General features: G+C 72.7%; 47 protein-coding genes, 1 tRNA gene, 1 pseudogene and 1 riboswitch (1 of these 50 running past the window's edge). Of the genes and pseudogenes, 36 read left to right on the top strand and 13 right to left on the bottom strand.

Annotated features, from left to right (window positions below; all coding sequences use genetic code 11):
- Window positions 1-237, top strand: a pseudogene (locus ACWC97_RS30270) (hypothetical protein); the annotation flags it as partial.
- Between the two features lie 141 nt (window positions 238-378).
- Window positions 379-948, top strand: a complete 570-nt coding sequence (locus ACWC97_RS30265; RefSeq protein ID WP_450652737.1) for a hypothetical protein — start codon at window positions 379-381, stop codon at window positions 946-948.
- Window positions 949-992: 44 nt separating this feature from the next.
- Here the strand turns inward: ACWC97_RS30265 and ACWC97_RS30260 are convergent, their stop codons facing one another.
- Window positions 993-1,607: a DinB family protein gene (locus ACWC97_RS30260; protein WP_450652735.1), complete on the bottom strand. Its 615-nt coding sequence runs from the start codon at window positions 1,605-1,607 to the stop codon at window positions 993-995.
- A 49-nt stretch (window positions 1,608-1,656) separates the two neighbouring features.
- Window positions 1,657-2,514, bottom strand: coding sequence for a helix-turn-helix transcriptional regulator (locus ACWC97_RS30255; protein WP_450652733.1), 858 nt, complete (start codon window positions 2,512-2,514; stop codon window positions 1,657-1,659).
- A gap of 87 nt (window positions 2,515-2,601) precedes the next feature.
- On the opposite strand from ACWC97_RS30255, the gene ACWC97_RS30250 reads away from it, so the two are divergent.
- Both ACWC97_RS30250 and ACWC97_RS30245 read left to right on the top strand, forming a co-directional pair.
- Window positions 2,602-3,393, top strand: coding sequence for an SDR family NAD(P)-dependent oxidoreductase (locus ACWC97_RS30250; RefSeq protein ID WP_450652731.1), 792 nt, complete (start codon window positions 2,602-2,604; stop codon window positions 3,391-3,393).
- Window positions 3,394-3,561: 168 nt separating this feature from the next.
- Window positions 3,562-4,326 carry an HNH endonuclease family protein gene (locus ACWC97_RS30245; protein WP_392278593.1) on the top strand — a complete coding sequence of 255 codons (765 nt, stop codon included), beginning with the start codon at window positions 3,562-3,564 and terminating at the stop codon, window positions 4,324-4,326.
- Between the two features lie 93 nt (window positions 4,327-4,419).
- Here the strand turns inward: ACWC97_RS30245 and ACWC97_RS30240 are convergent, their stop codons facing one another.
- Entirely contained in the window at window positions 4,420-5,289 is an 870-nt protein-coding gene (locus ACWC97_RS30240) for a DUF4190 domain-containing protein (RefSeq protein WP_352276940.1), read from the bottom strand.
- Window positions 5,290-5,619: 330 nt separating this feature from the next.
- Here ACWC97_RS30240 and ACWC97_RS30235 point away from each other — a divergent pair, with 330 nt between their 5' ends.
- The 3 genes from ACWC97_RS30235 (at window position 5,620) to ACWC97_RS30225 (ending at window position 10,078) form a co-directional block, all read left to right on the top strand.
- Window positions 5,620-7,710, top strand: coding sequence for an N-6 DNA methylase (locus ACWC97_RS30235; protein ID WP_450652747.1), 2,091 nt, complete (start codon window positions 5,620-5,622; stop codon window positions 7,708-7,710).
- A 197-nt stretch (window positions 7,711-7,907) separates the two neighbouring features.
- Window positions 7,908-8,540, top strand: coding sequence for a hypothetical protein (locus ACWC97_RS30230; protein WP_450652728.1), 633 nt, complete (start codon window positions 7,908-7,910; stop codon window positions 8,538-8,540).
- Complete coding sequence (locus ACWC97_RS30225; RefSeq protein ID WP_352276942.1) at window positions 8,537-10,078, top strand: serine/threonine-protein kinase; 1,542 nt, start codon at window positions 8,537-8,539, stop codon at window positions 10,076-10,078. Before ACWC97_RS30230 ends, ACWC97_RS30225 begins: the two co-directional genes overlap by 4 nt.
- A 10-nt stretch (window positions 10,079-10,088) precedes the next feature.
- Here the strand turns inward: ACWC97_RS30225 and ACWC97_RS30220 are convergent, their stop codons facing one another.
- Window positions 10,089-10,616, bottom strand: coding sequence for a DapH/DapD/GlmU-related protein (locus ACWC97_RS30220; protein WP_450652745.1), 528 nt, complete (start codon window positions 10,614-10,616; stop codon window positions 10,089-10,091).
- Between the two features lie 244 nt (window positions 10,617-10,860).
- Window positions 10,861-13,431, bottom strand: coding sequence for a YfhO family protein (locus ACWC97_RS30215; protein ID WP_450652726.1), 2,571 nt, complete (start codon window positions 13,429-13,431; stop codon window positions 10,861-10,863).
- 123 nt (window positions 13,432-13,554) lie between these two features.
- Between ACWC97_RS30215 and ACWC97_RS30210 the strand changes: the two genes are divergently transcribed.
- The 14 genes from ACWC97_RS30210 to ACWC97_RS30145 all read left to right on the top strand — a co-directional run bounded on the left by ACWC97_RS30210 (window position 13,555) and on the right by ACWC97_RS30145 (window position 28,368).
- Window positions 13,555-14,517: a glycosyltransferase family 2 protein gene (locus tag ACWC97_RS30210; protein ID WP_352276945.1), complete on the top strand. Its 963-nt coding sequence runs from the start codon at window positions 13,555-13,557 to the stop codon at window positions 14,515-14,517.
- The gene (locus ACWC97_RS30205) at window positions 14,514-14,918 is read left to right on the top strand and encodes a GtrA family protein (protein WP_352276947.1); all 405 of its coding nucleotides are present in this window, start codon (window positions 14,514-14,516) and stop codon (window positions 14,916-14,918) included. The genes ACWC97_RS30210 and ACWC97_RS30205 overlap by 4 nt, the downstream gene beginning before the upstream one ends.
- Before the next feature lie 114 nt (window positions 14,919-15,032).
- On the top strand, window positions 15,033-15,470 hold the full coding sequence (locus ACWC97_RS30200) for a hypothetical protein (RefSeq protein ID WP_352276948.1): 438 nt from the start codon (window positions 15,033-15,035) through the stop codon (window positions 15,468-15,470).
- A gap of 203 nt (window positions 15,471-15,673) precedes the next feature.
- Complete coding sequence (locus ACWC97_RS30195) at window positions 15,674-16,318, top strand: SurA N-terminal domain-containing protein (RefSeq protein ID WP_352276950.1); 645 nt, start codon at window positions 15,674-15,676, stop codon at window positions 16,316-16,318.
- 43 nt (window positions 16,319-16,361) lie between these two features.
- A complete protein-coding gene (locus ACWC97_RS30190; protein WP_352276952.1) occupies window positions 16,362-17,369 on the top strand; it encodes a nucleoside triphosphate pyrophosphohydrolase in 1,008 nt (335 codons plus the stop codon).
- Window positions 17,366-18,727 carry a cytochrome P450 family protein gene (locus tag ACWC97_RS30185; protein ID WP_450652723.1) on the top strand — a complete coding sequence of 454 codons (1,362 nt, stop codon included), beginning with the start codon at window positions 17,366-17,368 and terminating at the stop codon, window positions 18,725-18,727. The genes ACWC97_RS30190 and ACWC97_RS30185 overlap by 4 nt, the downstream gene beginning before the upstream one ends.
- 102 nt (window positions 18,728-18,829) lie before the next feature.
- Window positions 18,830-19,798, top strand: a complete 969-nt coding sequence (locus ACWC97_RS30180) for a transglycosylase family protein (protein ID WP_450652721.1) — start codon at window positions 18,830-18,832, stop codon at window positions 19,796-19,798.
- 312 nt (window positions 19,799-20,110) lie between these two features.
- Window positions 20,111-20,284, top strand: a riboswitch (cyclic di-AMP (ydaO/yuaA leader).
- Window positions 20,285-20,287: 3 nt separating this feature from the next.
- Complete coding sequence (locus ACWC97_RS30175) at window positions 20,288-21,052, top strand: transglycosylase family protein (RefSeq protein ID WP_450652719.1); 765 nt, start codon at window positions 20,288-20,290, stop codon at window positions 21,050-21,052.
- A 332-nt stretch (window positions 21,053-21,384) separates the two neighbouring features.
- Entirely contained in the window at window positions 21,385-22,674 is a 1,290-nt protein-coding gene (gene eno, locus ACWC97_RS30170; RefSeq protein WP_352276958.1) for a phosphopyruvate hydratase, read from the top strand.
- A gap of 176 nt (window positions 22,675-22,850) precedes the next feature.
- Window positions 22,851-23,321 carry an FtsB family cell division protein gene (locus ACWC97_RS30165; protein ID WP_352276960.1) on the top strand — a complete coding sequence of 157 codons (471 nt, stop codon included), beginning with the start codon at window positions 22,851-22,853 and terminating at the stop codon, window positions 23,319-23,321.
- A gap of 64 nt (window positions 23,322-23,385) precedes the next feature.
- Window positions 23,386-23,931 carry a DUF501 domain-containing protein gene (locus tag ACWC97_RS30160; RefSeq protein WP_352276961.1) on the top strand — a complete coding sequence of 182 codons (546 nt, stop codon included), beginning with the start codon at window positions 23,386-23,388 and terminating at the stop codon, window positions 23,929-23,931.
- Window positions 23,932-24,002: 71 nt separating this feature from the next.
- Window positions 24,003-24,944 (top strand): Ppx/GppA phosphatase family protein, encoded by a 942-nt coding sequence (locus tag ACWC97_RS30155; protein WP_450652716.1) that lies wholly within the window; start codon window positions 24,003-24,005, stop codon window positions 24,942-24,944.
- A 462-nt stretch (window positions 24,945-25,406) separates the two neighbouring features.
- On the top strand, window positions 25,407-26,792 hold the full coding sequence (locus tag ACWC97_RS30150) for an NAD(P)/FAD-dependent oxidoreductase (protein ID WP_352276964.1): 1,386 nt from the start codon (window positions 25,407-25,409) through the stop codon (window positions 26,790-26,792).
- 259 nt (window positions 26,793-27,051) lie between these two features.
- The gene (locus tag ACWC97_RS30145; protein ID WP_450652714.1) at window positions 27,052-28,368 is read left to right on the top strand and encodes a class I SAM-dependent methyltransferase; all 1,317 of its coding nucleotides are present in this window, start codon (window positions 27,052-27,054) and stop codon (window positions 28,366-28,368) included.
- 95 nt (window positions 28,369-28,463) lie between these two features.
- On the opposite strand, the gene ACWC97_RS30140 is transcribed toward ACWC97_RS30145, so the two are convergent.
- On the bottom strand, window positions 28,464-30,992 hold the full coding sequence (locus ACWC97_RS30140; RefSeq protein ID WP_450652712.1) for an ABC transporter permease: 2,529 nt from the start codon (window positions 30,990-30,992) through the stop codon (window positions 28,464-28,466).
- Window positions 30,993-31,047: 55 nt separating this feature from the next.
- Window positions 31,048-31,818, bottom strand: a complete 771-nt coding sequence (locus tag ACWC97_RS30135) for an ABC transporter ATP-binding protein (protein ID WP_352276967.1) — start codon at window positions 31,816-31,818, stop codon at window positions 31,048-31,050.
- A gap of 509 nt (window positions 31,819-32,327) precedes the next feature.
- On the opposite strand from ACWC97_RS30135, the gene ACWC97_RS30130 reads away from it, so the two are divergent.
- From ACWC97_RS30130 to ACWC97_RS30110, 5 genes are all read left to right on the top strand, one after another.
- Window positions 32,328-32,413: transfer RNA gene (locus tag ACWC97_RS30130), tRNA-Leu, on the top strand.
- A 455-nt stretch (window positions 32,414-32,868) separates the two neighbouring features.
- Window positions 32,869-34,488, top strand: coding sequence for a SulP family inorganic anion transporter (locus ACWC97_RS30125; protein ID WP_450652743.1), 1,620 nt, complete (start codon window positions 32,869-32,871; stop codon window positions 34,486-34,488).
- 202 nt (window positions 34,489-34,690) lie between these two features.
- Window positions 34,691-35,020 carry an ArsR/SmtB family transcription factor gene (locus ACWC97_RS30120; protein WP_352276968.1) on the top strand — a complete coding sequence of 110 codons (330 nt, stop codon included), beginning with the start codon at window positions 34,691-34,693 and terminating at the stop codon, window positions 35,018-35,020.
- Window positions 35,021-35,210: 190 nt separating this feature from the next.
- Complete coding sequence (locus ACWC97_RS30115; protein ID WP_352276969.1) at window positions 35,211-36,098, top strand: Bax inhibitor-1/YccA family protein; 888 nt, start codon at window positions 35,211-35,213, stop codon at window positions 36,096-36,098.
- Between the two features lie 148 nt (window positions 36,099-36,246).
- Entirely contained in the window at window positions 36,247-36,564 is a 318-nt protein-coding gene (locus ACWC97_RS30110) for a hypothetical protein (protein ID WP_352276970.1), read from the top strand.
- Window positions 36,565-36,601: 37 nt separating this feature from the next.
- On the opposite strand, the gene ACWC97_RS30105 is transcribed toward ACWC97_RS30110, so the two are convergent.
- From ACWC97_RS30105 to ACWC97_RS30095, 3 genes are all read right to left on the bottom strand, one after another.
- The gene (locus tag ACWC97_RS30105) at window positions 36,602-37,453 is read right to left on the bottom strand and encodes a hypothetical protein (protein WP_450652709.1); all 852 of its coding nucleotides are present in this window, start codon (window positions 37,451-37,453) and stop codon (window positions 36,602-36,604) included.
- Between the two features lie 320 nt (window positions 37,454-37,773).
- Complete coding sequence (locus ACWC97_RS30100) at window positions 37,774-38,994, bottom strand: acetyl-CoA C-acetyltransferase (protein ID WP_352276974.1); 1,221 nt, start codon at window positions 38,992-38,994, stop codon at window positions 37,774-37,776.
- A gap of 189 nt (window positions 38,995-39,183) precedes the next feature.
- Window positions 39,184-40,302, bottom strand: coding sequence for an SGNH/GDSL hydrolase family protein (locus tag ACWC97_RS30095; protein WP_352276975.1), 1,119 nt, complete (start codon window positions 40,300-40,302; stop codon window positions 39,184-39,186).
- A 166-nt stretch (window positions 40,303-40,468) separates the two neighbouring features.
- Here ACWC97_RS30095 and ACWC97_RS30090 point away from each other — a divergent pair, with 166 nt between their 5' ends.
- Entirely contained in the window at window positions 40,469-41,875 is a 1,407-nt protein-coding gene (locus tag ACWC97_RS30090) for a cystathionine beta-synthase (RefSeq protein ID WP_352276977.1), read from the top strand.
- Window positions 41,876-42,173: 298 nt separating this feature from the next.
- Here ACWC97_RS30090 and ACWC97_RS30085 read toward each other — a convergent pair whose 3' ends face one another.
- A complete protein-coding gene (locus ACWC97_RS30085; protein ID WP_450652706.1) occupies window positions 42,174-42,593 on the bottom strand; it encodes a hypothetical protein in 420 nt (139 codons plus the stop codon).
- 192 nt (window positions 42,594-42,785) lie between these two features.
- On the opposite strand from ACWC97_RS30085, the gene ACWC97_RS30080 reads away from it, so the two are divergent.
- The 5 genes from ACWC97_RS30080 (at window position 42,786) to ACWC97_RS30060 (ending at window position 46,560) form a co-directional block, all read left to right on the top strand.
- Entirely contained in the window at window positions 42,786-43,304 is a 519-nt protein-coding gene (locus ACWC97_RS30080; RefSeq protein ID WP_352276979.1) for a SigE family RNA polymerase sigma factor, read from the top strand.
- The gene (locus tag ACWC97_RS30075) at window positions 43,297-44,025 is read left to right on the top strand and encodes a hypothetical protein (RefSeq protein WP_450652704.1); all 729 of its coding nucleotides are present in this window, start codon (window positions 43,297-43,299) and stop codon (window positions 44,023-44,025) included. The genes ACWC97_RS30080 and ACWC97_RS30075 overlap by 8 nt, the downstream gene beginning before the upstream one ends.
- Window positions 44,026-44,348: 323 nt before the next feature.
- Window positions 44,349-45,194, top strand: a complete 846-nt coding sequence (locus ACWC97_RS30070; RefSeq protein ID WP_352276982.1) for a MurR/RpiR family transcriptional regulator — start codon at window positions 44,349-44,351, stop codon at window positions 45,192-45,194.
- A gap of 76 nt (window positions 45,195-45,270) precedes the next feature.
- A complete protein-coding gene (locus tag ACWC97_RS30065) occupies window positions 45,271-45,882 on the top strand; it encodes a hypothetical protein (RefSeq protein WP_450652702.1) in 612 nt (203 codons plus the stop codon).
- 111 nt (window positions 45,883-45,993) lie between these two features.
- The gene (locus ACWC97_RS30060) at window positions 45,994-46,560 is read left to right on the top strand and encodes a hypothetical protein (protein ID WP_352276986.1); all 567 of its coding nucleotides are present in this window, start codon (window positions 45,994-45,996) and stop codon (window positions 46,558-46,560) included.
- Between the two features lie 9 nt (window positions 46,561-46,569).
- On the opposite strand, the gene ACWC97_RS30055 is transcribed toward ACWC97_RS30060, so the two are convergent.
- Entirely contained in the window at window positions 46,570-47,106 is a 537-nt protein-coding gene (locus tag ACWC97_RS30055; RefSeq protein ID WP_450652700.1) for a roadblock/LC7 domain-containing protein, read from the bottom strand.
- A gap of 324 nt (window positions 47,107-47,430) precedes the next feature.
- On the opposite strand from ACWC97_RS30055, the gene hutU reads away from it, so the two are divergent.
- The 4 genes from hutU (at window position 47,431) to hutI (ending at window position 53,013) form a co-directional block, all read left to right on the top strand.
- Window positions 47,431-49,092, top strand: coding sequence for a urocanate hydratase (gene hutU, locus ACWC97_RS30050; RefSeq protein WP_450652698.1), 1,662 nt, complete (start codon window positions 47,431-47,433; stop codon window positions 49,090-49,092).
- Between the two features lie 101 nt (window positions 49,093-49,193).
- On the top strand, window positions 49,194-50,408 hold the full coding sequence (locus tag ACWC97_RS30045) for an allantoate amidohydrolase (RefSeq protein ID WP_450652741.1): 1,215 nt from the start codon (window positions 49,194-49,196) through the stop codon (window positions 50,406-50,408).
- Window positions 50,399-51,808, top strand: coding sequence for a formimidoylglutamate deiminase (locus tag ACWC97_RS30040; RefSeq protein WP_450652696.1), 1,410 nt, complete (start codon window positions 50,399-50,401; stop codon window positions 51,806-51,808). The genes ACWC97_RS30045 and ACWC97_RS30040 overlap by 10 nt, the downstream gene beginning before the upstream one ends.
- Before the next feature lie 32 nt (window positions 51,809-51,840).
- On the top strand, window positions 51,841-53,013 hold the full coding sequence (gene hutI / locus ACWC97_RS30035) for an imidazolonepropionase (RefSeq protein WP_450652695.1): 1,173 nt from the start codon (window positions 51,841-51,843) through the stop codon (window positions 53,011-53,013).
- 111 nt (window positions 53,014-53,124) lie between these two features.
- Here the strand turns inward: hutI and ACWC97_RS30030 are convergent, their stop codons facing one another.
- Window positions 53,125-53,580, bottom strand: partial view of an RNA polymerase sigma factor SigF gene (locus ACWC97_RS30030; protein ID WP_450652694.1) — the final stretch only. Its footprint extends 474 nt past the window's final position; the window shows 456 of its 930 coding nt (coding positions 475-930); the start codon falls outside the window, past its right edge; it ends in the stop codon at window positions 53,125-53,127.

Here is a 53,580-nt window from a genome sequence, read left to right as displayed (position 1 = left end):
GACAGTGATCCCGAGGACGGTCCGCGTCTGGATCTGGAGGGGAAGGCGTGGGTGCAGCACCTGCGGCCGCACCGGCCGGCCGGTGCCCGGCCGAATCGCCCGGCCGAGCTGCGTGAGTGGTACGCGGACCGCAAGGGTCAGCGCGAGGCGCAGGCGCATCTCAGGGGTGGCAGCCCGCTCCTCGTCGTCGTCCCGGACACGGACGTGACGTACACCCTCTCCGCCCACCCCAGTTGAACAACGTGACACTCACCCCCCGATGTGTCACATACTTTCGCGAGCACCCGCCGGAGGAGGCAGCCGCTATGCCGTCGTCCGTGCCCGCACCCGGGCCCTTACTCCGCCCTGGCACATGCGGATGCCCGTTACGGTTCCAGGATGAGCAACTCCGCGGCGTCCGCCATCCTCACCACCACCGATCTGTCCGAAGCGATGCGGGCGGTCCGTGTCCTGCTGGGTGTGGCGGACGCCAGCCGGGCAGAGGTCGACTTCGAAGCCGTGATCAGCTCCCGGGACACCCTGGCGCGCGTACGCCGCGTACTGCCCGGCCTCGAATGGTGGGCCCTGGCGGGCAAGGAGCACGGCTCGTCGGAGACCGGTGAGGACGCTGCGGACCACCTGCCGATCCGCGTGTCCGACTGGGGGCGTCCGCTGGACCGGGCCGAACCCTTCGTCGCCGCCCTGGGACCGGATTCCGCCGCTGTCCGGTGGGATCTGGAGTCGTGGCCGGCGGTTCCCGAAGCGGGCCTGGAGGCGATCTCGCAGAAGTACGCGTACCTCACGCTGACGGTCAACTCCAGGGACCTCTACCAGGACGAGCCGTCGCCGGACCACACCGTCCACGTACACGTCCGGGACCGGAACGGCGACCAGACCGCCCGCGCCCACTGGCTCGCCGATCGCGTGGGCGGCCGGTTCACGGGCAGGGTCGAGACGGCGCCCCTCTGACCCCGGGCGGACACCACAGGACAGAGAGGGGCGGGGGGCTCCGGTCAGCCGTCGGCCTCCCGGGCCACCTGCTCCAGTCGGGCCCGATGACGCTCCCACCAGGCGGCGTCATCGGTCGGCAGGCTGTCCTGGGCCAGGGTGTAGCCGGTGGCCCCGTCGATGAGCTCCCGCACCACATCGGCGTGACCGGCATGGCGCTGGGTGTCGGAGATGACGCGGAGCAGGAGGTGGTGCAGCGTCGCCTCGGCGCGCTCCTCGGGCCACCACGGGACGCGCCCGGTCGCGTCGAGGTCGAACGCCTCGACCGTGGCGTCGGTGTGCGCCCAGGCGCTGCGGTACAGCCCGATGATGTCCTCGCGGGACTCGTCCGCCGTCGCCCACATGTCCGCGTTGGGCTCCGCGTCCCGCGTGTACCACCAGGACGGCGGCTCCCCGGTGAAGAACGGCCGACCGAACGTGTCGCCGAAGTAACCCAGCTCCACCCCGGCGAGATGCTTGAGCAGCCCGAGCAGATTCGTACCCGTAGGAGTCAACGGGCGCCGCGCGTCGTACTCGGAGAGCCCGTCGAGCTTCCACACCAGCGCGTCGCGGCCCTGCTGGAGGTACTGGAGAAGGTCCGCCTTCGGACTCGGTTCACTCGGCCCACTCGGTTCGGTCATGCCGGGCAGTCTCGCACCCGCCACTGACAACGGCGCCGGGAAGAACTCGTCACACGTCCGAGGGGACGTCCAGGCGCTGGGTGCCGACGACCGACAGCAGCCGCAGCGCCTCCTCGGAGGGGGAGCCGGGGGCGGCGGTGTAGATGACGACCCGCTGGTCCCGGTCGGCGATGTCCAGGACGTCGCAGTTGACGGAGACGGGGCCGACGAGCGGGTGGTGGAAGGTCTTGCAGAGAGTGGGGCGGGCGGTCACGTCGTGGCCCGCCCAGATCCGGGCGAACTCCTCGCTCCCGGCGAGCAGTTCCCGGACCAGACCGGCCACCTCCGGGTCGTCCGGGTAGCGGGCCGCCGCCGCGCGCAGGTGCTGGGCAGAGGTCCGGACGAACTCGTCCGCGTCCGAGACGCCGTACAGCGGCCGGCCGTGCCGGTGCGGCCCGAGGAAGACGCGCCGGACGAGGTTGCGGTCGCGGCGCGACAGGGCGGAGAAGTCCTCCATCAGGGCCGCGGCCAGACCGTTCCAGGCGATCACCTCGTACGTGGCGGACAGGACGAGCGCCGCGGCCTCCGGGAGCCGGTCCAGCAGGTCGACGATGCTCTGCCGGACCTCCCTGGACGGGCCGGGCAGGGGGCCCGGCGGAGTACCGGCGAGGTGGTGCATGTGGTCGCGCTCGGCGTCCGAGAGGCGCAGGGCGCGGGCGATCTGGGCCAGCACCTCGCGGGAGGGATGCGGGGCCCGGGCCTGCTCCAGGCGCGTGTAGTACTCCGTCGAGATGAACGCGAGCTGCGCCACCTCCTCGCGCCGCAGCCCCGGTGTGCGGCGGCGCGGCCCGGCCGGGAGCCCCACCTCGGCGGGGGTGATCCGTTCGCGCCTGCTGCGCAGGAAGCCTGCCAGTTCTCGTCTGTCCACCCCTCCAGTGTGCGCGGACCCCGTCCGATTCATCCAGGTACCGCCGGTGCCTGGATGAGCGGCGCGGTCCGGCGCAGGCTCGTTCCCATGACCGACACATTGATCACGTCCACCACAGGCCCGGGGCTGCTCCCCGGCAAGGTCGCCCTCGTCACCGGAGCGGGCCGGGGCATCGGCGCCGCCGCGGCCCGGCTGTTCGCCCGGGAAGGGGCCCGGGTGCTCCTCGCGTCCCGTACCCGGGCCCAGCTGGCGACGGTGACCGAGGAGATCCGGGAGGCGGGCGGCACCGCCGAGTACGTGCTGTGCGACCTGGCCGATCCCGCGAGCATCCAAGCGGCCGTCGACCGGGCCGTGGAGGTGTACGGCCGCCTCGACGTCGCCTTCAACAACGCGGCGACCGCCCAGCCGCCCGGCCCGATGGACCAGCTGACGGAGGCCGACTTCGACCGGGTGTGCGCGGTCGACTTCAAGGGGCCGTGGCTCGCCATGAGCGCCGAGATCGCCGCCATCCGGGCCACCGCCGGGACCGGGGCGATCGTCAACACCTCCAGCGTCGGCAGCCTGATGGGCAACCCGTGGCTGCCCGCCTACGGTGCCGCGAAGCGCGCGGTCAACAGCCTCACCGCCTCGGCCGCCGTCACGTACGGCCCGGAGGGCATCCGGGTCAACGCCATCGCGCCCGGCACCACGCTCACCGAGATGGTCCACGAGTGGGAGGCGGACTCTCCCGGCATCATCGAACAGCTCAACTCCCAGACACCGCTGGGCCGGGCCGCCGACCCGAACGAGATAGCCGAGGCCGCCGCCTGGCTGCTCAGCGACCGCGCCTCCTACGTCACCGGCACCGTCCTGCGCGTCGACGGCGGCATGCGGTCCTGATCCGGACGGGACGTCAGAGGGCGGGTCGTCGGGGCAAAGCACTGAACAGCGGGCGGAGGATGTGATTCCGGCCGCATCGGGGAGCGGCACGGTTGCGGACACCTGTGCGCAGGAGAGACATACGTACGATTCGGTGGTTCGGCTTTCTCTCCGTCAGGACGGCTCCGCGTGTCTGTTCCCCGTGTGTACCAAGTGGCCCTGCCCGCCCTCTGCGTGACGGCGGTGCTGGCCCTGACCGGCTGCGACGTCGAGACCCTGCCCCCCAAGGGAGGAAGCGGCAGCGAACGCACCGTCAGCGGCTTCGGGGCGAGCCCGCTGGAGAACCCGGACGGTACGAAGCCGGGCCTCGCGCCGCTCACCTCCGAGGCGGACCGGGCGGCCGGGCGGAAGGTCATCGAGCAGGTGACGACCAAGAGGCGCGGGACGAGGAACGGGTACGCCCGGGAGAAGTTCGGCTACGCCTGGAAGGACTCGATCGACGGGATACCGCTCGCCCGCAACGGCTGCGACACCCGCAACGACCTCCTCGCCCGGGACGGCAAGAAGGTCGAGCTCCGGTCGGGTTCCGACTGCGTGGTCGTGTCGATGACCCTCAAGGACCCGTACACCGGCTCGACCATCGAGTGGAGCAAGGAGCGGCCCACCAGGATCCAGATCGACCACGTGATGCCGCTCTCGTACGACTGGCAGATGGGCGCCTCGCGTTGGGGCGACGCCAAGCGCCAGCAGATCGCCAACGACCCGCTCAACCTCATCCCGGTCGACGGGCCGGCCAACAACGCCAAGCGCGACTACGGCCCCGGCTCCTGGCTGCCGCCGTACGAGCCGATCCGCTGCTCCTACGCGGTGCGGTTCGCGCAGGTGGCCCTCAAGTACGGGCTGCCGGTCACCACGGCCGACAAGACGGCGATGCTGGAGCAGTGCGGCGGCTGAGCCGGACGGGCGCGGGCCGGGCGGGCCGTCCGGCCGGCCGGGCCCACGAGTCGCGGCGGGCGGCCCCTTCGCGGGGCCGGTCCGCCGCGGGCGTCAGAGCTTCAGGTCCCACTGCGTGGCGTCGTACGTGAAGCCGGGGTTGACCTCGACGTTCAACTCCTTGGCGTCCACCGGGGCGTCGAAGGCGAACTGGACCGTGACCTTCTTGCCGGGCAGGATCGTGCCGTCGAAGCCCGCGCCCACCTTGTCGTCGAAGATCTGCTCGGCCTCCACGCCGTCCTTGCCGGCCCGCGCCGTGACGTTGACCAGCGTGGAGTCGAACTTCTCCTTGCCGGCGTTCTCGATGACGACGGCGATCCGGTACGCCTTCTTGCCCTTGGTGTGCCCGACGGCGTAGCTGCCCGGGGCGTAGGAGGTGGCGTCGCCGACCGTGACCGTCAGGTCGTCGTCGTACACGGCCGAGTCACCGGCCTCCAGGGGCTTGGAAGCGTCCTTGTCCTCTCCCTCCCCCTTCTCGGCGTCGTCCTTCTTGCCGTCGCCCTTCGCGCCCGTGTCGCCGCCGGGCTTCGGCTTCGCGGAGGCCGTGGTGTCCGACACCGCCTTGTCGAGGTCCTTCACGGCGTCGTTGACCACCATGAACGTGATCACCGCGCCCACCACCGCGAGCACCAGGGAGACCCCGCCGAGCGCCGCGCCGAAGGTGGTCACCCCCTTGTTCGTGGCCTCGCCGCGCTTCACCCGGCCCCGCCCCGCCAGCCCCAGGATCAGGGCGACGAGGCCCAGCAGGCCGGCCAGCCAGAACAGGAACGGGATCAGGCCGGAGACAGCGCCGATGATCCCCAGGACGAGCGCGGTGACCCCCAGTCCGTTGCGTGCCGGGTGCGTCCCCGGCGCCTGGGCGGGTGCGTACGGCTGCTGGGGCTGCTGCTGCGGGGACTGCGGCGGCTGCGTGGACTGGGACATGGCTGTGCCTCCGGCAAAAGAGCGGAAATGAGCGGAAACGGATGGCGGGCGGCACGTGCGGCGCTCTCGCGCATCGCTCGTGCAGCGATGGGTCAATAACAACAGAGGCCGTGAACCGAGTCAACATGATTCACGGAGGATGGGGTGGTGCACGCTGTGAATCGATAGCGTGTGAACCGGGTCGGTATGCTCGCCGACAAGCCACGACCGGGGCGCGCGCCAGGACCAGGGAGACAGCCAGTGCCGGAGAAGAAGACGGAGAAGGCGGAGAAGACCGGGAAGGTGACGGAGAAGGCGACGGACGCGGGGACGGGCGCGGGCGTGGCCGAGGTGACCGCGGCCGGGATCGCCCGGCTCGCGGGCGTCGGGCGCGCCGCCGTCAGCAACTGGCGCCGCCGGCACGCCGACTTCCCCAAACCCGTCGGCGGCACCGAGACGAGCCCGGCGTTCTCCCTCGCCGAGGTCGAGCAGTGGCTCCGTGACCAGGGGAAACTCGCCGAGGTCCCACTGCGCGAGCGGGTCTGGCAGCAGCTCGCCGGACACCCGGCCGGAGCCGTCCCCGCCCTGGTCCACACCGGCTGCGCCCTGCTGTTCCTGCGAGCCAACCCCCGCGCCTGGCGGGAGTGCGCCGCCGTCCCGGACGAGCGGATGGCCGGGGTGCTCGCCCTCGCCCTCGACAAGCTGCTCGGCGAGCGGTTCGGCCCGGCGGCGGACCCCGGCAGGGCGGTGCACACCCCCGGCCGCGCCGAACTGCTCCCGTCCGTCCCGCTGCTCCGCGCCGCCGCCGAACTCGCCGGGGGCACCGGCGTTCCGGAGACCTTCGAGTTCCTGCTCGGCCGCCAACTGGACGCCAACCCGCGCCAGTACACGCTCACCCCGCCCGGACTCGCCGAGCTGATGGCCGCCCTGGCCGGAGCGCGGGGCGGGGAGGGAGCACGTACGGTCCTCGACCCGGCCGCGGGCACCGGTGCCCTGCTGCGGGCCGTCGACGGCCCGGCCGCCCTGTACGCGCAGGAGGCCGACCCCGACCTCGCCGCGCTCACCGCCCTCCGGCTCGCCCTCCACGCGGAGGAGGCCCGCACCCGCACCGTCGCCGCGCGGACCGGCGACACCCTGCGCGCCGACGCCTTCCCGCAGCTCGCCGCCGACGTCGTCCTCTGCCACCCGCCGTTCAACGAACGCAACTGGGGCCACGACGAACTCGCCTACGACCCGCGCTGGGAGTACGGCTTCCCGGCCCGTACCGAATCCGAACTGGCCTGGGTCCAGCACGCCCTGGCCCGGCTCCGCCCGGGGGGCGCCGCTGTCCTCCTGATGCCCCCGGCCGCCGCCTCGCGCCGCTCCGGCCGCCGGATCCGCGCCGACCTGCTCCGCCGCGGCGCCCTCCGCGCGGTCGTCGCGCTCCCGGCCGGGGCCGCGCCCCCGTACGGCATCCCGCTCCACCTCTGGGTGCTGCGCAAGCCCGACGGCGGCTCGCACCCCTCGCCCGAACTGCTCGTCGTCGACACCGCCGAACCCGCCGAACCGGCCACGACGGGCCCCGCGCCCACCGCCCCGGCCGGCGGACGCGACCGGCTCGACTGGCCTGCGGTGCACGGCGCCGTGCTCGACGCCTGGCGGGCCTTCGCGGGGGAGGGCGCGGGCGGCGGGGCCCCGGCCGCGGACCGCCCCGGCGTCAGCCGCGCCGTCCCCGTCATCGAACTCCTCGACGACGACGTGGACCTCGCCCCCGCCCGCCACCTGCCACCCGCCGGTGCGGGCGGCCCGGCCGAACTGACCCGCGTACGGGAACGGCTCACCGAGACGCTCGGCCTCACCACCGCCCTCACCCCACCCCCCGCCGCCCTCCACGCCCCCGTCCACTGGCCGCTCACCACCGTCGGCGAACTCGCCCGCGCCGGGGCCCTCCAGCTCCGCACCGGCGGCACCGGCACCGGCACCGCCCCCGTCCTCACCGAACACGACGTCCTCGGGGCCACCGCCCCCTCGGGCAGCCTCCCCACGGACGGGCCCCCCGAGGAGCCGGTGTTCGTCGAGGCGGGCGACGTCGTCGTCCCCGTACTCGGCGGCGGCGCCGCCACCCGGGTCGTCGACGAGGCCACCGCGGGCGCCGCGCTCGGCCGCAACCTCCAACTCCTGCGCCCCGACCCGGCCGCCCTGGACCCCTGGTTCCTGGCCGGATTCCTGCGCTCCACCGCCAACAACCGCCAGGCCAGCAGCTACGCCTCCACCGCCACCCGGCTGGACGCCCGCCGCCTCCAACTGCCCCGGCTGCCGCTCGCCGAGCAACAGCGGTACGGGCGGCGGTTCCGCGCCCTGGCGGAGTTCGAGGACGCCCTCCGGCTGACCGGCCGGCTCGGCGGACAGCTCGTCCAGGGCATGTACGACGGGCTGACCGACGGAACGGTCACACCGGACTGACGACGGACACCACGCGGCCAACGACGCGGGTGCGACGGACAGGGCGGACGCGACGGACGCGACGCGGCCACGGGTGAGGCGGAACACAGCCGACCCGTACAACCCCGGGCCGGTTGTCGTGGTCGCCCTTTACGCTCGGTTCCGTACACGCGGAGCGTGCACACGGAACTCACCGACCAGGTACTCCAGGAGCAGCCATGTACGCCCCGGTCCCACCGCCGACGCCGACGCCGCCGCGCCGGGTTCCCGGCCGGGCCTGGATCGTCTCCATGCGCGTGCTCTTCCCCGTGCTGACGGTGGGCTCGATCGGGCTGCTGCTGTGGACCCCGCTGCTCCGCCTCGCGATCGTGCGCCGCCGGGCCGTCGACTGGTGGCTGACCGGGGCCGGGTTCGTCTTCGTCTGCGTGCTCCTGCCGATCCTCGGCCGGGACGGCAGCGAGGAGCCGACCGGCATCGACAACGTGCTCATCCCCCTGCTGCTGCTCGTGATGGCCGGTTCGATCGCGTACTACCTGGTCGGGGACATCCGCCATTACGACCGGCTGACCAAGACACAGCACCCCTCGCCCGGATACGCCTACGTGCAGACGGTCCCGGTGCTCCCCGCGTCCGCCCCTGCTCCCGCCCCGGCCGCCTTCCCGCCGCCGCAGCGACAGCACATTCCGCAGCCGCCTCAGCACCCGTACCAGCAACAGCCGTACCAACAGCAGCCCCAGCCCCAGCCGCACCAACAACAGCCCCAGCCGCAGCAACAGCCCCAACGCATCGAGCAGGTCCGCGCCGAGCTCGACGAGCTGAGCGACTACCTCCGCAAGGCGGAGGACAGATGAGCGGCCGGATCATCGGCGGCCGTTACGAGCTGGCCACCGTCCTCGGCCAGGGCGGCATGGGGCAGGTCTGGACCGCCTACGACCAGCGCCTGGACCGCCGCGTCGCGGTGAAACTGCTCCGCCCCGATCGGGTCGCCGGCGTCGACAGCGGGGCCGCCGAGGACCTGCGCCGCCGCTTCGTCCGCGAGTGCCGGGTCACCGCCCGGGTCGACCACCCCGGCCTCGTCACCGTCCACGACGCGGGCAGCGACGGCGACGACCTCTACCTCGTCATGCAGCACGTCGAGGGTGCCGACCTCGCCGACCACCTCGCCGAGCACGACCCGTACCCCTGGCAGTGGTCCGTCGCGGTCGCCGCCCAGCTCTGCTCCGTCCTGTGCGCCGTGCACGCCGTGCCGATCGTCCACCGCGACCTCAAGCCCCGCAACGTGATGGTCCGCCCGGACGGCACCCTGACCGTCCTCGACCTGGGCGTCGCCTCCGTCATGGACAACGACACCACCCGCCTCACCCACACCGGCTCACCCATCGGCTCCCCGGCGTACATGGCCCCCGAGCAGGCGATGGGCGGCGCCGTCGGCCCGTACACCGACCTCTACGCCCTCGGCGTGCTCCTGCACGAACTGCTCAGCGGGGACGTGCCGTTCGGTGGGGCCACCGCCCTCGGCGTCCTCCACCGCCACCTCTACGAACCGCCCGTCCCGGTCCGCCGGATCAGACCCGACATCCCCGAACCGCTCGAAGCGCTGGTGCTGCGGCTCCTCGCCAAGGACCCCCAGCACCGCCCGTCCGGCGCCCAGGAGGTGTACGAACACCTCGCCCCACTGCTCCCCGCCCCGGGCACCGCACCCGCCGCCGGGCCGCTCGACCCGACCCGCCCCTTCCTGCGCCCGCACGCCCCCTGGCCCGACCGCGCCACCCGCGTACCCCCGCAGCCGCAGGCCCCGCCCGCCCCCGCCGCCGCAGCCGCCCGGCCCGATGTGGCCGCCGCCGTCGACGACGTGAAGAAACTGCTCGGCGAGGGCCGGATCACCCAGGCGGTGGACATCCTCGGCTCGATCCTCCCGGCCGCCGCCGAACAGCACGGCGAGAACTCCACCGTCGTCCGCATCCTGCGCAAGCAGTACGCGGCGACGCTGATGGACGACGGGCAGTACCGCCGCGCCCTGCCCGAGCTGCGCCGGCTCGCCGACGACCGGGCGGCCGAGGCGGGCCCGGCCGACCCGCAGGCACTCCACTTCCGCCACGACGCCGCCCAGTGCCTGGAACAGCTCGGCGAACCGGCCGCCGCGCTCGCCGAGTACCGCGCGATCCTGCCGTACTACGACGAGCCCGCCCGGGGCGGCGACCCGGCCCGCTGGTTCGAGATCCGCAACCGCGTCGCCCACCTGCTGCTCGCCCTCGGCGACCACGTCACCGCCCGCGTCCAGCTCCAGGCCCTGCTCTACGACGCCGAGCGCGCCTACGGCCCCCAGCACCCGCTCCCGGCGGAGTTGCGCCGCCGCCTCGACCGCCAGGCCGAGGTCCACGGCGGCTGACCGGCCGGACTCAGCCGATCTCCTTGACCACCCGGGCGGGCACTCCCGCGACCATCGTGCCGGCGGGGACATCACGCGTGACCACCGCACCGGCGGCGACCACCGCACCGGCGCCGATGGTCACCCCCTGCGTGATCACGGCGGACGTCCCGATCCAGACGTCGTCCTCGATGACGATCGGGGCGAAGGAAAGGTACTGACGGCGCTCGGCCAGGGGCAGCGGATGGCCTCCGGTGATGAGGCTGACCTTCGGGGCGATCATGACGCCGCTGCCGATGCGGATGCTTCCCTTGTCCATGAAGGTGCATCCCTGGTTGACGAAGACGTTCTCCCCGAACGTCGTGTCCAGCCCGTACTCGGTGAAGAACGGCGGGTAGATCACCACCGACTCCGGCAGTGGGCCGCCGAACACAACGGACAGTAGTTCCGCGCGCCCTTCGCTGTCGCTGAAGGGAAGCACGTTCAGCCGGGACGTCGCATCGGTCACCTCCATGATCCGCTCCGCGAATCGCGCGAACTCAGGCGTCTGGACATGCATGACCTGCTCTGTGCGAGTAGACATGCGCTGATCCCACCACTGTGCGGACATCCGATCAAACAACCCGGAATCACACTGGAAACAACCAGGAGTTGTGGAGGGGGTGGCGGCATGGGTATGGAGAGAGGCACTGATGGCCGCGCTGACCGACTCGGCCTCGCCGGCCACCCTCGTCGGCAGCGGGGTCCGGCACCCGTGGCCCCGGACCCACGACCCGCGGCGCATCCGGAACCGGCAACCCGCTTCAGGACCGCCGCCGGTACGCCGACACCAGGCCCCCCGCGATCAGGAAGGCCAGCGCCGCCGCGCCGGCCAGGGCGCCCGCCCGCAGACCCGGGGGGTGGAAGGCGCACTCCACCGCTGTGCCGTCGGCCGGGGCCGGGGTGGCGACCAGGCCCAGGTAGGTGTCGGCGGGGCGGCCCTGGCAGCGCCAGCCCGCGATCCGGGGGGCGGCGAGCACCACCGTTCCCGTGGTGCCGGGCGGGAGTTCGGCCCGTACGCCGTCGGCGGTGACGTGGACGGCGGTCGCGCCGGTGGCCCGCAGCCCGTCGACGGCCGAGGCCAGCCGGGCCCGGTCCAGGCAGCCGACCGCCCGGTGCGGCACGGTCCCGGGGCGCACCGGGGCCAGCGCGATCCGTACGTGCCCGTCCGGGCCGACCCGGCCCAGGTGCTGCATCGCGGCCCGCCGGGCCGGCAGCTGGCCCTTGAACTCGACGTCCCGGCCGCCGCCGAGCCGGGCCCGGCCGAACAGGTCGGGCGTCCACAGATACGCCTCGGAGCCTGCCGGGCAGGCGGCGGTCAGCGTGTACGCGCCGCGCCGCACCCGGTAGTCGTGCGCGCCCCGGTCCGTCACCGTGGCCGTACCCTCCGACGCCGCGCGCAGCACCGTCGGCGGGACCGTGTAGACCCGTGAGCCCAGCAGCAGTTCCTGGTTCCGGAACGCCGAGCGCCCGTACGCCACCGGGCCGCCCGAGCCGGACGGACGCACCGTCACCAGCGGCGGGGCCGCCGCCCGCCCCGCCGTCACCGGCCGGTCGGCCGGGGCGCCCAGGCCCGTGCGACCGGCGCCCTGATGCGGGTCGCGCGGACCGCGTACCCGGGCGCCGACGGAGAACACCGCGTCCGTGACCGGGTTGTCCAGGCTCTGCACCGCCCGTCCGTTCGACGTCCACCCGCCGCCGAGCGCCCGCATCGTGCGGGTCAGCACGTCCGGCGTGTGGCTGCTGTAGTAGGCGCCGCCCTCCCCGCCCACCAGCAGCGGGTCGTTCGCGGTGGTCTGCTCCCGGCCCGGGTCCGTCCGGAAGCGCGGCCAGTCGTCGGCGCCCTCGACCACGGCCCGCTGGGTGCTCTGCCGCTCGCCCCAGGGCGCGTAGTCGTCGAGCCGGTTCAGCCGCTGCCGGTCGAAGTACGCGGTGGCCGCCGCGGCCTGCCCGGCCTGGGCGCCGATCAGCAGCACGGCCGCCAGCGCCGCGTACCGCCCGCCCCGCCCCACCAGCAGCAGGGCGAGGACCGCCGCCCCCAGGCCGAGCGCGAACAGCGGATACGTCCACCCCGAGACCAGTCCGCTGAACCCCGCCCCCGCCGCCAGCAGCACCAGCACCGCCGCCCCGCCGGCCAGCGCCCGCCGCCCCGGCGGGCCGTACGAGACCGAGATCCACGCGGCGGTCACCACCAGCCCGGCCAGCACGAAGGTCTGCCGGTACGGGCTGCCGTTGGGCGTGGCGAAGGCGTGCCAGAGCAGATGGGTGGGCTCCCACTGCATCGACAGCGCGACCCCGGCCACCAGCCCCGCCCACGCCCACCGCTCCCGCCCCGGCGCCGACCGCTGGAAGGCCAGCGCACCGGCCAGCAGCAGGGTGCCCGTGCCGAGGTAGAGGGCCGGGGTGAAGAAGCTGTACGTGGCGGGCAGCAGCCGGGCCAGCACATCGGTCCAGGAGGCGGGCGCGAACGGGCGGTCCCAGCCCGGGTAGGCGTGCTTGGTGCCCAGGTAGACGGGGAGCAGGACCGGGGCCGACAGCCCGATCCCCACCCCGACCGTGCGCACCGCCCGCCCCAGCGCGCGGGCCACCGCCCGCCGGTCGTCCCGCTCGGTGAAGAGCCGGACCGCCAGCACCAGCGCCGCGCCGAGCGTCGCCATGTACGCCGTGTAGAAGTTGGCCACCCACGCCAGCGCGACCAGCAGTGGCGCGGCGACCCGGTGCCGCCCGGTCCGGGCCCACTCGGCGGCCAGGCAGAGCAGCGGCAGCGCGACCAGCCCGTCCAGCCACATCGGGTTGTACGCCGCCTCCGCGACCGACCAGCCGCACAGCGCGTACGAACCGCCCAGCACCCCGGCGACCCACCAGCGCCCGCCGCGCAGCGTCAGCAGGAACACCGCCATCAGCGCCGCCGCCGACGCCATCTTCAGGACCGTCACCGCATAGACCGCGAGATCGATCCGGTCCCTCGGGAAGACCCCGACGAGCAGGGCGAACGGGCTGCCCAGATACGTACCGAGATCCGGCAGGAAGCTCGTCCCGAACCCCGACGACCAGTTGAGCAGCAGCCCCCCGTCGGCCCGCCCGTGCAGCAGGTCCCAGAGCCGGGCGTGGAACGGGACGAACTGGTTGCCCAGGTCGTTGACGCTCCGCGTGTACGGGCCGAACGGGAAGCTCCGCGACACGGCGTCGCCCGCGCAGACCGCGACGACGGTGAGCAGCGCGGCGAGCGCGCCCGCGCGCGGGCGGGCGCGGTCCACCAGCGGCGGGGCGGCGGCGGACGCGGCGGACGCGGTGGGGGCGGAAGCGGTCCGGGACGTGGACAAGGGCACGGGCATGGGCAGGAATATGTCAGCCTCGAACACGCAAATCCCTTGTGCCACGCACCAGTTCACGCAATGGACGTGCGCCGGTCATGTGCTGCATCGGATGCCGACACCTGGCCCGGTTGATGTACGTCTGTGCTGATCTCTCTGGTGGTGCCCTGCTACAACGAGGAAGAGATCCTCGAACGCTTCCATGACCGCGTCACGGACGAAATGGCCGGGCTCGGACACGACTTCCAGCTGGTCTTCGTGGACGACGGCAGCGCCGACCGGACGCTGATGATCCTCCAGGAGCTGGCCGCCGCCGACCCCCGCGTCCGCTACGTCTCCTTCAGCCGCAACTTCGGCAAGGAGGCCGCGATGCTGGCCGGTCTCCAGCACGCCGAGGGCGATGCCGTCGTCATCATGGACGCCGACCTCCAGCACCCGCCCGAACTGGTCGGCCGGATGCTGGAGGAGTACGAGCAGGGCCACGACCAGGTGATCGCCCGCCGGACCCGCAAGGGCGACCGGGTCACCCGCACCGTCACCGCCCGCGCCTACTACTGGCTGATCAACCGCCTGGTCGACGTGGAACTCGTCGACGGCGTCGGCGACTTCCGGCTGCTGTCCCGCCGCACCGTCGACGCCGTGCTGCGGCTCACCGAGTACAACCGGTTCTCCAAGGGCCTCTTCGCCTGGGTCGGCTTCCGCACGAAGACCTTCGGCTACGAGAACGCCGTACGGGAGCAGGGCAGCTCCGCCTGGACCTTCGGCAAGCTCCTCAACTACGGACTCGACGGGCTGCTGTCCTTCAACAACAAGCCGCTGCGCGCCGCGCTCTACCTGGGGATGCTGCTGCTGTCGGTGGCCCTCGCGTACGCGGCGTGGATCGTCGGCGTCGCCCTGGTGCGGGGCGTGGACACCCCCGGCTACGTCACCACGCTCGTCGTGGTCATCGCGCTCGCCGGGGTCCAGATGGTGATGCTCGGGGTGGTCGGGGAGTACGTCGGCCGCATCTACTACGAGGTGAAGCGGCGCCCGCACTACCTGGTCAAGGCCACGAACACGGAGACCCCGTCGGCCGTCCGCGAGGCCCGGGAGTCCGTACGCCGATGACGGTCACCGCCCAGTTGGCCCGGTTCGCCCTGGTGGGGGTCGTGAACACGGGCACGTACTACGGCTGCTACCTCGCGTTGCTGACCCGGCTGCCGTACATCGCCGCCCATGTGCTCGCCTTCGCGCTGAGCATGACCGGCTCCTTCTTCCTGAACTGCCGGTTCACCTACCGGACCCGCCCCACCTGGCGGAAGTTCCTGCTCTTCCCGCTGACCAACGCCGCCAACTTCGCCATCACCACGGGCGGCGTCTACCTGCTGGTCGACGTCGCCGGCCTCGGCAGCCGGTACGCGCCGCTGATCGCCGCCGCGGCGGCCGTCCCGATCACCTTCCTCGTCTCCCGGACGATCATGCTGCGCCCCGACGCGCCACCGGCGGTGGAGCGCGAACACGTCGGCTGAGACGGACGGCGGGGACCGGGATCTGATGTGGCAAAGTGTCGCGATGCATTGACACGTCGTGCTGCATTTCGGTCGAACCGGCCGATCCGGCCGATCCGACCCAGAGGTGTTGTGATGAACAAGAGAAGAAGCCGGGCGCTGGTGGCCGCCGTCACGCCGATGCTGGCCCCCGGTGAGCAGGTGGTGTCGACCTCGCTGGTGAACCTGAGCGAGGTCTCGGTCAAGAAGAACATCGCGATGGGGATCGCCGCGGCGGTGCTCAGCGGGGGGACGATGGTGGCTGCGGCGGCCCCGCAGCCCATCTACCTCGCGACCACGGGGGAGCGGCTGTTCCTGTTCGTCGCCAACCCGACCTTCGCGAAGCCGGACCGGCACCTGGCCACGTACCTCCTCGCGGACCTCAAGCGGACCGAGGTCAAGCGCGGCCTGCTGAAGCACTCGTTCGTCATGATCGACGAGTCCGCGCAGAGCGCCCTGCGCATCTTCTTCCAGCGGTTCGGCGCCGGCGGCCTGGACGTGGTGGCCGGGCAGATCCCGCAGGCCGCGGCGTAGGGACCGCGCGGCCCGGACCGGCGGCCGCCGGGAGCCGTCGACAGCCGTCGAGGCGGCCGGCCGATCCGCGTCGCCGGCGCCCCACATCCCCAACTCCTTCCGAATCGTTGGTCGAATCAGTGGCCCCAGCCACGTCCACTGCCTAACATCGATCACCGCAAGGTCTTGTGCACTGATGCACAAAGTCTCCCCGGGAGGTTCCTTTGCACCGCCGCCGTCGCACCGCGCTCACCGTCTCCGCCGCCCTGCTCGTCGGCGTACCCGCCCTCGCCGCCTGCGGCGGCGAGACCCATCCGGGGGCCGCGGCCGTCGTCGGCGGGGAACGGATCGAGGTCTCCGCGCTCCAGGGCCAGGTGGCCGCCGTGCGCGCGGCGCAGAACGAGACGAAGGACGCCACCCAGCTCGTCGACAAGTCCGGGCAGCTCGGCCGGGCCAAGCTGCACAGCATGATCTTCGACCGGGTCCTGGACCGGGCCGCCGAGGACGCGGGCGTGACCGTCGAACGTACCGAGATCCAGCAGATGCGCAAGGTCGCCGAGGCCCAGACCGGCGGGGCGACGGGGCTGCGCACGATGATGCTCCAGCAGAGCTGGGTCGCCCCCGACCAGATCGACACCGTGCTGCGCGAGCAGGTCCAGCTCACGAAGCTGGCCGCCGCCCTCGGCGTCGACCTCCAGCAGCCCGCCGGCCAGCAGGCCGTGAGCGAGGCGCTCGGCAAGGCGTCCAAGGCGCTCCGGGTCGACGTCAACCCGCGCTACGGCACCTGGGACAGCAAGCAGGCCCAGCTCGCCACCTACCGGGCCCCCTGGATCACCCAGGTCACCAAGCCGGCCGGAGCCGGGGCCTGACCTGCGGCGGAACGGGCGGCGGCGACAGAGGTAGATTCGAACGGTGAACGCTGAAGACCCCGGCCGCATCGTCCTGCTCACCGCCAGCCACCGCGTCGCCCCCGGACTGCTGTCCTGGCCCGCCTGGCAGGCCCTGCACGGCGCCGACCGGGTCCTCTGCGCCGACCCCGACCACCCGCAGCTTCCGTACCTGCGCGAGGCGGGCGTCACCGTCGAGCACGCCGCGCCCACCGCGCCGGAGCTGGTCGACGCCTGCGCGGGCGGCCGGAGCGTCGTCGTCCTCGCGGGCGGCGAGGGCGATCCCGCGCTCACCGACGGGCTGGCCCGGCTCGCCGGATCGGGACGGACACGGATGCCGGACCTGGAGCTGCTGCCCGGCTCGTACGACCTGCCCGGCGCCCGGCTCCTCGACCTGGTCCAGATCATGGACCGGATCAGGGTCGCGTGCCCGTGGACCTCGCGGAAGACCCACGAGGGCCTCGCCAAGTACGCGATCGAGGAGGCGTACGAGCTGGTCGAGGCGATCGAGGACGGCGACCGGGACGAGCTCCGGGAGGAGCTGGGCGACGTCCTCCTCCAGGTCGTCTTCCACGCCAGGATCGCCGAGGAGGGCCGCCCCGAGGACGGCGCGGAGCCGTTCTCCATCGACGACGTGGCCGCCGGGCTCATCGAGAAACTGATCCACCGCCACCCGCACGTCTTCGGCGACGAGACCGCCGAGACCCCCGAGGACGTCCACGCCCACTGGCTGCGCACCAAGGCGGAGGAGAAGCGGCGCGACTCGGTCACCGACGGCGTCCCGGTCGGCCAGCCCGGCCTGGCGCTCGCGGCCAAGCTGGCGAGCCGGGTCCGCACCGCCGGTCTCGACGTGCCGCTTCCCGCCGGCGAGGGCATCGGCTACGAGCTCCTCGCCCTCGCCGTCCGGGCCGAACGGGACGGTGCCGACCCCGAGGCCGCCCTCCGCGCCGCGGGTCGCGCCTACCGGGACGCCATCAGGGCGGCGGAGGGCCACGGCGAGGACCGAAAGGCAGCGGATAACGTCGAAGGGTGAACCACAGCCCCGCCGACGACCACCCCGCCACGCCCTCCACGGACGACCCGTCCGCCACGCTCCCCGCGGACCCGCCCGCCACGTGCCCGGCGGCCGCCGGGGCGCCCGCACTCTTCACCTGGGAGTTCGCCACCGACCCGTACCCGGCGTACGCCTGGCTGCGCGAGCACAGCCCCGTACACCGCACCGAGCTGCCCAGCGGCGTCGAGGCGTGGCTGGTGACCCGGTACGAGGACGCCCGGCAGGCCCTCGCCGACTCCCGGCTCTCCAAGAACCCGGCCCACCACGCCGAACCCGCGCACGCCAAGGGGAAGACCGGCATCCCCGGCGAGCGCAAGGCGGAGCTGATGACGCATCTGCTGAACATCGACCCGCCCGACCACACCCGGCTGCGCCGCCTCGTCTCCAAGGCGTTCACCCCGCGCCGGGTCGCCGAGTTCGCCCCGCGCGTCCAGGAGCTGACGGACCGGCTCATCGACCGCTTCGCCGGGAGCGGCGAGGCCGACCTCATCCACGACCTGGCCTTCCCGCTCCCCATCTACGCCATCTGCGACCTGCTCGGCGTACCGCCCGAGGACCAGGACGACTTCCGGGACTGGGCGGGCATGATGATCCGCCACGGCGGCGGTCCGCGCGGCGGGGTCGCCCGGTCGGTGAAGAAGATGCGCGGCTACCTCGCCGAACTCATCCACCGCAAGCGCGAGGAGCCCGGCGACGACCTGATCTCGGGGCTGATCCGGGCCAGCGACCACGGCGAGCACCTCACCGAGAACGAAGCCGCCGCCATGGCCTTCATCCTGCTCTTCGCCGGCTTCGAGACCACGGTCAATCTGATCGGAAACGGGGTGTATGCCCTGCTTCGCAACCCCGGGGAACGCGAACGGCTGCAACGCTCCCTCGAAGCGGGGGAGGAGGAGCTGCTGGAGACCGGCATCGAGGAGCTGCTCCGCTACGACGGCCCGGTGGAGCTGGCCACCTGGCGGTTCGCCACCGAACCGCTGACGCTCGGCGGGGAGTCCATCGAGGCCGGGGATCCGGTGCTCGTGGTCCTCGCGGCCGCCGACCGCGACCCGGACCGCTTCCCGGACCCCGACACGCTCGATCTCGCCCGACGTGACAATCAGCACCTCGGATACGGGCACGGCATCCACTACTGCCTCGGCGCACCGCTCGCCCGGCTGGAGGGACGGACCGCGCTCGCCACCCTGCTGAACCGTCTCCCGGACCTGCGACTCGCGGTGGAACCTACCGATTTGCGGTGGCGTGGCGGGCTCATCATGCGCGGACTCCGCACGCTCCCGGTCCAGTTCACACCGGAACGCACCGCACCTGCAGCTGACGCAACGTCAACTCTGTGACTTTCGCGTGATCCGCGCTGCATCGACTTGTGACGCGCGTTCGAGTGCGGCTAGGTTCACCGTTCGACCTAGTCAGACGTCAGTCACACGGAAGGCAATTCCATGGGATCCGCGAACGGCAGGCACCGTCGCCCCCGGCAGGCACCGGCCATCGTCGTCGCAGCGGGCGTGACCGGATCGGCCATCGCCATTCCGCTGCTCGGCGCGTCGGGCGCGTCCGCGGCCGACGCCACGACCTGGGACCGGGTGGCCGAGTGCGAGAGCGGCGGTGCGTGGAGCGCCGACTTCGGCAACGGCTCCTACGGCGGCCTCCAGATCTCGCCGGAGGTCTGGAAGGCGTACGGCGGCGAGACCTACGCGGACCGCGCCGACCTCGCCAGCCGGGCGCAGCAGATCGCGGTGGCCGAGAAGGTCCTGGCGGACCAGGGGCCGAAGGCGTGGCCGAGCTGCGCCGTCATCTCCGGTCTGGCGACGGACGCCTCGCTGCCCGGCGTCGACCCCGGCGCCACTCCCTCCGGGGGCGAGCAGGACGACGCGTCGGACATCGTCACGCCGCCCCACACCGCCTGGGAGGGCGCGGACGCGGTGGACGGCTCCGACGGCTCGGCGGACAGCCCGTCCGGCGATTCCGGCAAGCGCAAGGGCGAGTCGAACGGGAAGTCGTCGAAGACGCCGTCCGCGGAGACCTCGCCCTCGGCCACCCCGTCCGGTTCCACCGGCGCGCCGTCGAAGCCCGCGCAGGACGGCTCCGCCTCGCCCGAGTCCTCCAGCGGCACGAACGGCCGCCACCGCGGCGCCCCGGCCGCCGACGAGAGCCGTGGCGCGGACGGCGGCCACCGCGAGTCCGGCCGGCACGCCTCGCGCGGCGGCGACGCGCGCGACACGGCCGGGCAGGCCGCCGACGGCACGTACTCCGTCCGGTCGGGGGACAACCTCTGGGCGATTGCTGATGCACAGAAGGTCCCCGGCGGCTGGCCCGCGCTCTACGAGGCGAACAAGGACGTCATCGGCTCCGACCCGGACCTCATCCTCCCCGGTCAGAGCCTCGATCTCGGTGTGAAGGCCGAGTAGGGGCGGCCGGTCGGCGGTCCGGAAACCGCCTAAAAACGCCTCAGAAACCGGGGCAGTTTAGGGACCTATGTCCACTTATGCGTAAGTGAGACATGGGTCTCTTTGCGTCTTCCGGCGTGTCGCGATCCGGAGGCTCGCTCACCCCGCTCCCACCTGCGGAAACGGCAATTCTTCAGATGCAAGTACGGGCTGATTGTCTGATGTGTCCATCTTTGAATGTAGGGCTTGCGTATGTTTACGGTCGGAATCGCTCGCACCGCGGGCCCCGTCGACCGTCACGCCGAATCCTGCCGTCGGTCGAAGGGAAAACAGACGCGTACAGCGCCGTAGGCAGGAGCGGGGGACCCAGGTAAGCCGCCGGGTCCGGACGTCGGGACGACGTATCGGATCAGGCTTGGGGTGAAGTCGCGTGCTAGGACGTGCGACCGGGCAACTCACTCGGCCCGAACCCGACAGCTCACCTCGTAGGCGTCGGTGAGGAGAAGTTCCATGCTGCTTTCCAGCAAGGGCAAGCGCCGCCGCCCGTCCAAGGCCGTCCGCATCGTCACGCTCGCCGGTGTCGCGGGTGCCGCCGTCGCCGTGCCGCTGATGGGCGCCACCAACGCCTCCGCCGCCTCCGTCGCCACCTGGGACGCCGTCGCCCAGTGCGAGTCCGGTGGCAACTGGTCCATCAACACCGGCAACGGCTACTACGGCGGCCTGCAGTTCTCGCAGTCGAGCTGGGCCGCCGCCGGCGGTACCCAGTACGCCCCGCGCGCCGACCTGGCCACCAAGGCCCAGCAGATCGCCACCGCCGAGCGCCTCCTCGCCCTCCAGGGCCCGGGTGCCTGGGCCTGCGCCGGCGCCGGCAACCTGACCAACGACGGTGTCGACCCGGGCGTCGACACCGGTTCGTCCTCGAACTCCTCCGCCAACTCGACCGCCGGCTCCGGCGCCTCCGAGCAGCAGAGCACCGCCCCGAAGAAGCAGGCGCAGCCGAAGCCGGCCGAGCGCACCGAGGCCCCCGCCGCTTCCCGTTCGGACCGTGGCCAGGCCCCGAGCGCCGAGTCGAAGAAGACCGTCACCACCCCGACCGGCGAGAAGGTCAAGAAGGGTGACGGCGAGTACAAGGTCGTCGAGGGCGACTCGCTGAGCGCGATCGCCGCCGAGCACGGCGTCAAGGGCGGCTGGCAGCGGCTGTTCGAGCTGAACAAGGACATCGTCGAGGACGCCGACCTGATCTACCCGGGTCAGCAGCTGCACCTGACGAAGTAGCACGGGACCCCGCGGCGCGGGCTCTCTCCTCCAGACCGCCCCGGTCCGGCGCGCATCCCCCCGTGCGCACCGGACCGGGGCGACGCCGTCCCCCCACCCGCTCCGCCGTCTTCGCCGCTCCCTCTGCTCGGGGGAGCGGGGATGCGTTCAACTGTTGTAGTTACCGACCGGTAAATTTTGGCCGGTATGCCCGGCAATGAGGTCTCTCGGGTCGTTTTTCGTCCCAGGGGTCGGGCGGTCGTGGGGGCGGGCGGGCCGGGCCGGTTAGGCTCTTGTCGCAAGGCCAAAGCGACCCTGCACCAACAGCGTCATATCCCAGAAGGAGATGCCACGTGCCGTCCATCGACGTCGTCGTAGCCCGGGAAATCCTCGACTCCCGCGGAAACCCCACGGTCGAGGTCGAGGTCGGCCTCGACGACGGCAGCACGGGCCGTGCTGCCGTTCCGTCCGGCGCCTCCACCGGTCAGTTCGAGGCCATCGAGCTCCGTGACGGCGACCCCAACCGCTACCAGGGCAAGGGCGTCGAGAAGGCCGTCCTCGCCGTGATCGAGCAGATCGGCCCGGAGCTCGTCGGCTACGACGCCACCGAGCAGCGCCTGATCGACCAGGCGATGTTCGACCTGGACGCCACGGAGAACAAGGGCTCGCTCGGCGCCAACGCCATCCTCGGCGTCTCGCTGGCCGTCGCCCACGCCGCCTCCGAGGCATCCGACCTGCCGCTCTTCCGCTACCTGGGCGGCCCGAACGCGCACCTGCTGCCCGTTCCGATGATGAACATCCTGAACGGCGGCTCGCACGCCGACTCCAACGTGGACATCCAGGAGTTCATGATCGCCCCGATCGGCGCGGAGTCCTTCTCCGAGGCCCTGCGCTGGGGCGCCGAGGTCTACCACACGCTGAAGAAGGTCCTGAAGACCAAGGGCCTGTCCACCGGCCTCGGCGACGAGGGCGGCTTCGCGCCGAACCTGGAGTCCAACCGCGCCGCCCTCGACCTCATCGTCGAGGCCATCAAGGAGGCCGGTTACGTCCCGGGCAAGGACATCGCGCTCGCGCTCGACGTCGCCGCGTCCGAGTTCTACAAGGACGGCACGTACGAGTTCGAGGGCAAGTCCCGCTCGGCCGCCGAGATGACCGAGTACTACGAGGAGCTCGTCTCCGCGTACCCGCTGGTCTCCATCGAGGACCCGCTGTTCGAGGACGACTGGGCCGGCTGGAAGGTCATCACCGACAGGCTCGGCGCCAAGGTGCAGATCGTCGGCGACGACCTCTTCGTCACCAACCCGGAGCGCCTGGCCCGCGGCATCGAGGAGGGCTCCGCCAACGCCCTGCTCGTCAAGGTCAACCAGATCGGTTCGCTGACCGAGACGCTGGACGCCGTCGAGCTGGCCCAGCGCAACGGCTTCAAGTGCATGATGTCGCACCGCTCCGGCGAGACCGAGGACGTCACCATCGCCGACCTCGCCGTCGCCGTGAACTGCGGCCAGATCAAGACCGGCGCCCCGGCCCGCTCGGACCGCGTCGCCAAGTACAACCAGCTGCTGCGCATCGAGGAGATCCTCGACGACGCGGCGGTGTACGCCGGCCGCTCCGCCTTCCCCCGGTTCCGCTCCGCGGACCAGTAGGCACAGCCGCTCCGCGGACCAGGAGGCACCGCCTGCAGGCACAGCCGCCCCGCGGAGCAGCGGAAACGCCTCGCGCGGAGCAGTGCGCGCCGCGAACGGCCCCGGCCTCCGTCCGTCCCCGCACTCGGTCCCGTACCGTGTGCGGGGACGGACGTGCGTAATGGGGAGGCGGAGAGATGGCCGCGAAGGACCGGGACCGGTTCTCCACCGCGACCCGGCTGCGACTGCTCGGCGAGCAGACCGCCGCCCGCGTCTACCGTTCGCAGAACCGCCGTCAGGCCCGCCGCTCGCGGCTCACCGGCCGGGCGGCCTTCCTGGCGCTCGTCGTCTGCTCCCTGGTGGTCGTGCTCGCGTATCCGATGCGCAGTTACGTCTCGCAGCAGGACGAGATCGCCGACCAGCGGCGCCTCGCGCAGAAGGCCAAGGAACGCACCGAGGAGCTGCGCGACGAGAAGGCGCGGCTCCAGGACGACGCCTACATCAGGCGGCTGGCCCGTACGCATCTGCATTACCTTCTTCCGGGGGAGACCGGCTACACGGTCGTCGACCCCGACGCGGTCAAGGAACGCCAGGGCCGGGCGGACGGCTCCGGCCGGCCCTGGCACTCCAACCTGTGGGACGGCGTCGACAGCGCCGACCGCGGCTGACCTTCCCGCCGCCCGTCCCCGTAGTACCGCATTTCGAGCAGACCCGATCAGAACCAAGGCAGGCATGGAAACCCCTCCTCCCCAGACCGAGTCCACCGCCCCCACCGAGGCGGACATCGCCGCGTTCCAGCAGCAGCTGGGCCGCCCGCCGCGCGGCCTGCGCGCCATCGCGCACCGCTGCCCCTGCGGCAACCCGGACGTGGTCGAGACGCAGCCCCGGCTGGAGGACGGCACCCCGTTCCCGACGACGTACTACCTGACGTGCCCCCGCGCCGCCTCCGCCATCGGCACGCTGGAGGCGAACGGGGTCATGAAGGAGATGACCGAGCGCCTCGCCACCGACCCCGAGCTGGCCGCCGCCTACCGGGCCGCCCACGAGGACTACATCGCCCGGCGCGACGCCATCGAGGTGCTGGAGGGCTTCCCGAGCGCGGGCGGCATGCCGGACCGGGTGAAGTGCCTGCACGTCCTGGTCGGCCACTCGCTGGCCGCTGGGCCGGGCGTCAACCCGCTGGGCGACGAGGCGATCGCGATGCTGCCGGAATGGTGGCGCAAGGGCCCGTGCGTCACGCCCTGCGCCCCGCAGGACGGCGCGCCGGACGAGGGCTGACGGCCCTTCCTCCGCGCCCCCACCCCGCTCCCCGTCCGCCGGAGGGGCCCGATCTCCCCAGGAGCAGCACCATGACCCGCGTGGCCGCCATCGACTGCGGTACCAACTCCATCCGCCTGCTCGTCGCCGACGCGGACCCGTCCACCGGTGAACTCGTCGAGCTGGACCGGCGGATGGAGATCGTCCGCCTCGGCCAGGACGTCGACCGCACCGGCCGGCTGGCCCCCGAGGCGCTGGAGCGCACGTTCGCGGCCTGCCGCCGGTACGCGGCGGTGATCGAGGAGTACGGGGCGGGCAAGCCCCGGTTCGTCGCCACCTCCGCCTCCCGGGACGCGGAGAACCGGGACGACTTCGTGCGTGGTGTGGTCGACATCCTCGGCGTCGAGCCCGAGGTGATCAGCGGCGACCAGGAGGCCGAGTTCTCCTTCACCGGCGCCACCCGGGAACTCGCGGGCCAGGAGCACCTTCCGACGCCGTACCTGGTGGTCGACATCGGCGGCGGCTCCACCGAGTTCGTCGTCGGCGACGACCGGGTGCGGGCCGCCCGCTCCGTGGACATCGGCTGCGTACGGATGACCGAGCGGCACCTGGTCCGCGACGGCGTCCTGACCGACCCGCCGGCCCCCGACCGGGTCGAGGCGGTCCGGGCCGACATCGGGGCCGCCCTCGACCTCGCGGCACAGAGCGTTCCGCTCACCGGGGCGGCCACCCTGGTCGGCCTGGCCGGCACGGTCACCACGGTCGCCGCCGTCGCCCTGGGCCTGGAGGAGTACGACTCGTCGGCGATCCACCACTCCCGGATCTCCGTCGACCAGGTCGAGGAGATCACCGCCCGGCTGCTCGGCTCGACCCACGCCGAGCGGGCCGCCCTCGGCGCGATGCACCCGGGCCGGGCCGACGTGATCGTCTCCGGCGCGCTCATCCTGCTCGCCGTGATGCGGCGCACCGGGGCCCGCGAGGTCGTGGTCAGCGAGCACGACATCCTCGACGGCATCGCCTGGTCGATCGCGTAACCCCGGACCGCCCGACGGTCCCGCCCCGGCCGTTCCTCCGCCCCTTCGAACACTCCGCTCGGGCGCGCCTTGGCCTGCACCTTTGAGCCCCTGAAGGGGGTGTGGGCGGTGGTTCGAAGGAGGTGGCGCGACAAAGTTCGTGAACTTCTTCACAAGGAATTGGGTCCACGGAAGGGCCGTTCGGCCTCTTGCGGGCCCCGGGAATCACTCTCGGGGGTGCCGCGCCCGCGGAACGGCGTGCTACGGAGCGTCCCCCAAGGGGGCGTCGAGGGGCGTGGTCCACCCGGTGGAAGGGGCCAAGGGCCAGCTCACAGGCGGTCAACAACGTTCGCGCCCGGCCCGTGGTTCCCCTGCGGTGCCATGACCTGGGTCACGTGGGCGGCGCAGTGTAGCAGAGGGGCGGCCATACCTTGTGAAGGGGCGCACTAACCCACCCCCGGAGAGGGGTGGATACTCGATGCCATGAGCACCACGGAGCGTCCCAGGATCCTCGTTGTAGGCGGTGGGTACGTAGGCCTGTACGCAGCTCGACGCATTCTCAAGAAGATGCGCTTCGGCGAGGCGACCGTCACGGTCGTCGACCCGCGTTCGTACATGACCTACCAGCCCTTCCTTCCCGAAGCTGCCGCCGGCAGCATCTCCCCTCGGCATGTCGTCGTCCCGCTGCGGCGCGTCCTGCCGAAGGCCGAGGTGCTCACCGGTCGCGTCACCACCATTGATCAGGACCGCAAGGTCGCCACGGTCGCGCCGCTCGTCGGCGAGGCCTACGAGCTGCCCTTCGACTACCTGGTCATCGCGATGGGCGCGGTCTCCCGTACCTTCCCGATCCCCGGCCTCGCCGAGCAGGGCATCGGCATGAAGGGCATCGAGGAGGCCATCGGCCTGCGCAACCACGTCCTGGAGCAGCTGGACAAGGCCGACTCCACGACCGACGAGGAGGTCCGCCGCAAGGCGTTGACCTTCGTCTTCGTGGGCGGTGGCTTCGCCGGTGCGGAGACCATCGGCGAGGTCGAGGACATGGCCCGCGACGCGGCCAAGTACTACACCAACGTGAAGCGCGAGGACATGCGCTTCATCCTGGTCGACGCCGCCGACAAGATCCTTCCCGAGGTCGGCCCGAAGCTGGGCACCTGGGGCCGTGAGCACCTGGAGTCCCGTGGCGTCGAGGTCTTCCTCTCGACCTCCATGGACTCCTGCGTCGACGGCCACGTCGTCCTGAAGAACGGGCTGGAGGTCGACTCCAACACCATCGTGTGGACGGCCGGTGTGAAGCCGAACCCGGCGCTGGCCCGCTTCGGCCTGCCGCTCGGTCCGCGCGGCCACGTGGACACCTCCGAGAAGCTCCAGGTGCAGGGCACCGACTACATCTGGGCCGCGGGCGACAACGCCCAGGTGCCGGACATGATCGGCCGCCGCGCCGGCAACCCGAACGCCTGGTGCCCGCCCAACGCCCAGCACGCGCTGCGGCAGGCCAAGGTCCTCGGCGACAACGTGATCTCCGGCATGCGGGGCTTCCCGCAGAAGGAGTACAGCCACGCCAACAAGGGTGCGGTCGCCGGTCTGGGGCTGCACAAGGGCGTCGCGATGATCGTCATGGGCAAGATGAAGATCAAGCTCAAGGGCCGTCTCGCCTGGTACATGCACCGTGGCTACCACGGTCTGGCGATGCCGACCTGGAACCGCAAGATCCGGATCTTCGCCGACTGGACCCTCGCCATGTTCCTCAAGCGCGAGGTCGTCTCGCTCGGCGCCATGGAGACGCCGCGCGAGGAGTTCTACGAGGCCGCCAAGCCGGCCCCGGCCCCGGCCGCCGCGAAGGCCGAGGGCGAGAAGGCCAAGGCCTCCTAGCCCGCCCGCGGGCCCACTCGCCCGCGCCCCGTCCGAAGGGGCCGTCCGCCATCCGTGGTGCGGACGGCCCCTTCGGCGTATCCGGATGGATGTGGTGTACAGCTTTTTACCGTTCCGTTGCGTGGTAGCGGGACGGATGCCGACCGGTGGAGTGTTGAGGGGTACGGACCTCGCCGAGGCGCACAGGTGTCCGGCGTGGTTGCATGCATGTTCGACCAGGTTTGGGCACATTGGAACCACCATCACGGAGGTGTGCGCCATGGGAGACGCCGCGTCGCGGCTGACCGCTCTCGCCGAGGAGTTTCTGGGAGAAAAGCTGCCGGTCCGTATCCGGGCCTGGGACGGCAGCAGTTCGGGACCGCCCGGCGCCCCCGAGCTGATCATCCGGCACCGCCGCGCACTGCGCCGACTGCTCTGGAAGCCGGGCGAGCTGGGCCTGGCCCGCGCCTGGGTGGCCGGCGACCTCGACGTCGAGGGCGATCTGTACGAGGCCCTGGGCCTGCTGGCCGCACTGATCTGGGAACGGGGCGACGGAACCGGCAGAACCGGGACCGGGCTCCTGGACCCGGTCCGCGACCCGAAGGTACGGGCCTTCGCCAAGGGGCTGCTGCGCATGGCCGGCCCCTGGACCCCGCCGCCCCCGCCGGCCGAGGAAATGAGCCGCCGTACCGGCCCGCTCCACACCAAGGGCCGCGACAAGGCGGCCATCAGCCACCACTACGACGTCGGCAACGACTTCTACGCCCTGGTCCTCGGCCCGTCCATGGTCTACTCCTGCGCCTACTGGGAGGACGGCTCCACTCTGGAGGACGCCCAGCGCGACAAGCTCGATCTGGTCTGCCGCAAGCTCGGGCTGAAGGAGGGCGACCGGCTGCTGGACGTCGGCTGCGGCTGGGGCTCCATGGCCATCCACGCCGCCCGTGAGTACGGCGCCCGGGTCACCGGGGTCACCCTCTCCGTCGAACAGGCCGCCTACGCCCGCAAGCGCATCGCGGAGGAGGGGCTGACCGACCGGATCGAGATCCGCGTCCAGGACTACCGGGACGTCAGGGACGGCCCCTACGACGCGATCTCGTCGATCGGCATGGCCGAGCACGTCGGCTCGGTCCGCTTCCGCGAGTACGCCGACGACCTGTACGCCCTGCTGAAGCCCGGCGGACGGCTGCTCAACCACCAGATCGCCCGCCGCCCCGAGCCGGACGAATCCGCCTACCACGTGGACGCGTTCATCGACGCCTACGTCTTCCCGGACGGCGAACTGGCCCCGCTGGGCCGGACCGTCAGCACCCTGGAGGAGGCCGGCTTCGAGGCCCGGGACGTCGAGTCGCTCCGCGAGCACTACGCGCTGACCCTCCGCCGCTGGGTCGCCAACCTGGAACAGCACTGGGACCGGGCGGTACGGATGACCTCGCCCGGCCGGGCGAGGATCTGGCGCCTCTACATGGCAGCCTCCGCCCTCTCCTTCGAGCGCAACAGGATCGGCGTCAACCAGATCCTGGCGGTCCGCCCGGCGGAGGGAGGGACCTCCGGGCTTCCGCTGCGGGCCCGCGCCTGGACCGCACCCGCGACCGGCTGACCGCCCGTCACACGGTACGGGGGCCGGTGCGCGCAGCGTACGTACACTGCGCGCACCGGCCCCCGGCCGGGCTCCGCGGGGCTACCGCGGCCCCGTTACTGCGACTTGATCGCGGTCAGCATGTTGAGCTTCGCTGCGCTCCGGGCCGGCCAGAGCGCGGCCAGCACGCCCACCGCCCCCGCCAGCGCCAGGAAGATCGCGATCCGGCCCCACGGGAGGACCAGCACGTACCCCGGGATGTCCGAGGCGATGGTCTTCCCGATCGCCCAGCCGAGGAACACCCCGAGCCCGACCCCGACCACCGCGCCGAAGAGCGAGATGACCACGGCCTCCAGCCGGATCATGCGCTTCACCCGGCGCCGGTCCAGCCCGATGGCCCGCAGCATGCCGATCTCCTGCTGGCGCTCGAAGACCGACATCGCCAGGGTGTTGACGACCCCGAGGACCGCGATGATCAGGGCCATCGCCAGCAGCCCGTACATGATGTTCATCGCGAGGTTGACCGAGCCGCCGAACATGTTCCGGATGTCCTGGCGGTCCATGATGCTGACCGCCGGGTTGTTGCCCAGCGCGTCGACCACGGCCTGCTCGTTGGCGCCGCTCGCGCCGCCGTCCGTCGTCAGCCAGATCTCCTGGATGCCGGCGGTCCCACTGTGCTGGGCGGCGAGGTCCGTCGAGACCAGGACCGGCGAGAGGAAGGTGTTCTCCTCGAAGACGGCGCCGACGCGCAGCTCGCCCTTCTTCCCGTTGTCGAACTTCACCGGCAGGGTGTCGCCGGTCTTCCAGCCCTTGGACTCGGAGGTCTTGTCGGAGACGGCGATCTCGCCCTTGCCGAGCGTGTCGAGCGAGCCGGAGACGGTCTTCAGCGCGAAGACCTTCCGCAGGTCGGCGGCGGAGACGGCGGAGGCGCCCTGGTAGTCGCCCTTGACCTCGATGCCGGTGTACTGGTTCGGCGAGACGGCCGAGACCTTGCCGGCCTTCTCCAGCGCGGTGAGCGCCGACTTGTCGAGGGACTGGCCGTTGGCCATCGTCACCAGGTAGTCGGCCTTGAGGTTGTCCGTCGTCGCCCGGTCGACCGCCTGGCCGAGGGTGACGCCGAGCACCGAGATGCCGGTGACCAGGGTGAGGCCGATGGCCAGCGCGGAGGCGGTGGTGCCGGTCCGGCGCGGGTTGCGGACCGCGTTCTGCGCCGCCAGCTTCCCGGAGACGCCGAACACCTTCCGCAGCAGCGGGCGGACCAGGGCGATCACCGGCCGGGAGAGCAGCGGAATCAGCACGATGACGCCGATCAGCGCGAGGAAGGCGCCCGCGGCGATGACGGTGCGGCCGGTCGAGTCACCCTTGACCGCGCCGCCCACGATGGCCGCGAAGCCCAGCAGGCTGATCACCGAACCGATCGAGTTGCGCAGCACCAGGGACTTCACGGTGGCCGTCGCGTGCACGCTGTTCATCGCGGCGACCGGCGGGATCTTCGCGGCCCGGCGGGCGGGCAGCCAGGCGGCCAGCACGGTGACCACGACACCGACGGCGAACGAGGCGACGACCGCGGTGGGCGAGACGACCAGCGGGCCGGCCGGGATCTTGGCGCCGAACGCGCCCATCGCGGAGCGCAGCGCGGTCGCGAGGCCGAGTCCGAGGACGAAGCCGATGACCGAGGCGATCACACCGACGAAGGCAGCTTCGAGCAGCACCGAGCGCTTGACCTGGCGGCGGGAGGCGCCGACGGCGCGCATCAGGGCCAGCTCCTTCGTGCGCTGGGCGACCAGCATCGTGAAGGTGTTGGCGATCAGGAAGATGCCGACGAACAGGGCGATGCCGGCGAAGGCCAGCAGCATGGTGTTGATGCTGGTCAGGCTGCGGGCGATGTCCGAGGCCTGCTCGTCCGCGAGCTCCTGGCCGGTCTTGGCCTCGGCGTCCTTGGGCAGCAGCGGCTTCACCTCGGCCAGCAGCTTGTCGGCGGAGGCGCCGGTCGCCGCCGAGACGGTGACCTCCTGGAACTCGCCGGGGCGCAGGTAGAGCTTCTGGGCGACCTCGCTGTCGAAGAGCACCAGGCTGCCGCCCGCGTTGACCGCGCCGTCCTCGGTGGTGAAGACACCGGAGAGGGTGTACTCCTTCACCGGCCCGTTGGTGGCGACCCGGACCCGGTCACCGACGTGGTACTTGCCCTTCTCGGCGGTGTCCGCGTCGAGCGCGATCCGGTCGGCGGCGGCCGGACCGGATCCGTCCGTGAAGGTGTACGCGGGGTCCTTGCCGTCCTTGGCGGGGGAGTAGTTGGCCCCGGTGTTCGACCAGCCGTTGCCGATGAGCTTGCCGTCGGGGTCGGCGACGCCGGCGAAGCCGGAGACCCGGCCGGTGGCGGTCCTGACGCCGTCCAGGCCCTGGATCTTCGCCAGGGTGGCGGCGTCGACGCCGTGGGACTTCTCGTCGTCCCGGTCGGGGTACGTGGTGACGGCGACGGCGACGTCGTCGTAGCTCTTCGCCGACTGGTTGCGCAGGGCGTTGCCGAGGGAGTCGGTGAAGACCAGGGTGCCGGAGACGAAGGCCACGCCGAGCATCACGGCGAGGACGGTCATCAGCAGCCTGGCCTTGTGCGCGAGCACATTGCGCAGGGCGGTACGGAACATGTCTGTCAGTCCTGGGATCGGGAAGTGGTCCGGAGGTCGCGGGGCAGGGCGGGCATCAGCTGGTGCGGCCCTTGGCGTCGAACGCCTTCATCCGGTCCAGGACCCCGTCCGCGGTGGGGTGCATCATCTGGTCGACGATCCGGCCGTCCGCGAGGAAGATGACCCGGTCCGCGTAGGAGGCGGCCGCCGGGTCGTGGGTCACCATCACCACGGTCTGGCCCATCTCGCGCACCGAGTTGCGCAGGAAGCCGAGGACCTCCGCGCCGGAGCGGGAGTCCAGGTTGCCGGTCGGCTCGTCACCGAAGATGATCTCCGGCCGGGAGGCCAGGGCGCGGGCGACCGCGACGCGCTGCTGCTGGCCGCCGGAGAGCTCGGTGGGCCGGTGGGTCAGCCGGTCGGAGAGCCCGACCATGTCGATGACCCGGCGCACCCACTCGGCGTCGGGCTTGCGGCCCGCGATGTCCATGGGGAGCGTGATGTTCTCGTGCGCCGTCAGCGTCGGCAGCAGGTTGAACGACTGGAAGATGAAGCCGATCTTGTCCCGGCGGAGCTGGGTGAGCTGCTTGTCCTTGAGGGCGCCGAGCTCGGTGTCGCCGATCCGCACCGAGCCGCTGCTGAAGCTGTCGAGCCCGGCCACGCAGTGCATCAGCGTGGACTTGCCGGAGCCGGAGGGGCCCATGATCGCGGTGAACTCGCCGCGCGGGAAGTCCACGGTGACCTGGTCGAGGGCGGTGACCCTGGTCTCGCCCTCTCCGTAGACCTTGGACAGATCCGTGGCGCGTGCGGCCACCGTGGTGACGCTGGGTGCGGTGGAAATGGTGGTCACGGGACTCTCCTGATTCGGGCTCCGGCCGAGGCTCGTCCGGCCTTGTTCGGGGACTGTTCGGTACCCCTCAATCCTCCTGGCCGTCCCGGCGCGGATCGTCAGTCCGCATGCCCGTTCCTCGGGCCGTCTTGAGTCGCATCGACGGTTCCCGGGGTCATCCTGCGGTATGACACCCTCCCCGAGGCCCGTCACTCGGGAGGGCTACTACGGGGGCGGCCGGAGAGGCGGCGGGCGGGCGGTTTTGGCGCCCCTTACCCGGTCGGGTGGCGTGCGCGTGGCGAGAACAGGCGCACGCCCGGCGGCCGCGCCGCCCGAGTGCGGCGACTTTACGTCAATTCGGCTGGCTTGCCGCCGTGCCCCATACCCTGCCCAGGCATGTGACGATGCCCCTTCAGGAGTGCTGACGGGTCCTCAAGCGGTCAATAAAATAAGACAACATCGCCCCAGAGATCCGCTGTTCGGGCGAGGTACCCCGATAGGGTCATGTGCCAACGCGGAGCCGCGCGCCAGCCTGGATGGTGGAATGCAGACACGGCGAGCTTAAACCTCGCTGCCCCTCGGGGGCGTACCGGTTCGAGTCCGGTTCCAGGCACCACTTCTTACCGGGCGGCCGGACGGATCCGCCGCTTCCGCCACTTCTCCTCGGCCCCGGGGCCCCGCCCCGGCGCGGCCCGAATCCGCCGATCCGGCTGCGCCCCCTTGTTCGAGTGGGCCGATGCCGTACCGGTTGGTCTGAACGTTACTGGACGGCGGGCTGGAGGGTAAGGGGCGATCCGGAATTCCGCCGGGGGCGCGTTCGGGGCGCATAGAGCTGCTACATGTATGAATTGCGAAAATGTGCAATTCGCTACATGCTTTGTTCTGAAGTACCTGCGATCCGAGCGGGTGAGTCCGGCGTGTCGAACTGCGTCCCGGAGCCTCCGGGACCGAAGGGGGTCCGAGATCGTGCCGGTTCCGGGAAGCCCAGGTCATCACGGATTACGTGTCCTCTCCTCACGGCTCGCGCACCGGGTGCGCGCGCTCCTGCCCCACCGGTCCGACGTCGCGGCCATGCGCCGCGACCCGCGCCGCGACCTGCTGGCCGGGATCACCGTCGCCGTCGTGGCGCTCCCGCTCGCGCTCGGCTTCGGGGTCTCCTCCGGGCTCGGCGCCGAGGCGGGGCTCGCGACCGCGGTGGTGGCCGGGGCGCTGGCGGCGCTCTTCGGCGGCTCCAACCTCCAGGTCTCCGGGCCGACCGGGGCGATGACGGTCGTGCTGGTGCCGATCGTCGCCGCCCACGGGCCCGGCGGCGTACTGACCGTCGGGGTGCTGGCGGGGATCCTGCTGATCGGCCTCGCCCTGCTGCGGGCGGGCCGGTACATGCGGTACGTGCCGGCGCCGGTGGTGGAGGGATTCACCCTGGGCATCGCCTGCGTCATCGCGCTCCAGCAGGTGCCGGGCGCGCTCGGCGTGCCCAAGCCCGAGGGCGAGAAGGTGCTGGTGGTGGCCTGGCGGGCGGTCGGGGAGTTCGCGAAGGCGCCGAACTGGACCGCACTCGGCCTCGCCGCCGGGGTGGCGGCCGTGATGCTGCTGGGTGCCCGGCTGCGGCCCACCGTCCCGTTCTCGATCGTCGCGGTGATCGCCGCGACCGTGGCCGTCGAGGTGTTCGAGCCGCCCGGGGCGCGGCCGATCGGCGCGCTGCCGTCCGGGCTGCCCGTCCCCTCCCTGGACTTCCTCGACACGGCGGCGCTGGGCTCGCTGCTGGCGCCCGCCGTCGCGGTGGCCGCCCTCGCCGCGCTGGAGTCGCTGCTGTCGGCCACCGTCGCCGACGGGATGACGTCCGGTCAGCACCACGACCCGGACCGCGAACTGTTCGGGCAGGGGGTCGCGAACCTGGCCGCCCCGCTCTTCGGCGGGGTCCCGGCCACCGCCGCCATCGCCCGTACCGCGGTCAACGTCCGTACGGGGGCGGGCTCGCGGCTCGCCGCGCTCACCCACGCCGCCGTCCTCGCCGTGATCGTCTTCGCGGCGGCCCCGCTCGTCTCCCGCATCCCGCTCGCCGCGCTGGCGGGCGTGCTGCTGGCCACCGCGGTCCGCATGGTCGAGGTCGGCGCGCTGCGGGCGATGGCCCGCGCCACCCGGTCCGATGCCGCGGTCCTGGTCCTGACGGCCGTCGCCACCCTCGTCCTCGACCTGGTCCAGGCGGTGATCATCGGCCTGGTGGTGGCCGGGGCGCTGGCCCTGCGGGCGGTGGCCGGGCAGGCCCGGATGGACCGGCTGGAACTGCGCGCCGAACTCCCCGGCGACCACGGCGAGGAGGAGTGCGCGCTCCTGGCCGAGCACATCGTCGTCTACCGGATCGACGGTCCGCTCTTCTTCGCCGGGGCCCACCGCTTCCTCCTCGAACTCTCCGAGATCGTCGGCGTCCGGGTGGTCGTCCTGCGGATGTCGCGGATCACGACCGTGGACGCCACCGGCGCCCTGGTCCTCAAGGACGCCGTACAGAACCTCGCCCGGCGCGGCATCACCGTCCTGGCCTCCGGGATCAGGCCCGGCCAGCGCCGGACGCTGGAGGCCGTGGGCGCCCTGGAGCCGCTGCGTCCCTACGGACGGGACTACCCCACCACCCCCGAGGCGGTGGCGGCGGCCCGCGCCCGTCTCCGGGAAGGCGTCCGGGACATGAGGGCATAGAGGCGCAGGGGGCGTAGGGGCGGAATCGCTGAGCCGGATGTCCGAGTTGGCTAAAGTTGGCAATTCGCGAGGTCGGCATGGTGGGGCGGGCGCGCGAGGATGGCCCCATGGCGAAATGTTTTGGGTGGACGCGATGCACGGGACACGCACGGCCGCGACGGGCCGACCGGTCGGCCGGGGCCGGGGACGCGAGGCCGCTGCGATGAGTACGCCGCTCTACCAACTGAAGGCCGAGTTCTTCAAGACCCTCGGCCACCCCGTACGCATCCGGGTGCTGGAGCTCCTCAGCGAGCGGGAGCACGCGGTCTCCGAGATGCTGTCCGAGATCGGCGTCGAGCCCGCCCACCTCTCGCAGCAACTGGCCGTCCTGCGCCGGGCGAACCTGGTGGTCACCCGGCGGGAGGGCTCGGGGGTCTACTACTCGCTGGCCAACCCCCAGGTCGCGGAGTTGCTGAAGGTCGCCCGGACGATCCTCTCCGGGGTCCTCGCCGGCCAGGCCGAACTACTGGCGGACCTGCGCGCGGCGGAGTAGCGCGAAGGACGGGCGACGCGCCGGGGCAGGGACTTCCCCGCCCCGGCGTCGCGGGCGGGCGACGGGGCGGAGAAGGCGGTGGCGCCGGGCTGTCGGTTGCGTAAAGATCCTCCCCAAGCACTAGCCTGATTGTTTTGCCTACCCATTACTCTTGTGGGAAGGCCGCGCAGGGCGGCCATGGAGGAGTGAGATGAGGAGCAGCAACCCGGTCTTCTCGCGACGGGGCTTCAGCCGCGACAACGGATACGCGGGCTTCAACACGGCGCCGCAGGCCGGGGCCCCCGCAGCGGGCACCAACCCGTACGCGCAGGGCACCGCCGCGAACCCGTACGCCACCAACCCCTACGCCCAGCCGGACGCCCAGCTCGGCGCCCCGCAGGCACCGACGCGCACCGGCGCGATGACGATCGACGACGTCGTCACGCGCACGGCCATCACGCTGGGCACCGTGGTGCTCGGCGCCGCGGCCGCCTGGTGGCTGCTGCCGGTCGACGAGGCGAACCTCGGCAAGTCGTACGGCATCGCGATCGGCGCCGCCCTGGTGGCGTTCGTCCTGTCGCTCATCCAGTCCTTCAAGCGCAAGCCGGTTCCCGCGCTGATCGTCTCGTACGCGGCCTTCGAGGGCGTCTTCCTCGGAGTGATCTCCAGCGCGGTCAGCACGTACATCGGACCGGGCGTCGTGATGCAGGCGGTGATGGGCACCATGTGTGTCTTCGCCGGTGTGCTCTTCGCGTACAAGATGCGCTGGATCCGCGTCACCCGCCGGTTCTACGGCTTCGTGATGGCCGCGGCCATGGGCTTCATGCTCCTGATGGTCGTGAACCTGCTGTTCTCCGTCTTCGGCGGCGGTGACGGCCTGGGCTTCCGCAGCGGTGGTCTCGGCATCCTCTTCGGTGTCATCGGGATCATCCTCGGCGCCTGCTTCCTGGCCCTGGACTTCAAGCAGGTCGAGGACGGCATCGCCTTCGGCGCGCCCCGCGAGGAGTCCTGGCTGGCCGCCTTCGGCCTCACCATGACCCTGGTGTGGATCTACCTGGAGATGCTGCGTCTGCTCTCCATCCTCAGCGGCGACGACTGATCCGTCGGCTCCGCGCCCGTACGACCCGTACGGAGGAACGGCCCGCAGGCACCGCCTGCGGGCCGTTCCCGCGTTCCGGGGCCGGGATGGGGCCGGGCCGGGGCGGTCCCGTTGGCCACCGTCCCGCAGGGGCGCGTAGGGTCGCGGGGTGCTCGATACGACCCCGCTGACCATCGCCGTCGACCGCTTCGCCGACCGGCTGCGCGCCGCCCCGCAGAGCCGGCTGCGGCGTGGTGCCGCCGCCGAGGGGCTGGCCGCGGCCCGGGAGCTGGCGCGGCGCGCCCAGCTGATCGAGGCGCCGGACCGGGAGCCGTACGTGCTGCCGGACGCCGGGCTCTTCACGGTCGGCGACCAGCTCGCCGTGGCCGGGCGCGATCTGGCCCTGGCACTGGAAACGGCCTCGTCGGCGGAGCTGGACGAGGCCGTGCGAGAGGTGAACGAGGCCGCCGCGCGGGCGTTCGCGTAGCGGCGGGAGCCGGGGGCGGCCGGAGCGCCGCGCCCGGTCAGAGCGAGGCGATGACGCGGTCGGCGAGGATGTAGACGTTCTCCGTGCCGCAGGAGAACGTCAGGGCGTACGCGCCGGAGACGCCGGAGCCGCCGAGCAGGACCGGGTGCTCACCGGCGAGCACGGAATCGGCCAGCCGCTCGGCCGTCTCGCGGTGGCCCGGGGTCATGCAGAGCGTGGTGCCGTCGGCGAAGACGTAGACGTCGAGCGTGCCGAGCGGGCCGGGGCGCACGTCGGAGAGCTCCGTACGGTTCTCGGCCAGCTCCTCCAGGCGGAGCACGGTGCGCTCGTGGTCGGTGACGACCGGGGTCCGCACCGGTACGAAGTCGGGGTGCGAGGGGTGGCGGCGGCGGGCGGCGGCCAGCTCGGGGGAGTCCTCGGCGACCTCCGCCGGGCCGGGCAGCTCGACCGGCTCCGCGGACTCGGCCAGCTCCGCCAGCTCGTCGAGGGCCTCGGCGGTCTCGGCGTCGATCGCCTCGAAGCCCACGAGGTCGGCCTGGCGGGGCAGGAAGTACGCGGCGTCCTCGCCCAGGCCGGTCAGCCCGCCCAGCAGGGAGGGGGCGTCGGCGGCGTCGCGGGCCTCCTGGGTGGCCCAGAAGGCGCGGGCCTCGGCCAGCTCGCGCTCCCGCTCCTCGGCGAGGGCCTCGGCGACGGCGGCGCGTATCTCGGCCACGGGGGTGGCGTCGCAGCCCCGGTTCTGGGCGGGCACGGTGGCGCCGCGCACGCGGGCGTCCTCGGCCAGCTCGGTACGGAGGGCCTTCACCTGCGCCCGCAGCCCGTGAGCAGCATGCAGAGCGGCGACGCCCACGGCCGTGGCGGCGGCGGTGGTCAGCAACAGGGCAACAGACATGGCGCTCACTGACATACTCCCGGTTTCAATCGATCCCCGACGTTCCTACCTCAGCTTGGCCCCCGACCGCGCCCGGTGTCAGTGCATTACGTCACGAATTGGACAGGTCTTCGGGCCTCGGGTTTAACCCCAATATGGCTATGACCTGCGGATATGCCTCTCCCCCAGGAGAAAGGTCACATCCTGGGGGAGATTCGGTCACGCTCGGAACTCGGCTGGGAGCGGTCGGATCCGGCCTGTATCGGCCGGATCCCGCTGGCCCTGGGGCGGGGAGGGGTGGGGCGGTACCGGCCCCGTGGGACCGGCCGGGGCGCCGGGCGTCAGCTCAGCCGCTCGATGACCATCGCCATGCCCTGGCCGCCGCCCACGCACATGGTCTCCAGACCGAACTGCTTGTCGTGGAACTGGAGGCTGTTGATCAGGGTGGTGGTGATGCGGGCGCCGGTCATGCCGAACGGGTGGCCGACGGCGATGGCGCCGCCGTTGACGTTGACCTTCTCCAGCGGCAGGCCGAGGTCGCGGTAGGAGGGGATCACCTGGGCGGCGAACGCCTCGTTGATCTCGGCCAGGTCGATGTCGTCGATGGTCAGCCCGGCCCGCTTCAGCGCCTGCTTGCTGGCCTCGACCGGCCCGTACCCCATGATCTCGGGGGAGAGGCCGCTGACGCCGGTCGAGACGATCCGGGCCAGCGGGGTCAGGCCCAGCTCGCGCGCCTTGGTGTCGGACATGATGACGAGCGCGGCGGCGCCGTCGTTGAGCGGGCAGCAGTTGCCCGCGGTGACCAGGCCGTCCGGGCGGAACACCGGCTTCAGGCCCTGCACGCCCTCCAGCGTGACGCCCGCGCGCGGCCCGTCGTCCTTCGAGACGACCGTGCCGTCCGGGGTGGTCACCGGGGTGATCTCCCGCTCCCAGAAGCCCTTCTTCAGGGCCTCCTCGGCGAGGTTCTGCGAGCGGACGCCGAACTCGTCCATGTCCTGACGGGTGACGCCCTTGAAGCGGGCGAGGTTCTCCGCCGTCTGCCCCATCGCGATGTAGGCGTCCGGCACGAGGCCGTCCTCGCGCGGGTCGTGCCAGCCCTCGCCGCCCTGCTCCGCGCGGGCCGCGGTGCGGGCCTCGGCGTCGGCGAACAGCGGGTTGTGGGTGTCGGGCCAGCTGTCGGAGTTGCCCTTCGCGAACCGGGACACCATCTCGACACCGGCCGAGATGAAGACGTCGCCCTCGCCGGCCTTGATGGCGTGCAGCGCCATCCGGCTGGTCTGGAGCGACGACGAGCAGTAGCGGGTGATCGTGCAGCCGGGAAGGTGGTCCATCCCCAGCTGCACCGCGACGATGCGGCCCAGGTTGTTGCCCTGCTCGCCGCCGGGGAGACCGCAGCCGAGCATCAGGTCGTCGATGTCCCGCGGGTCCAGCTCGGGGATCCTGTCCAGCGCGGTCCGGATGATCGTGGCGGTCAGGTCGTCCGCGCGCAGGTCCTTCAGCGAGCCCTTGAAGGCCCGGCCGATCGGGGAACGGGCGGCAGAGACGATCACTGCTTCGGGCATCACGCGGCTCCATGGGTGCTGGAAGGCGGGTTCTGACGGGTACGGGCGCTGCGGCGGGTACCGAATGGGAAGTTACCTGTACGTACGGCATCGGGTCACCGGGCAGTGCGTGTGACGCCGCCCTCTTTTCTAAGCGACCGCTCGGTCGATCCCCGGACCGGGTCGCCGGGGGACCGCAGGGCCGACCGCTCAGTCGACCGGCCGGGGAGTCTCGGGAGGCACTTCCGCGCCGTCGTCGCGGGCGGTCCCGGGGGGTGGTGGGCCCGTACGGTCCTCCCGGGCGGCCGCCGGGGGCGTCCTCCCCTCCGCGCCTGTGCCCGAGCCCGTTTCCGCCGCCCGGTGCGGGGCGGGCTCCGACGCGGTGGGCAGGCGCCGCCGCCTGCGGTGCTTGAGCAACGCCCAGGGCGCCCGCGCCGCCGTGACCTCCGTACCGGCCTCCCGGGCCGCCTGGGAGGCCGCCTTGGCCACCGGCAGCATGTCCTCGCGCCGGGCCCCGTCCAGCCGGTCGGACTCCGGCCACAGCCCCAGCGCCGCGCAGAGCGTCGGCAGCACGGCCATCGCCGCCGTGGCGTACCCCTCCGCCGACGGGTGGTAGTTGTCCGGGCCGAACAGCTCCCGCGGATTGGCCTCGAACTCCGGACCGAGCAGATCGCCCAGCGACACCGTGCGCCCGCCCTGCTCCACCGAGCCGATCGTCTGCGCCGCGGCCAGCTGACGGCTCACCCGCCGGGCCAGCCAGCGCAGCGGCTGGTAGACCGGCTCGATCGTGCCCAGGTCCGGGCAGGTGCCGACGACCACCTCCGCGCCCGCCGTCCGCAGCCTGCGCACGGCGGTGGTCAGACAGCGCACCGACTGGGTGGCCGGGATGCGGTGCGTCACGTCGTTCGCACCGATCATGATCACGCAGACGTCCGGGACCCCGGAGACGTCGGAGAGCAGCAGCGAGACCTGCCGTTCCAGATCGTCCGACCGGGCCCCCGGCCGGCCCACGTTGCGCAGGTCGACCGGCCGCTCGGAGACCGCCGCGAGCCCCGAGGCCAGCAGCGCCCCCGGGGTCTGCCCGGCCCGGCGCACCCCCTGCCCGACCGCCGTCGAATCCCCCAGCAGCCCCAGCCGCAGGGGCTCCGCGGGCCCCGCGAACGCCACCCCGTACCGGCCGTCCGCGCTCGGTGGCACCGGTGCGATGCCCCCGCCCACCTGCCGCTTCGCCAGATGGACCTCCGCCAGCAGGACGCCGACCGCCGCGGCGCCGAGCAGTCCGACGCTGCCCCCGCCGTAGGCCGCGCCCGCCGCGATCCGCCGTGCCACGCGTGCTCTTGACACAGTCCGGTCCACCTCCTCGTCGCCGTACCCCGTACATACAGCTAACTGCCCCGTACGGACGGTCGCTCAATCGCCTGTCCGAAGGCTTCGCCCGATCCCCCGCCCGTACGCATACGCTTGCCGGACCATTACGGAGACCCCGGAGTAGACGGTGCAATTCCACGATTCGATGATCAGTCTCGTCGGCAACACCCCGCTGGTGCGGCTGCGCAATGTGACGGCCGGTATCCAGGCAACGGTCCTGGCGAAGGTCGAGTACTTCAACCCTGGAGGCTCGGTCAAGGACCGGATCGCCCTGCGCATGATCGAGGCCGCCGAGCAGAGCGGCGAGCTGGAGCCGGGCGGCACCATCGTCGAGCCGACCAGTGGCAACACCGGTGTCGGCCTGGCGATCGTCGCCCAGCAGAAGGGGTACAAGTGCATTTTCGTGTGCCCGGACAAGGTGTCCACGGACAAGATCAATGTGCTGCGCGCCTACGGTGCCGAGGTCGTCGTCTGCCCGACGGCCGTCGACCCCGAGCACCCCGACTCGTACTACAACGTCTCCGACCGGCTGGTCCGTGAGACCCCCGGGGCCTGGAAGCCGGACCAGTACTCCAACCCCAACAACCCGCGTTCCCACTACGAGACCACCGGTCCGGAGCTGTGGGAGCAGACGGAGGGGAAGATCACCCACTTCGTCGCGGGCGTCGGCACCGGCGGCACGATCAGCGGTACCGGCCGCTATCTGAAGGAGGTCAGCGACGGCGCGGTGAAGGTGATCGGCGCGGACCCGGAGGGCTCGGTGTACTCCGGCGGCTCCGGGCGGCCCTACCTCGTCGAGGGCGTCGGCGAGGACTTCTGGCCGAGCGCCTACGACCGCACGGTCACGGACGAGATCGTCGCCGTGTCCGACAAGGACTCCTTCCAGATGACCCGCCGCCTCGCCAAGGAGGAGGGGCTGCTGGTCGGGGGCTCCTGCGGGATGGCGGTGGTCGGCGCGCTGGAGGTCGCCAAGCGGCTCGGCCCGGACGACGTGGTCGTCGTCCTGCTGCCGGACAGCGGCCGCGGGTACCTGAGCAAGATCTTCAACGACGAGTGGATGGCCGACTACGGGTTCCTGGAGGACTCCGGTCCGTCGGCCCGGGTCGGGGACGTGCTGGACCACAAGGAGGGCCCGATCCCGACCCTCGTCCACATGCACCCCGAGGAGACCGTCGGCGAGGCGATCGACGTGCTGCGCGAGTACGGCGTCTCGCAGATGCCGATCGTGAAGCCGGGGGCCGGGCACCCGGACGTGATGGCCGCCGAGGTCATCGGCTCGGTGGTGGAGCGGGAACTGCTGAACGCGCTCTTCGCCCAGAGGGCCTCGCTCTCCGACCCGCTGGAGAAGCACATGTCGCCGCCGCTGCCGCAGGTCGGCTCCGGCGAGCCGGTCGAGGACCTGATGGCGGTGCTCGGCGGTACGAACACGGCGGACGCGGCGATCGTGCTGGTGGAGGGCAAGCCGAAGGGCGTGGTCAGCCGCCAGGACCTGCTGGCCTTCCTCGCGAAGGACGCCTCGGCCGGCAAGGCGTAGGGCGGGTCCGGCGGATCACGGCCGGGCTTCGCGAAAACGGTACGGGGACGACACATGCGCGCAGCACCGGCTTAACACGGGTCCGGCAGATTGGCGGGTGTCGGCGGGGAAGCCCGCCGGCACCCGGAACGGCGACACGGACTACGGAGCGGCTCCCGGACCTCCACCGTCGCCAGGACGCGGCCACCGGCCCTGACCCGGCCCGCGTCCGCCGCGGGGACCGCCGTCGTCCCGCCCCCTGGGATTCCCGGGGGTGCGGCGGTCCCCGCGTCGGTTCCGGGCCCTCCAGGGCCTGTTCTCAGTCCTCCCAGTCTGATCGCGCGCGGTGCGGGGCCACCTGATGGCCGTGGCCGCAGAGCGCCTGCACCGCGTTGACGGCGACGATCCCCAGCCAAGCGACGATCAGTCCCCCGGTACCGGCGGTAGAGGCGCCGATGGCCGAAAGCGGGACGGCCAGGACCAGCGAGACGATCCCGAATCCATGGCGCTCGGCGAAGCCCGCCAGCCGGTGCTGCGGATGGCGCTCCCGCCGGACGACGTCCACCCGCTGCTCGGCGAGATGACGGCGCACCCGGCGGTCGAGCATGTGGTCCATCCGCTGGTCGACCTTCTCCAGGAAGGACTCCACGAGCGCGGGCTCGTACTCCGGACCCAGCTCCTCACGGGCCCGGAGTGCGGCGTCGAGCTCGCTCCTGAGCTCGGGGTCTCCGGATTTCATGCCCTTCAGGCTAGGAGCCGCCCGCCCCGCGCACAGTGGGGCTGTCCCCCCTCTTCTCCCGGGGGAGCGCCGCACGGCGGGCCCGGCCGGGCGCCCCGGAAAGTCGTCCGTAACATCCGCCCCCGCCGGTGCGTGTATCCGGTGGGAACAGTTCCTGGGGGATGGACGGATGAGCGGAGGGAAGGGGGGACGATGCCAACGGGGGCCGAGGATTTCGACGCGTTCTACACGGCCACGGCCAAGAGGCTGGTCGCCACCGTGTACGCCACGACCGGCGATCTGGCCGAGGCGGAGGACGCGGTGCAGGAGGCATACGTACGGGCGTGGCAGCGCTGGGACCGGCTGGTGCGCGAGGGGGACCCGCTGCCCTGGGTGCGGACGGTGGCGGTCCGGCTGGCGATCAGCACCTGGCGCAGGACGCGCAACCGGGTGCGTGCCCACTTCCGGCACGGCCCGCCCGCGGACGCGCCCGGACTGTCGGCGGACCGGGTGGCGCTGATGGACGCGCTCGGTGAGCTGACCGCCGAACAGCGCCGGGCCGTGGTCCTGCACCATCTGCTGGACCTGCCGGTGGAGGACGTGGCGCGGGAGACGGGAGTGTCGAACGGTGCGGTACGGACCCGGCTCCACCGGGCCCGCAAGGTGCTGGGCGAGCGGCTGGCCGATCCCGTGGTCACCGCCGGGCGAGTGAGGAGTGCCGACCATGGCTGAGGCCGAGGAACTGCTGGACGGTGTCGTGGTGCGACTGCCCGCCGCAGAGGAGATCCGGCGGCGCGGGCAGCGGCGCCGGGCACGTCGCAGAGCGGGCGCGGCCACGTTGTGCGCGGCCGCGCTGCTGACCGGCGCGTGGGCCCTGCTGCCGGGCGGGGCGGACGGGTCGCAGGACCGCCGGGGCACGGTGGCCACCGCGCCGGAGAACCCGTTCCGCAAGAACGGTGTGGTCCAGAACCTCCCCGCGCGGGACGTACCGCTGGACGACATCTGGCACTGGAAGCAGACCGATGGAGAGCCCGTCGCCTCCGGTGCCCGGGGCGATGTCCTGAACCGGGCGGGGCTCGCGGAGTTCTGCATGACCACCATGACCGGGAAGGGGCCCGACAGGGCCGCTTACACCTCGGGGTACCGAGGGGCGCGCGGTGCCGTGGCCCGGCAGTGCGTCGTCGACTACAACGCGGGCGCGGGCGTGGCCCGGGACGAACTGCTGGCGGTCTTCACCCGTCTGGAGACGGAGGGCCTGCGCCGCGTGTCGGGTGAACCGGCGGACGTACCGGGCGGACCGGACCGGGCGCCCGAGGACATACCGGAGGAACTGGCGGACCAGCAGGGGACCCTCGCCTGGGCCGGGAAGGTGGAGGGCCATACGCTGCGGGTCTTCACGCAGCGGTGGAAGTCCTGGGTCTCGGTCGTAGGGATCGTGGACGGCGCGTCCTGAGCGGTGCGCCTGAGCGGTGCGACCTCGCGCCGGGGCGGTACGGTCCCGGGTCCGGGCGGTGCGGCCCCGGGCCCCGGCGGTACGGCCCCTGGTTACCAGTGGTCCGGTGCTCCGGCTGCATATGGACATGCAGCTGCCATCCTGACTGAATGGATGTGCCGGCCCGCAGGGATGCGCCGGCGCCGGACCGTCCGGACCGGGGCGCGCCGCATCGACGGACCGACAGGTCTCCGACGGGCTCGCGGACCGGCGGGGTCCGGGGATCGACAGGTTATCGACGGGTTCACGGGCCGACGGGCCCGCGGACCGACCGAGGGGACAGCATGAGCGGGAGCGGCCCGGCCGCGCGGTTGCAGCGGCTCTTCGAGGGGCACCGGCTCACCCCCACCCAGCGCCGTATCGCGCACTCGATGGTGCGCAGGGCGGGGGACGTGCCGTTCCTGTCGAGCGTGGAGCTGGCCGAGCTCGCCGGGGTCAGCCAGCCATCCGTGACCCGGTTCGCCGTGGCGCTCGGCTTCGACGGCTATCCGGCGCTCCGCAAGCACCTGCGGGAGATCGCCCCCGCCGGGGCCGCGCCGGGCGACGGGGACGACGCGCCCAACGAGTACCAGCAGGCGGTGCTCGGCGAGATCGAGAACCTCCGGCACCTGGCCGAGCTGCTCGCCGACCCCGGCCCCGTCGAGCACGCGGGCAGGGTGCTGGCGGCCTCGCGCCCGCTGCCGGTCCTCGGGCTGCGGGCCGCCTCCTCGCAGGCGCGCGGCTTCGGGTACTTCGCGGCCAAGGTCCACCCCGACGTCCGGGTGCTCGACGAGGGCGGCAGCATGCTCCAGGACCGGATCGACGCGGCCCGCCGCGCCGGGGCCACCGCGCTGATCTGCTTCGCGCTGCCCCGCCACCCGAAGGAGGTGGTGGACGCCCTCGCGTACGCCCGGGAGCAGGGGCTGACCGTCGTGTCGGTCGCGGATTCCGCCTTCGCGCCCGTCGCCCGCCACAGCGACCTGCTGATCCCGGCCGGCGTCGGTACCGGGCTCGCCTTCGACACCGCGTGCGCCCCCATGCTGCTCGGGCGGGTCCTGCTGGAGTCGATGTGCGACGCGCTGCCCGGCGCACAGGCCCGGCTGGAGGAGTTCGACGCGGGGGCGGCGGCCCGGGGCCTGTTCGTCGAGTGAGACCGGCCGCGGTCGCGACGGCCCCGGCGGACGCCCCGGCGCGCCGGGCCCGTGCCCGGTCCCGGAGAATCGGGCCATGCTCGAACTGCTGCCGGGGACCGGTGTGGGACTGCCGGGCGGAGCCGGGACGCTCCGGTTCGGTACGGGCCCCGAGGAGGCCGCGGCCCTGCTGGAGGCGGCCGCGCCGCGGACGTACTGGGGGCTGCAATGCGGCTCGTTGACGCTCCGGGAGTACGCCGAACGGCGCCACGCCCATGACGCCTGGCTCTCCGGCTACCTCCACCAGCCGGGCTGGAACGTGGTCGCCGTCTTCGGCGGACTTCAGGTGACCCTGGACGACGGGGGCCCGGATGCGCCGGACCGGCTCGCGGGGATCAGGATCACGGTGCGGAAGCCCGCGCCCGGTGCGCCGGACGCGGGGGCGGTGTGGGACGGCGTCGACCTGTTCGGGCACCCCTCCGAAGAGGTCCTCGCCGTACTCCCGGAACTGGTCCGGCCGCCCGAGGCGCGGGGGTGGGTGGCGGTGCCGGGGCTCTCGCTCCGGCTGGGCGGGGAGCACGTCCCGGCCGGGGAGCCGTGGCGCGACCTCCTCCTCAGCGGGGACGGGCACGAGGGGTGGGAGTGCTGCTGCCCGGGGCGCTTCGGCTGTCTGAACGGGGGAAACGGCCTGGTCGGGCTCATGCTCTGACCGTCGCGCGGGCTCCTCCCCGTTTCTCAGACGCCCCTCATCCGCGCCCACTACCCTCCGCCCCGAGCCGCCCGCGAGGAGCCGGGCGGCCGAGGAGAAAGGGGTACGGACATGGGGCGCGGGGCGCAGTCGTTGGCGAGGGTGGCCGTGATCGTACGGGCCGGAGCCGCCCCGCTGTGGTGGCTCGGGCTGCTTGCCGCGGGGATCGGCGCGCTGGTGCCCGGTTTCACCGGCCGCCGGATCGGGCTGCTGGCCGGGGTCGCGCTGTTCCTGGTCACCGCCGTCGTCGTGGCGCTCGTACGGGGGCGGCGGTACGCGGCACTGGCCGCCGGGGCCACCCGCGCCGGGCGCTCCGACTTCCTCCAGGACCGCGCCGTGACCGTACGGGCCTGGCGGCGCGGCCACCGGTGGTGGCTGCTCGCGGCGTTCGTCCTGGCGGTGGCGAGCGCGTTCCTGCTGCCCGGGGCGGGCGGGATGACGCTGGCCGGGGCGGGCGCCGGACTCTGGCTCAAGGCCGTACGGATCGGGCGGCGCGAGCACGCGGACGACGTCCTGTACTGGGTGCCCGCCGACGCGGCGGGGCGCGGGCGGCCCGCGGGCAAGCGGGTCGCGGGCTACCGCACGACGGGGCCGATGGCGGGCGACGCCGCGCCCGGCGGGGCGCGGCGCACCCGCTGATCCCGCGCCCTACGGCCAGGACGGGTACGGCCGGGGCGGCTGTGGGGGCAGCTGCCGGGGCGAGGGCGCGGACGGGGCGGCGGGGGCCGGGCATCCGGAGGGCGCCGGAGGGGCGGCGCGGCGCTCGGGGGCGTCGATCAGCGCGCCGATCCGGGCGGCCGCCCGGCGGCCCTCGGCGCGGAGGCGGTCGATGTCGATCCGGTCCTCGGCGAACAGGGTGAGCACGGCCGATTCCCCCGCGGTGTACGCGGCCAGACAGCCGGACTCGCCGCGCACCAGGAACTCGCCGAAACCGCCCCGGTCGGCCGCTTCCGTCATCCGGACCGCGACACCGAGGGCGCTCGCGGTCAGCGCGGCGACCGTCTCGGGCTCTATCTCGGGCGCGTCGTGGGCCAGTACGAGACCGTCGGTACCGGCGACCAGGGAACCGGACACGAGCGGTAACCCGGCACGTAATCTGCGGAGTTCGGCCAGCACGTCGTCCGGCCCGGACTCGGGTGTCGGCGGCTGCTTCGCCCCGGCGCGCAGCCTGAGTGCTCGGATCACAGAAGCCTCCCATGGGGTACGAACCGGTCCGGGAGGATGCCCGAGGACGGGCGACGGGCAATGCCCTTCCCGGTACCGGGGGTTCGGTGTGACCACGAGGCTACGCATCGTGCACCCCCCGGAAGAGGATTCGGGCAAATTCCACCGGCACATGCACCGGGGCACAGGTGTGCGCCGAGGGCGCGCGCCGGAGCCGAGAGAGCGACCCCGTGCGCGGGGCGGACGGGGACACGGACTCCGTGCGACGGTGCGCGACTGTTGACTACAACTATTCATGACACCAGGATGTGAATGGAGAGCTTACAGTCGCGAGGAGGCATCCCCATGTCAGGACCCCGCCCCGTACGGGCACCGCGCGGTACGGAACTGAGCGCCCTGGGGTGGCAGCAGGAGGCCGCCCTGCGCATGCTCCAGAACAACCTGGACCCCGAGGTCGCCGAGCACCCCGACAAGCTCGTCGTCTACGGCGGCACCGGCAAGGCGGCCCGCGACTGGCGCTCCTTCGACGCGATGGTGCGCACGCTGCGGACGCTCAAGCAGGACGAGACGATGCTCGTCCAGTCCGGCCGCCCGGTCGGCGTCATGCAGACCCACGAGTGGGCGCCGCGCGTCCTGATCGCCAACTCCAACCTGGTCGGCGACTGGGCCAACTGGGAGGAGTTCCGCCGCCTGGAGGCGCTCGGGCTCACCATGTACGGCCAGATGACCGCCGGTTCGTGGATCTACATCGGCACCCAGGGCATCCTCCAGGGCACGTACGAGACCTTCTCCGCCGTCGCCGCGAAGAAGTTCGGCGGGACGCTGGCCGGCACCATCACCCTGACCGCCGGGCTCGGCGGCATGGGCGGCGCGCAGCCGCTCGCCGTGACCATGAACGACGGCGTCGCGATCTGCGTCGACTGCGACCCGCGCGCCATCGAGCGCCGGATCGAGCACCGCTACCTCGATGTGCGCGCCGACTCCCTGGAGCACGCGCTCCAGCTCGCCACCGAGGCCCAGGACGCCCGCCGCCCGCTCTCCATCGGCCTGCTCGGCAACGCGGCGGAACTGCTGCCCCGGATGCTCGCCGAGGGCGCCCCGATCGACATCGTCACCGACCAGACCAGCGCGCACGACCCGCTGTCCTACCTCCCGCTCGGCGTCGACTTCGACGACATGGCGGCGTATGCCGCCAAGGACCCGGCCGGTTTCACCACCCGCGCCCGGGAGTCGATGGCCCGGCACGTCGAGGCGATGGTCGGCTTCATGGACGCCGGGGCCGAGGTCTTCGACTACGGCAACTCCATCCGCGGCGAGGCCCAGCTCGCCGGATACGGCAGGGCCTTCGACTTCCCCGGCTTCGTACCCGCCTACATCCGGCCGCTGTTCTGCGAGGGCAAGGGCCCCTTCCGCTGGGCCGCCCTGTCCGGCGAGGCGTCCGACATCCACAAGACCGACCGGGCGATCCTCGACCTCTTCCCGGAGAACGAGTCGCTGCACCGCTGGATCAGGATGGCCGGCGAGCGGGTCCACTTCCAGGGGCTGCCCGCCCGGATCTGCTGGCTCGGCTACGGGGAGCGCGACCGGGCCGGCGAGCGCTTCAACGACATGGTGGCCGGCGGCGAGCTGGCCGCACCGCTGGCCATCGGCCGCGACCACCTGGACTGCGGCTCCGTGGCCTCCCCGTACCGGGAGACCGAGGCCATGCTCGACGGGTCCGACGCGATCGCCGACTGGCCGCTGCTCAACGCCATGGTCAACGTGGCCTCCGGGGCCTCCTGGGTCTCCCTGCACCACGGCGGCGGCGTCGGCATGGGCCGCTCCATCCACGCCGGACAGGTCACCGTCGCCGACGGCACACCGCTCGCGGGCGAGAAGATCCGCCGGGTGCTCACCAACGACCCGGGCATGGGCGTCATCCGGCACGTCGACGCCGGGTACGACAGTGCGGAGGCGGTCGCCGCCGACAAGGGCGTACGGGTGCCGATGACGGAGGACGGCCAGTGAGCCGGCCCCCCGGGGCCGGTGCGGGCGGGCGGGGCGGGGCCGGGACGCCGCCGTCCCCCGAGCCGTCCGCCCGCGCCTGGGCGCCCCCGTCGTTCCAGGAGATGTGGCGGGAGCTGGCACCGATCGGCCGGAACCGGGACAGCGGCGGCTACCGCCGCTACGCCTGGACCGGCGCCGACATCGACTGCCGCGCCTGGTTCCGCGCCCAGGCCGAGACGCGCGGACTCGTCTGCGAGACGGACCGGAACGGCAACCAGTGGGCCTGGCTCGGCGACCCCCTCGCCGGGGACGCCGTCGTCACCGGATCGCACCTCGACTCCGTACCGGACGGCGGCGCCTTCGACGGCCCGCTCGGCGTGGTCTCCTCCTTCGCCGCGCTCGACGAACTCCGGGGCCGGGGAGCCGAGTTCACCCGGCCGCTGGCCATCGCCAACTTCGGTGACGAGGAGGGGGCCCGCTTCGGCCTCGCCTGCGTCGGCTCCCGGCTCGCCGCCGGACAGCTGACCGTGGAAGCGGCCCACCGGCTCCGCGACGGCGACGGCACCACCCTCCCGCAGGCCATGGAGGCCGCCGGACACGACCCCGGCACCATCGGCCCGGACCCCGAACGGCTCGCCCGCATCGGCGCCTTCGTCGAACTCCACGTCGAGCAGGGGCGCGCCCTCGACCTCACCGGCGACCCGGTCGGCATCGCCTCCGCGATCTGGCCGCACGGCCGCTGGCGGTTCGACTTCCGCGGCGAGGCCAACCACGCGGGCACCACCCGCCTCGCCGACCGGCGCGACCCGATGCTCACGTACGCCGAGACCGTGCTGGCCGCCCGCCGCGAGGCGGAGCTCGCCGGGGCCCTCGCCACCTTCGGCAAGGTCGCCGTGGAGCCCAACGGCGTCAACGCCATCCCGTCCCTCGTGCGCGGCTGGCTCGACTCCCGCGCCGCCGACCAGGCCGCGCTGGACGCCGTCGTCACCGGCATCGAACGCGCCGCCCGGGACCACGCCGAACGGGCCGGCATCGACCTCGACGTCGTACGCGAGTCCTTCACGCCCGTCGTCGAGTTCGAACACGCCCTGCGCGACGAGATCGGCCGCGTCCTCAAGGGGCGTGGCGGCGACGCGGACGGCCGCCCGGTGCCCGTCCTGGGCACCGGCGCCGGGCACGACGCGGGTATTTTGTCCGCATCGGTCCCCACCGCCATGCTCTTCGTACGGAACCCCACCGGGATCTCGCACTCGCCCGCCGAACACGCCACCGAGGACGACTGCGCCGCCGGGGTCGCCGCACTCGCCGACGTACTGGAAGGCCTCGCGTGCAGCTGACAACGCAACCGGCGCAGACCCGGCCCGCCCGGGACACCGGCCGCCCCGCCCCCGTCACGTACTGGCTCTCCCACGCCTGGCTCTCCACCCACGTCGAGCCGGGCGTCGCCCTGGACGTCTCCGACGGGGTGATCACGGGCGTCCGCACCGGCGTCGCCGCCCCGCCCCCCGGCGCCACCGCGCTGCACGGCCTCACCCTCCCCGGGCTGGCCAACACCCACTCGCACGCCTTCCACCGCGCCCTGCGCTCCACCGTCCAGGTCGGCTCCGGCACCTTCTGGACCTGGCGCGAGACCATGTACCAGGTCGCCTCCCGGCTCACCCCCGACTCCTACTACGACCTGGCCCGCGCCGTGTACGCGGAGATGGCGCTGGCGGGCATCACCGCCGTCGGCGAGTTCCACTATCTGCACCACGCGCCCGGCGGCACCCCCTACGACAATCCCAACGCCATGGGCGAGGCGCTGATCGCGGCGGCGGCCGAGGCGGGCATCCGGATCACCCTGCTGGACACCGCTTACCTCTCGGCGGGCTTCGGCGACGGCCCCACCCGGTACCGCGAACCCGACCGGCACCAGCTCCGCTTCTCCGACACCACCGCCGAGGCCTGGGCCGAACGCGCCTCCCTCCTCAAGGGCGGCGACCACGCCCTGATCGGCGCGGCCGTCCACTCCGTACGCGCGGTGCCCGCCGGGCAGCTCGCGACCGTGGCCGCCTGGGCCGAGGAACGGCAGGCCCCCCTCCACGTCCACCTCTCCGAGCAGACCGCCGAGAACGAGGCATGCCTCGCCGCCCACGGCCGCACCCCCGCCCGGCTCCTCGCCGACCACGGCGTCCTCGGCCCGCGCACCACCGGCATCCACAACACCCACCTCACCCCCGAGGACATCGCGCTCATCGGCTCCACCCGGACGGGCACCTGCATGTGCCCCACCACCGAACGCGACCTCGCCGACGGGACCGGTCCCGCCGTCGCCCTCCAGCGGGCCGGGTCGCCGCTCTCCCTCGGCAGCGACAGCCACGCCGTGATCGACCTCTTCGAGGAGGCGCGCGCGATGGAGCTGAACGAACGGCTGCGCACCCGGGCCCGCGGCCACTGGACGGCCGCCGCCCTGCTGCGCGCCGCGACCGCCGACGGCCACGCCGCGCTCGGCCGCCCCGAGGCGGGCGTCATCGAACCCGGGGCCCCCGCCGACCTGGCGACCGTCGCCCTGGACTCGGTCAGAACCGCGGGACCGGCACCCCGGCTCGCCGCCGAGGCGGCCGTATTCGCCGCCTCCGCCGCCGATGTACGGCACACGGTCGTGGCAGGCCGTCACCTCGTCCGCGACGGTCACCACACGCTCGTCGAGGACGTACCCGCGGCACTGGCCTCGGCCATCGCCGCACTCCACCGCTGACGCCGGACCCCCGCGAGGAGAACAGCCCCCCGATGACGACGACCGCCATCACCCACATCACCACCCTGATCACCAACGACCCCTCCCGCGACGCGGACTCCCCCCTGGGACCGATCAGGGACGCGGCCGTCGTCATCGAGGGCGACCGGATCGTCTGGACCGGTGAATCCAGCAAAGCACCCGCCACCGACAACGCCGTCGACGCGGGCGGCCGGGCCATGATCCCCGGCTTCGTCGACTCCCACTCCCACCTGGTGTTCGCGGGCGACCGCACCGAGGAGTTCAACGCCCGGATGTCCGGCCGCCCCTACAGCGCGGGCGGCATCCGGACCACCGTCGCCGCCACCCGCGCCGCCACCGACGAGGAACTCGAAGCCAACCTCGCCCACCACCTCGCCGAGGCGCTGCGCCAAGGCACCACCACCTTCGAGACCAAGTCCGGCTACGGGCTCACCGTCGAGGACGAGGCCCGCGCCCTGCGCATCGCCGCCCGCCACACCGAGGAGGTCACCTACCTCGGCGCCCACGTCGTCCCCCCGGAGTACGCCGACGACCCGGCCGGCTACGTCGACCTGGTCACCGGGAAGATGCTCGACGCCTGCGCCCCGTACGCCGGTTGGGTGGACGTCTTCTGCGAGCGGGGCGCCTTCGACGGCGACCAGGCCCGCGCGATCCTCACCGCCGGCATGGCGAAGGGCCTGCACCCCCGCGTCCACGCCAACCAGCTCGGCCACGGCCCCGGCGTCCAGCTCGCCGTGGAGCTCGGCGCCGCCTCCGCGGACCACTGCACCCATCTCACCGACGCCGACGTCGACGCCCTGGCCCAGGGCGGCACCGTCGCCACCCTGCTCCCCGGCGCCGAGTTCTCCACCCGCGCCGCCTGGCCGGACGCCCGCCGCCTGCTCGACGCGGGGGCCACCGTCGCCCTCTCCACGGACTGCAACCCGGGCTCGTCGTTCACCTCCTCCGTGCCCTTCTGCATCGCCCTCGCCGTACGGGACATGGGCATGACCCCGGACGAGGCCCTCTGGTCCGCCACCGCGGGCGGCGCCGCGGCCCTGCGCCGTACGGACATCGGCCGCATCGCCCCCGGCGCCCGCGCCGACCTGGTGCTCCTGGACGCGCCCAGCCACGTCCACCTGGCCTACCGGCCGGGCGTCCCGCTGGTCCACGCGGTCTGGCGGAGCGGCGCACGCGTCGTGTGACCGCACACCGCAGCACGGACCGGGAGTGACCCGGGCATGCGCGAGGGCCCGCCCCGGCAGCAGTCGCCATGGGGCGGGCCCTCGCGCAAGTCGGGCGTCGTGCGCGCCCGTTCACTCCTCCAGGGTCAGCCCCTTGCGGAGCCGTACCAGCGTGCGGGAGAGCAGCCGGGAGACGTGCATCTGCGAGATGCCCAGCTCCTCGCCGATCTCCGACTGCGTCATGTTGGCGACGAACCGGAGGGAGAGGATGCGGCGTTCGCGCTGCGGCAGACACGCGATCATCGGCTTCAGGGACTCCACGTACTCGACGCCTTCGAGCCCGTGGTCCTCGTAGCCGATCCGGTCCGCCAGTGTGCCTTCGTGATCGTCCTCCTCGGGCTTGGCGTCCAGCGAGCTCGCGGTGTACGCGTTGCTCGCTGCCATGCCCTCGACCACTTCGTCGTGCGTGATGCCGAGGCGGTCGGCGAGCTCGCCCACGGTGGGGGAGCGGTCCAGTCGCTGGGCGAGCTCGTCGCCCGCCTTGGCCAGGTCGAGCCGGAGTTCCTGGAGCCGGCGCGGAACGCGCAC

The organism is Streptomyces sp. NPDC001108 (assembly GCF_053598535.1).
Note: the sequence above shows the minus strand (reverse complement) of the source record. Positions and strands in the feature narration are given on the sequence as shown.

Bases quoted from the DNA above. Each gene is read 5' to 3' on its own strand.
- ACWC97_RS30265 (WP_450652737.1), top strand. From the start codon at position 379: ATGAGCAACTCCGCGGCGTCCGCCATCCTCACCACCACCGATCTGTCC.
- ACWC97_RS30260 (WP_450652735.1), bottom strand. From the start codon at position 1,607: ATGACCGAACCGAGTGGGCCGAGTGAACCGAGTCCGAAGGCGGACCTT.
- ACWC97_RS30250 (WP_450652731.1), top strand. From the start codon at position 2,602: ATGACCGACACATTGATCACGTCCACCACAGGCCCGGGGCTGCTCCCC.
- ACWC97_RS30240 (WP_352276940.1), bottom strand. From the start codon at position 5,289: ATGTCCCAGTCCACGCAGCCGCCGCAGTCCCCGCAGCAGCAGCCCCAG.
- ACWC97_RS30230 (WP_450652728.1), top strand. From the start codon at position 7,908: ATGTACGCCCCGGTCCCACCGCCGACGCCGACGCCGCCGCGCCGGGTT.
- ACWC97_RS30225 (WP_352276942.1), top strand. From the start codon at position 8,537: ATGAGCGGCCGGATCATCGGCGGCCGTTACGAGCTGGCCACCGTCCTC.
- ACWC97_RS30220 (WP_450652745.1), bottom strand. From the start codon at position 10,616: ATGCATGTCCAGACGCCTGAGTTCGCGCGATTCGCGGAGCGGATCATG.
- ACWC97_RS30215 (WP_450652726.1), bottom strand. From the start codon at position 13,431: ATGCCCGTGCCCTTGTCCACGTCCCGGACCGCTTCCGCCCCCACCGCG.
- ACWC97_RS30205 (WP_352276947.1), top strand. From the start codon at position 14,514: ATGACGGTCACCGCCCAGTTGGCCCGGTTCGCCCTGGTGGGGGTCGTG.
- ACWC97_RS30200 (WP_352276948.1), top strand. From the start codon at position 15,033: ATGAACAAGAGAAGAAGCCGGGCGCTGGTGGCCGCCGTCACGCCGATG.
- ACWC97_RS30180 (WP_450652721.1), top strand. From the start codon at position 18,830: ATGGGATCCGCGAACGGCAGGCACCGTCGCCCCCGGCAGGCACCGGCC.
- ACWC97_RS30175 (WP_450652719.1), top strand. From the start codon at position 20,288: ATGCTGCTTTCCAGCAAGGGCAAGCGCCGCCGCCCGTCCAAGGCCGTC.
- ACWC97_RS30165 (WP_352276960.1), top strand. From the start codon at position 22,851: ATGGCCGCGAAGGACCGGGACCGGTTCTCCACCGCGACCCGGCTGCGA.
- ACWC97_RS30160 (WP_352276961.1), top strand. From the start codon at position 23,386: ATGGAAACCCCTCCTCCCCAGACCGAGTCCACCGCCCCCACCGAGGCG.
- ACWC97_RS30155 (WP_450652716.1), top strand. From the start codon at position 24,003: ATGACCCGCGTGGCCGCCATCGACTGCGGTACCAACTCCATCCGCCTG.
- ACWC97_RS30150 (WP_352276964.1), top strand. From the start codon at position 25,407: ATGAGCACCACGGAGCGTCCCAGGATCCTCGTTGTAGGCGGTGGGTAC.
- ACWC97_RS30145 (WP_450652714.1), top strand. From the start codon at position 27,052: ATGGGAGACGCCGCGTCGCGGCTGACCGCTCTCGCCGAGGAGTTTCTG.
- ACWC97_RS30140 (WP_450652712.1), bottom strand. From the start codon at position 30,992: ATGTTCCGTACCGCCCTGCGCAATGTGCTCGCGCACAAGGCCAGGCTG.
- ACWC97_RS30125 (WP_450652743.1), top strand. From the start codon at position 32,869: ATGCGCCGCGACCCGCGCCGCGACCTGCTGGCCGGGATCACCGTCGCC.
- ACWC97_RS30120 (WP_352276968.1), top strand. From the start codon at position 34,691: ATGAGTACGCCGCTCTACCAACTGAAGGCCGAGTTCTTCAAGACCCTC.
- ACWC97_RS30115 (WP_352276969.1), top strand. From the start codon at position 35,211: ATGAGGAGCAGCAACCCGGTCTTCTCGCGACGGGGCTTCAGCCGCGAC.
- ACWC97_RS30105 (WP_450652709.1), bottom strand. From the start codon at position 37,453: ATGTCTGTTGCCCTGTTGCTGACCACCGCCGCCGCCACGGCCGTGGGC.
- ACWC97_RS30100 (WP_352276974.1), bottom strand. From the start codon at position 38,994: ATGCCCGAAGCAGTGATCGTCTCTGCCGCCCGTTCCCCGATCGGCCGG.
- ACWC97_RS30085 (WP_450652706.1), bottom strand. From the start codon at position 42,593: ATGAAATCCGGAGACCCCGAGCTCAGGAGCGAGCTCGACGCCGCACTC.
- ACWC97_RS30080 (WP_352276979.1), top strand. From the start codon at position 42,786: ATGCCAACGGGGGCCGAGGATTTCGACGCGTTCTACACGGCCACGGCC.
- ACWC97_RS30075 (WP_450652704.1), top strand. From the start codon at position 43,297: ATGGCTGAGGCCGAGGAACTGCTGGACGGTGTCGTGGTGCGACTGCCC.
- ACWC97_RS30070 (WP_352276982.1), top strand. From the start codon at position 44,349: ATGAGCGGGAGCGGCCCGGCCGCGCGGTTGCAGCGGCTCTTCGAGGGG.
- ACWC97_RS30065 (WP_450652702.1), top strand. From the start codon at position 45,271: ATGCTCGAACTGCTGCCGGGGACCGGTGTGGGACTGCCGGGCGGAGCC.
- ACWC97_RS30060 (WP_352276986.1), top strand. From the start codon at position 45,994: ATGGGGCGCGGGGCGCAGTCGTTGGCGAGGGTGGCCGTGATCGTACGG.
- hutU (WP_450652698.1), top strand. From the start codon at position 47,431: ATGTCAGGACCCCGCCCCGTACGGGCACCGCGCGGTACGGAACTGAGC.
- ACWC97_RS30045 (WP_450652741.1), top strand. From the start codon at position 49,194: ATGTGGCGGGAGCTGGCACCGATCGGCCGGAACCGGGACAGCGGCGGC.
- hutI (WP_450652695.1), top strand. From the start codon at position 51,841: ATGACGACGACCGCCATCACCCACATCACCACCCTGATCACCAACGAC.